Here is a 57671-nt window from a genome sequence, read left to right on the forward strand (position 1 = left end):
GGGCTGTTCGCCCATTAAAGCGGTACGCGAGCTGGGTTCAGAACGTCGTGAGACAGTTCGGTCCCTATCCGTCGCGGGCGCAGGAAATTTGAGAGGAGCTGTCCTTAGTACGAGAGGACCGGGATGGACGCACCGCTGGTGTACCAGTTGTCTTGCCAAAGGCATAGCTGGGTAGCTACGTGCGGACGGGATAAGTGCTGAAAGCATCTAAGCATGAAGCCCCCCTCAAGATGAGATTTCCCATGGCGCAAGCTAGTAAGATCCCTGAAAGATGATCAGGTTGATAGGTCAGAGGTGGAAGCATGGTGACATGTGGAGCTGACTGATACTAATAGATCGAGGACTTAACCAACGCTTTTTAAAAAATGAAATACCTTCTTATTATCTAGTTTTGAAGGAACAACGTTCCTTTTATGTTTGGTGGCGATAGCGAAGAGGTCACACCCGTTCCCATTCCGAACACGGCAGTTAAGCTCTTCAGCGCCGATGGTAGTTGGGGGTTTCCCCCTGTGAGAGTAGGACGCCGCCAAGCTGTTCATTTAAATCTTTAATGGGTTTTAGGAAACATTATATTATTCCGCAGTAGCTCAGTGGTAGAGCATTCGGCTGTTAACCGAACGGTCGTAGGTTCGAGTCCTACCTGCGGAGCCATATGCTTCCATAGCTCAGTAGGTAGAGCACTTCCATGGTAAGGAAGAGGTCAGCGGTTCGAATCCGCTTGGGAGCTTCCCAATCTATCTATGAACAAAAAAACAGTTCGGCCCGTTGGTCAAGCGGTTAAGACACCGCCCTTTCACGGCGGTAACACGGGTTCGAATCCCGTACGGGTCACCATTTTAAATCATTAATCCGGAGGATTAGCTCAGCTGGGAGAGCATCTGCCTTACAAGCAGAGGGTCGGCGGTTCGATCCCGTCATCCTCCACCATTTTATTCTTTACTTGCCGGTGTAGCTCAACTGGTAGAGCAACTGACTTGTAATCAGTAGGTTGGGGGTTCAAGTCCTCTTGCCGGCACCATTTACAACCATATATTGCGGAGGGGTAGCGAAGTGGCTAAACGCGGCGGACTGTAAATCCGCTCCTTCGGGTTCGGCAGTTCGAATCTGCCCCCCTCCACCATTTTAATAAAATCCTGTGGATCAGTTATATATTCTCTGTATTGGGGAAATATATGATTACCACCTTTTTATTTTGTTGTACATTAATCATTCATATCATATATTGGGCTATAGCCAAGCGGTAAGGCAACGGATTTTGATTCCGTCATGCGAAGGTTCGATCCCTTCTAGCCCAGCCATTTGCGGAAGTAGTTCAGTGGTAGAATACAACCTTGCCAAGGTTGGGGTCGCGGGTTCGAATCCCGTCTTCCGCTTAATATATTTTAAATTCCTTAGGGGCCTTAGCTCAGCTGGGAGAGCGCCTGCCTTGCACGCAGGAGGTCAGCGGTTCGATCCCGCTAGGCTCCACCATCAACTACATACACCAAAACTTACGTCTTAAGCCAAAAATGGTTTAAGACTTTTTTTTGTTTAAGGCATAGTTGGGTAAACTAATCCCCAGAAAGATATTTTTTCACAAAAAACATATGTTATCGGAAAACGTGCATCTTTATACATGGAAATGTCGAGTTGAACCAATTGGCATATACGATATAAAATGGTGGAAAGGGGGAATTGTATGTCTATTCAGAAAATTTCCGTCATCGGATTGCCCATGGACCTTGGTCAAGCAAGGCGAGGGGTGGATATGGGACCTAGTGCCATCCGCTGCGCAGAGATTGTCGAGCGTCTTGAAAAGTTGAATATAGAAGTAGAGGATTTAGGGGATATAATTGTAGGGCGTCCTGAAAATGCAGATGAGCCCGGGACAAATTTAAAAAACTTACAGCTTGTAGCAAAAGGTAATACCCAGTTAGCTACAAGAGTTGATGAAATAATAGAAGAAGGTTCCTTTCCGCTTGTATTGGGAGGAGACCATTCAATAGCGATAGGCACACTGGCAGGAGTCGCAAAGCACTATGAGAATCTAGGTGTGATTTGGTACGATGCACATGGCGATTTAAATACGGAAGATACTTCACCATCAGGAAATATACACGGGATGCCCTTGGCTGTCAGTATTGGGATTGGCCATCCGGACCTGATTAATATACATGGTTTTGCTCCAAAAGTGAAACCGGAAAACATCGTAATCATTGGAGCGAGGTCATTGGATGAAGGGGAAAAGGAACTTATCCGTGAGAAAGGGATTAAAGTATTCACGATGCATGAGATCGACCGGTTGGGAATGACACGGGTCATGGAAGAATGCATTGATTATTTAAGGGAAAGAACGGATGGCGTCCACCTTTCACTGGATTTGGATGGAGTGGACCCAGCAGATGCACCCGGAGTCGGGACCCCGGTGATTGGTGGTATAAGTTATCGGGAAAGTCATTTGGCCATGGAAATGCTTGCGGAATCCAACTTGATTACATCCGCTGAATTCGTTGAAGTGAATCCCATTTTAGATGAGCGAAATAAAACGGCAATCGTTGCCGTGGCCTTAATGGGTTCGCTATTTGGAGAAAAATTATTATAACTAATAATTAAAAGAAACAGTAACCGGCTTGTAATGGGTTACTGTTTTTTATATGCTAGAAGACGTAGGTTTATTTACCAGGGTGTATGTAACAGAAACATATCTATAGATAAATGGTTGCAATTTTCTATCCATGCTCACTTGAGAGCACGTCTGTCCATGAGATCTTCATTTTTAGTCAAATGGATGTATTGAATGATTAAAGAATCCAGTTTGCTGCTAACTTCAATAACTTCATTATCCACCATGGAAGAACGGGAAGCCAAAAACATCATTTTCTGTCTGCATTGTTCAATATGGTCTAAAATTTGTTCAGTACTCATATAGAGAATCACTCCTTTGGATTTTACAATTTCTTACTATATAGCCCTGTTTTTTTTTTCTTAAACATAAAATGTAAAACTTTGTTAAAATTAATGTATTAAATTTTTGAAACCTTTCAGCTTACGATTCGTAGTAATCGTATAGCCGCATGAGCGGGGGTAATACCGGAAAATGGATGCACTCATTAAAGAGAGAATTAATCAAGTATTAAAAGGAGACCATAATGCCTTTGGTGAAATTGTCGAAATTTACAAGGACAAAGTTTTCCAAATATGTTTCAGGATGCTCGGAAACAGGCAAGAAGCAGAAGATTTGGCTCAAGAGGCCTTTGTAAGGGCCTACGTGAACATTCGAAGTTTCAATATAACAATGAAATTTTCTACATGGTTATATCGGATTGCGACCAATCTTTGTATTGACCGGCTTCGCAAGAAAAAACCGGACTACTATCTGGATGCAGAGGTGGCAGGAACAGAGGGATTGAATATGTATTCCCAAATTGCATCGGATATGGCGAAACCCGAGGAAGAGGTTGAATCATTAGAACTGCAGGAAACCATTCAAGTGGAAATAATGAAATTGCCCGAGAAATACCGATCGGTAATCGTATTGAAGTATATTGAAGAGTTATCTCTAAAGGAAATCAGTGAGATACTCGATTTGCCGGTCGGTACGGTTAAGACGAGGATACATCGCGGTCGCGAAGCCTTGCGTAAACAACTACGCCATTTATAAAAAGAAGGTGAGAAAAATGAACTGCCATGAGGAAATCATTGAATATATGCATGATTATTTAGATGAGGACATCAAACCGGAGCATAAAGAAGTTTTACGGGAGCACTTGCATGACTGTGCTGAATGCCGGGATTACTTTCATGAAATGAAAAAGGCGGTCGCTCTTGTACAAAGCACTTCCCATATAAAGGCCCCGGATGATTTTACAGCGAAGGTTATGGCTCAATTGCCAAAGGAAACGAAAACAACAGGTGCCAAACGTTGGTTCAAAAGCCATCCTTTCATGACAGCGGCAGCGATGTTCATCATATTGATGACAGGATCTGTTTTTTCCACTTATAATCAGGACGAACATTTTTCAGTTTCAAAGCAGCCTAACTTAGTGGTCGAAGGTGAAACGGTTATTGTGCCTGAGGGTGAGACAATCAAGGGAAATGTGGTAGTTCAAAATGGTAATATTCAAATAGATGGTGAAGTAGAGGGAGATGTGACAGTCATAAATGGGCATAAGTATATGTCTAAAGCAGGTAATGTGACCGGAAGCATCTATGTTATTGACCAAGCTTTTGAGTGGATGTGGTATAAAGTGAAGGACACTGCAACCTCGTTGGTTCCTGCCAAAGAGGAGAAAAAGGAATAAGGAATAGAAGCTGGGCAGGGGCATCGTTTTTGATTTGCGATGACTTCGCCCAGCTTTATTTTTTAAAGGAAGGGGAACCATTTTTAATGGTTCTTTTTTCCTGTGTAAATTTCTCACACTAGTTTTTAGATGAATCATTTAAAAAATGGTATACTATTAAGGTTATTGTAAATAAAGATTGTTATTGGTATTTGGAGTAATACTGACTGGAGGAAACAACATGTCTTTAACCAATTTGACTGTTTGGGACTATGTAGTAAATTTCATTGATATTCTCCTTGTATGGTTTGTGATATATAAATTGTTAACTATTATTCGAGGCACGAAGGCTATTCAGCTGCTAAAAGGAATTTTTGTAATTGTCATTGTAAAAAGCTTAAGCAACCTGTTTGGTTTCAATACACTCGGATGGTTAATGGCACAAGTCATGAATTGGGGAGTATTGGCAATTCTCGTCATTTTTCAACCTGAACTGAGAAGGGCACTTGAACAATTAGGACGCGGGAAGCTCTTTGCAAGGGGCACCGTTCCAGAAGAGAATCAGCAAGAGCGTTTAGTCGAGGAAATCCTAAAGGCGTCCACCTATATGGCAAAAAGGCGGATTGGTGCCTTGATTACGATAGAAAAAGGTACGGAGCTGGGAGATTATGTTGAAACGGGGATACCCCTGAAATCCTATATTTCTTCAGAACTGCTCATTAATATCTTCATCCCTAATACGCCGCTCCATGATGGTGCAGTTATTTTACAAAATAACCAGGTGGCAGCTGCCGCTTGCTATTTGCCATTATCAGAGAGTCCATTCATATCAAAGGAACTTGGCACACGGCATAGGGCAGCCATAGGCATGAGTGAAGTTACGGATAGTCTGACGATTGTCGTATCAGAAGAAACGGGAGGAATATCCGTCACTAAAAACGGGGAACTTTACCGGGATTTGAATCAAGAATCATTTAGGGCCATGCTTACAAGTGAACTGGTAGTGGAAAATATCAAATCAACTTCCTCAAGCATCTTTAACTGGAGGGGGAAAAAGAATGGATAAATTCACCAATAGCGCTTGGTTTATGAGAATCGTAGCTTTTGCCTTGGCAGCACTTTTGTTCATTTCCATTAACTTTGAGATGGAGTCGGATAAAAAATCCCTTGGTTTATCGACTGCCCCTGAAATCAGTACGGAGACCATCGAAAATGTACCGGTTGAAGTGTACTATGACCGTGAGAATCTAGTGGTGAGCGGGGTGCCTGAAACAGTTGATGTTACTCTAAAGGGAGCAAAAAGCCTATTGATTAATGCGAAAAACCAAAGGGATTTTAAAGTGTATGTTGACCTTTCTGATCCTGCAATCTCAATGGGGGACAGAACTGTCACATTTAAAATAAGTGATTTGAATGAAAAGTTAGTGGCGACGATCGATCCGGAATATGCGGAAGTCAACGTTCAGGAACGGGTGACGAAGGAATTCTCCGTTGAGGCCGAGTATAACAGCTCTTTACTTGAAGAGGGGTATACAGCCGGTCAGCCAACAGTCAGCCCGAAAACTGTTAAAATAACGGGTGCTAAAGATGCAATTGAACAAATTTCCTATGTAAAGGCAAACCTTGAAATAAGTAAGGGACTTAACGAAACGGTGAACAGCAAGGCGACCGTTAAAGCCTTGGACAGGGATTTGAATAAGCTGGATGTGACGATCGAGCCATCTTCTGTTGCCGTTTCCTTAAAAGTGAGCATTCCTTCCAAGACGGTGTCGATAGCACCGAAGCAAACCGGCAAGGCAAAGGATGGAATCAGGATCACGAGTATAAGTGTCGATCCAAAAGAGGTCACCTTATTTGGTTCGGAAACGAGCCTGGAGAAAATAGATGAAATAAATCTTCCTGTAAATATCTCGAAAATTGATGGTGATACAGAACTGGAACTCGATCTTAATAAACCGGATAGTGTACAAAAAATGTCCTTGGGTAAGGCGCAGGTCAAGATTCGTACAGAAAAAGTTGATGTAGATGAAGAGAATGCAGAGCCAGTCGTGGAAGAGGAAGAACCAGAAACCGAACAAAAACAAGAAGAACAAGTAGTTGAAGAAAAACCAGAACCAGAAGAAGAAGATGAACCGGCTGCCATTGAGTCCAAAACTTTCAATAATATACAAATAGTTCCTGTGGGCATACGGGATGACCAAGATGCCGAATTGGAATCCGATGTAACCAGCATCACTTTGCTTGGTGAGGCGGATGATTTGAAGAAAATAACTAAAGACGACATTAATCTTACAGTAGATGTGAGTAATTTAGATGAAGGTACGCATGATGTGGATCTGGCGGTAACAGTGCCTGAGGGAGTGGAATGGGAGCTGGATTCTAAAACGGTTTCGGTCACCATCACACAAAAAGACGAAGAGACATGACCTTCCTTTAACATCATCATTAAATTCAGTAACGATTCGAAGAAGGAGCGATAAAGATGGGTAAATATTTTGGAACAGACGGAGTAAGGGGTATAGCGAATAGCGAGTTAACACCGGAGTTGGCATTTAAACTAGGCCGTTTTGGTGGCTACGTTCTTACTAGAAATACAGAAAAACCCAAAGTGCTTATAGGGCGCGATACTCGTATTTCAGGTGAAATGCTGGAAGGTGCGCTTGTTGCAGGTCTTTTATCCATTGGGGCTGAAGTGATGCGCCTGGGTGTCATTTCGACACCGGGAGTAGCCTATTTAACAAAGGCCTTAAGTGCTGAAGCAGGTGTCATGATCTCCGCTTCGCATAATCCGGTAGCGGATAATGGCATTAAATTCTTTGGACCGGATGGATTTAAGTTATCCGATGATCAAGAAGCGGAAATTGAAGCACTATTAGATAAGGAAAAGGATGAGCTTCCACGTCCGGTTGGCGGAGATTTAGGCCATTTGAATGATTATTTCGAAGGAGGGCAAAAGTATCTCCAGTATTTGAAACAATCAGTGGATGAAGATTTTACAGGCATTCATGTTGCTCTTGATTGTGCACATGGGGCTACATCTGCCTTGGCCATGCATTTGTTTGCAGATCTTGATGCAGACATCTCTACAATGGGGGCATCGCCCAATGGCTTGAACATTAATGATAAGGTAGGTTCCACCCACCCTGAGGCACTTGCTGAATTCTTAAAAGAAAAAGGTGCGGATGTTGGGCTTGCATTTGATGGCGACGGAGACCGCGTCATTGCAATAGATGAAAAAGGAAATATAGTGGACGGCGACCAAATCATGTATATCTGTGCGAAATACTTGAAAGATAATAACCGTTTGAAACAGGGAACAGTGGTTTCTACGATCATGAGCAACCTTGGTTTTTATAAAGGTCTTGAAGAGCATGGTATACAAAGCGCCCAGACGGCAGTGGGGGATCGCTATGTGGTCGAGGAGATGCGTAAAGGCGGCTATAACCTTGGCGGAGAGCAATCCGGACATATCATCTTCCTGGACTATAACACGACAGGAGATGGCTTATTGACGGGCTTGCAGCTTGTGAACATCATGAGCGACACCCAAAAAACCTTATCCGAGCTCGCTGGCGAGATGAAGAAATATCCACAAACGCTGGTCAATGTCAGAGTAACCGATAAGCACGCAGTAACAGATAATGAAAAGGTACAGGAAGTCATCAAGGCAGTCGAAGGGGAAATGAACGGAAACGGCCGCATTTTGGTGAGACCATCCGGTACTGAACCTCTAGTCCGTGTTATGGCTGAAGCACCGACAGCTGAGGAATGCACTAATTATGTAGAGCGCATCGTCGCAGTTGTAAGAGCGGAAATGGGAATGAACGAATAACTAATCCTATGCATAAAAGGAACGAAATTTCCTTTTATGCATATTTTTATAAAGAAGTCTTTTTTGTTGGTAAAGGTAATTAAGAATTGACCTATGTCCCTTGTTTAAGGTATGATTATCCTGATTTACAACTCACTTTCTAAAAATGGTTGTTTTAAAAAGGAGGGTAGGCAAGGAGAGAATGGATTCACAAAAGCGCCTGAACTAAGTCTGGACGAGAAATGACTTAGTTGACGAGGAGGAGGTTTATCGAATGATCGGCGGATACCTCCCGGCTGAAGTGCACAGCCGCAATAATTCCAATCTTAAAACAGTAGGGCAACTTACTGCACAAAGGGTCGGAAATGCACAATGGGAAAAAGTGCTTTAGGGCATTTCCTTTATAAAAATATATATCAGAGATGAGGGGGCAGGGATGCCCCCGTGCATTCCTGTTCCCTCGAATCGGTTGGAGGAACAGAAATTATGTGTGGAATTGTTGGATATATTGGACTTAACGATGCAAAGGAAATTTTATTAAAAGGTCTTGAAAAACTTGAATACCGCGGTTATGACTCTTCAGGGATTGCTGTGAGAAATGAAGCAGGAGTGACAATCTTTAAGGAAAAGGGAAGAATAGCGGACTTACGAGCAGCCGTGGATGAAAATACTATGGCGCATACCGGAATTGGACATACGCGCTGGGCTACACATGGTGTGCCAAGCCGTGAAAATGCCCATCCTCACCAAAGTAATTCAGGTCGATTGACTTTAGTTCATAATGGTGTCATTGAAAACTATGCGATTCTAAAACGTGAATATTTGAAGGATGTTGCCTTTAAAAGTGAAACGGATACGGAAGTCATCGTTCAACTCATAGAGAAGTTCGTGAACGAGGGTATGGAAGTGGAAGAGGCGTTCCGTCAAACACTCACTCTATTAGAGGGTTCATATGCCATTGCCCTATTGGATGCTGAAAATGATGAAACCATCTTAGTCGCCAAAAATAAAAGCCCGCTGCTGATCGGTGTCGGAAAAGACTTTAACGTTGTCGCTTCGGATGCAATGGCGATGCTGCAAGTCACAGATCAATTCCTTGAACTGATGGATAAGGAAATGGTTATCGTGACAAATGAAAAGGTAACGATCAAGAACCTTTCCAACGAAGAAGTCATGCGTGCTCCTTACACGGCTGAACTGGATGCAAGTGATATTGAAAAAGGTACGTATCCTCACTATATGCTCAAGGAAGTCGACGAGCAGCCAGCCGTAATACGTAAAATCATTCAAGCATACCAAAATGAAGAAGGTAAACTTGCAATCGACTATAACATTACTGAAGCCGTAAGTGAGGCTGACCGTATTTATATCATCGCTTGCGGAACCAGCTATCATGCAGGGTTGATTGGTAAGCAATTCATCGAAAAAATGACTGAAATTCCGGTTGAGGTCCATGTGGCATCGGAATTCACTTACAATATGCCGTTATTATCGAAAAAACCGCTATTCATCTTCATTTCACAAAGTGGTGAAACTGCAGATAGCCGTGCCGTGTTAGTGTCCATCAAAGCGCTTGGTCATAAAGCCCTGACCATCACGAACGTACCTGGCTCTACATTGTCACGTGAAGCGGATTATACGCTCTTGCTGCATGCTGGTCCTGAAATTGCCGTAGCCTCCACAAAGGCCTACACAGCCCAAGTGGCAGTCTTATCCATCTTGGCGAATGTAACTGGCCAATTCCGTAACATGGAGTACGGTTTCGACCTTGTAAAAGAGCTTGGAATCGTTGCGACGGCTATGGAAGCACTATGTGATTCGAAAGAAGAGATGGAAGACATCGCCCGTGAATATTTGTCCGTTACGAGAAACTGCTTCTTCATCGGCCGTTCTCTTGACTACTATGTTGTACTTGAAGGGGCCCTTAAGCTGAAGGAGATTTCTTACATCCAGGCGGAAGGCTTTGCTGGCGGAGAGCTTAAACATGGAACGATTGCCTTGATTGAAGAAGGTACACCTGTCATAGCCCTTGCTACTCAAGCAGGCGTCAACCTAAGCATCCGTGGTAATGTGAAGGAAGTGGTTGCCCGTGGCGCCAACCCTTGCATCATTTCCATGAAGGGTCTGGAAGAAGAGGATGACCGTTTCGTCATCCCTGAAGTGAATGAACTATTAACACCCCTTATCTCTGTTATCCCGCTGCAGCTCATTGCCTACTATGCAGCCTTGCACCGCGAATGTGACGTGGATAAACCGCGTAATCTCGCGAAAAGTGTAACGGTTGAGTAAGTTGGAATGAATGCAATGTAGATTATAAAAAGTTGCGAAGCTTTACCCCTTTGGCTATGATTAGCCAAAGGGTATTTTTTATGTTTAAAACAACGAGAACCTCTCAAGTTGACAAGTGGATTAGAAGACCGAGGTAATATGAATCGGTGTGCAGTGTAATATAATCTATCAGATTCATCAGTAGGTAGTCATGGCATCCATTAGAGCAATGTTAATGATCTTCCTATGATGCATTGTTGAAAGAAACCCATATTGGCATTAAATTTAGGTGATGTTGAAAATGAAGTCTTCATAAAAATTTTTTTATTTAGGAGAGAATAGCATGGAAGTCTTTGCAGAATTTTTAGCGAATATTGATAACCCGCAACATAGGGAACGAACGGAAGAGGTCCTGGCTTGGGTAACTAAGATATTTCCAAATCTAATGCCGAAGATTGCGTGGAATCAGCCTATGTTTACCGATCATGACACATATATTATTGGCTTTAGCGTAGCCAAACATCATTTGGCTGTTGCCCCTGAAAAGGCAGGGATCGATCACTTCTCTGATGAAATCGTGCAGGCTGGCTATGATCACACCAAGCAGTTGGTACGTATCAAGTGGGACAGTCCGGTTGATTACTCATTACTTGAGAAAATGATTGAGTATAATATTTTTGATAAAGCAGACTGTTCAACTTTTTGGCGGAAATAAAAAAAGATTATTAAGGGTGAAAACCAACAAATAGATTAAAAAACAGCTGCCATTGTAGCTGTTTTTTATTCCTATGATTTTAAATAAACTTCAAAATGACAAAATCTTTTACGAAATAGGAAGCAGAATGGTGAAGGTCGTTCCCTTTTCGAGTTCGCTTTTCACGGATATGTTCCCTTCATGCATCTCTATAATCTTTTTCACGATGGATAGTCCTAAACCGCTGCCGCTTTTTGAGCGTTCCCTTGCAAGGTCGGCTTTATAGAATCGCTCGAATATATGGAACTGGTCGGTTTCGGAAATGCCGATTCCATTGTCGGATATCGTTATGGATGCCTGGCTATCAATCTGTTGTAATCGAATCGTGATCTTTCCGCGATGGCGGGTGAATTTGATGCTATTGTGTATTAAATTTGTCCATACTTGGCTCATCAAATCCTGGTCTGCCACTATTGGAATCTTTTCCAAGGCTATGTCCAATTCGAGTTCTTTTTCCAACCAAGCGGGTTCACAAGCCAAAATAATGGTCCGTATTTGCTGATCCAGCCGGAAATCTGTCCTTTCAAAAGGATGATGCTCGGATTCAAGGGATGTAAGCTTTAGAAGGTTATCACTTAATTTGGATAATCTCCTGCTCTCTGTCTCTATTATATGAAGATAATGATTTCGTTCTTCGATTGTCAGCTTATTAAATTGAAGTGCTTGGGCAAATCCTACAATGGAGGTAAGGGGCGACTGTATTTCATGTGAGACGTTAGAGATGAACTCCTGCCGCATTTCTTCCATTTGCTTCAATTGTTTGGCCATGTGATTGAAATGGTTAATGATATCGGTCATTTCGTTTCTCTTGTCCATATTAAAATCCAGTTGTACATTATAATCGCCATTTGCTATTTTCCTTAAGGCATCTATGATTTCGAGGTATATATTTACCCGTTTATTATGATGGATAGCATGGATAAGGCGACCAATTAATATCATGATTGCGATGCTTGTCACGATTGTAGCCAGATACCGAACATAATTGGTTAACCTTAAGGGCAAAAGCTCAATGATATAGTACCCGGCGGAAAAGGAAATTGAAATAAACGTTACAAAAAACAGCATGCCAAGCATTTGTTTGAAAAATCGATTGCCTCTCATCTCGTTATCTCCAAACGGTAGCCCAATCCCCAAATCGTTTTAATCCGGAAGGGGAATTCCGATTCAGGAAACCGTTCCCTCACTCTTTTTATATGAACATCGACAGTTCGTTCATCCCCTTCATAATCATAGCCCCAAATGTCTTCGATAAGATCTTCCCTGGAAAAAGTTTTTCCGGGATAGCTTGCTAATTTAAATAGCAATTCGAATTCTTTTAATGGAATCGTATATTCCTGTTCTTTGAATGACATTTCATGCGTGTTACGATTCATCTTTAATTCGCCGATATTTAATGTTTGTGAAATAGTGATTTTATACCGTTTTAATAATGCCTTTATTCTAAGAACCAATTCGATCGGTTCAAATGGCTTTACAAGATAATCATCTGCCCCAAGCCCGAATCCTTTTACTTTTTGTGTTGTTTCCCCTTTTGCAGTCAGCATTAAAATGGGGATATCACTAAATTCCCGTAACTCTTTGCATAATTGCCATCCATCCATGTTAGGCATCATAATATCGATGACTGCCAAATCGATTTTCACTTTTTCCATTACTTTCAATGCTTGCATTCCATCTGACGCTTCATATAGATCAAAGCCTTCTTTTCTTAACAACAGGTTTATAAGTTCGCGAATATGTGCATCATCATCGACTATCAATATTTTTGTCATCCTTCTTCTTTCCTTTCGGCGAATTAGGCCAGTTCAAGCTTGTGCAACTGCTGTTCAGCAAATTCGCGATATAATGAGTGCGTATTATATAGCTCTTTATGTGTTCCGCTGCCTGTTATTTTCCCTTTTTCAAGGAAGATGATTTGATCCGAACCGATAACGGTCGATAGGCGGTGGGCGATGACTATTGTTGTTCTTCCTTTCATTAAGTGATTTAATGCCTGTTGAACCACTTTTTCTGATTTGCTGTCCAGGCTGGAGGTAGCCTCATCCAGCATTAATATTTTCGGGTTTCTTAAAAATGCTCGGGCGATTGCAATTCTTTGTCTTTGACCGCCTGATAATTTCATGCCCCTTTCACCGACCTCTGTATCATATCCGTTCGGAAGCTCAGAAATGAATTGATCTGCATACGCCATTTTAGCCACTTGATTTAATTCATCATCTGTTATATCCCGATTGATGCCATAACAAATATTATCCCGAATTGTACCGGATACAATCGGGCTTTCTTGTGAAACATATCCAATCTGGCTTCTCCATGAAAGCAGTGTGAAATCATTTATGGATGTCCCGCCTATGGATATGGATCCTTCCTGTGGTTTGTAGAAACGCTCGAATAATGAAAAAAGGGTCGTTTTTCCGCTGCCGCTTGGGCCGACTATTGCAGTGACCTTACCGGCCTCAACGTTAAAGCTTATATCTTTAAGTACCTGTTCTCCATTATTGTAACTATAGTTCAGGTGATCCACGCTGATGGATTGACTCATATTTTGAACGTGCTGCTTCGCATCTTCTTCCTCCACAGAATCCAGAATGGAAATGATGCGCTCTGTTGCACCCGTTGCTTTTTGGAATTGTGTAAAGAAACTGGCCAATTGAGCCATTGGCATGATTATTTGGAAAAGATACATGATGAAAGCAACTAAAGCCCCAGCAGTCAGTGCTCCTGAAGAAACACGCATTCCTCCATAACCTAAAATCAGGACGAGTAATGCCATCATGACAAAACTCATTAGCGGCGCAATCAACGCTTGGATTTTTGCCTCTTTCAATCCGAATTGAAATAATTTCTGGATTCCTTTTTGGCCATTTTGATATTCCAAAGCTTCTGCATTTGATGCTTTAACAAGACGTATTTCCGTTAGAACCTGCTGAAGGACTGCGGTGAAGCTTGCTGTCTCGTCCTGCATCCCTTTTGATATTTTGTGCATTTTTTTCCCTAACGGCATTAATATCAAAACAGAGAGCGGAATTGCAGTGAACATCAATAATGTCATTTTCCAATCCAGTACGAATAACACGATCATGGAACCTACGATGGAAATGATTCCTGTAACGAAATTAGAGAGATGTTCAGAGATTAATCCCTTCACTACAGTTGTATCATTTGTCATTCGGCTGACTGTTTCCCCCGATGGATGATCATCAAAATAACTCACGGGTAATACAAGTAATTTTTTCCATAGTTGATCGCGGATACCTGCCACTACGGATTGACCGATCCGATTTAATAAATAGATGGAAAATCCACTGGCCAATGCTTGAACAATGATGGCAACAACGAGAAGTGTGATTCTTTCAGCGTTTAGTGAACTGACTGAAAAATCATTGATTAGATTTTTTGTGAATAATGGGACTAATAAAGCTACACCTGTTGTGCCTAGGCTTAATGCTAATGCAATCCCTATCATTAGTTTGGAAGGCTTCGTTTGTTGAACCAATCGAATGAACTGGCGCCATCCTTTTTGTTTTTTTGCTTCTGACATATGTAAATACATCCTTTCTCGATTTTCATTACAGAGAAGTATATAAAGAAGTTATGAATTGAATATGAACGAGTTTTAGTTATTCCACGAAAATTTTGGTGAACCTTTTCTGAATGATAAATTTGCAAAAATATGGCAGACACTTAAAATAGTGTTTGCTTTTTTTCATGAAGATACAAGGAAATTAAATATTCGATGGTTAACGGTAAGGAATATGTGTAAGGATCTCAAGTTTATGACTGATAGGTAAAAAGATATAGTGATATCTTGATTTTAAATAATAAATACCTATATAAGCTAAAAACTTGCCGGTTTTAACCGATTAAATATGGAGATACAAAAAACAGTACAAGTTAGGTGGAAAAAATGATTATTTTGAATGAGTCGATTGTGTCGCCAATTCTTCTAAAGGTGTTAGAGGAACAGCAAATCCCAGTATTGGAACAAGGTCAGTGGGGAGACACATTAACATCAGAAAAGCTAAACATTCAAAAGGATACAGAATTTTTCAAGTCCATGGAAAAGGACAAAAGAATTCTTACAAACTCTGAAAATGGAATAACACTACTAGGGCATTTTCAACCGGATAGCAATGAATACTTTTGGTCAAAGTTATTGAAGGATAAGAGCCAGGTGCGAAATTTGACGAAATCTTTATATCCTGATTTCTATTTCCAAGATATCGATTTATCCATGATAAGTGAGCTGGATATAAATCAAATACCGTTTCCGGTAGTTATCAAACCCAATATTGGCTATTCCAGTGTAGGTGTGCACAAAGTCAAGAATGAACAGGATTGGTATATAGCCGTGAACCAGCTTAAAGCCGATTTACTTCATTCGGGTGGATTATATGATTCAGAAGTGGTCGGGTCCCAGACCGTTTTGATAGAAGAGTGGATTCAGGGTGAAGAGTATGCCATTGATGGTTATTACAATCAAGATGGTGAACCGGTCATTTTGAATGTGTTCAAACGATCATTCAAGGATGATTACGATACTTCCGATCGAATTTATTATACTTCGAAGTTGGCCATTGATGAAATCTATCATGATGCATTGAAGTTCATGAAGAATATCCAAACGGTCCTTCCGCTTAGGAATTATCCTGTACACTTTGAAATCCGCAAAAAGGGAAGCCGGGTGATACCCATCGAAATCAATCCCCTGCGTTTTGCTGGGGCGGGTACAACGGATCTAGGTTACCATGCCTATGGAATGAATATGTATGAACATTATTTTTCAGGAACGAAACCCGATTGGAATCGGATATTGGAAGAGATGGACGATCGAATATATAGCTTTTTCTTTGCAGAGGTTCCGCTTGAAATAAATCTGGAAGATGTTGCACGTATTGATCATGATGGACTTCTTCATGAATTCGAACATGTTTTGGAATATAGGCAGCTTCCTTTTCAAAATGACCGGAGCATGGCCATCATCTTTTATAGAAGTGAGGATTTGAATGAAAATCTCCAATTGCTTCATTTGGATTTAATACCATATTTGACTATAAAACACCTGGTTTTCAACTAAGGGGGGCATGGAAATGAGATTTTCAAAGCTGAATCCTAAAAAATCTCTATTGGCAAAACTATTCTTGTTTTACATTATTCATTTCGTGATTTTCGCAGGGGCCATGGGCCTTTGCTTTTCCTATATTACTAATAAAATGATCAATGAGAATGTCCTTCCGCAATTCGATGATCGCCTTTCTGAAAATGCCCACAGTTTAGCAGCGAGCCTCAATCCCACTTTGATAAACAAGGCTTCCGAACGGGGCGAAGAGATTAAGCGGAAACTGGATGCCTTTGTTGAAGATAAAAAGGGAATTGAATATGTTTATGTTTTGAAGCGGGAGAATGATGCCGACATGATTGTAGCCTTGAGCGGCAGCGATGACTATATGGTGGAATCCCCCTTCACACCGGAACAGGCAAAATCGATAAATGGAAGCGTAGACGTCTTGAGTGAAATATATAAAGATAAGTGGGGAACACATAAGTCGTACTTTACGCCAATCGAAGGAACGGACGCGATTGTCGGAATCGATATGGATGCAAGCTTCATTGATGAATTGAAAAGCACAATGATATTCTATAATATCTTATTTCTTGCAAGTGCCGTTATATTGGGTGTGCTATGCGCCGTTGTCATCGGGAAAAAGATTTCGGGACCCGTCAATGAACTTGTTGGTTACACGAATGAAATGGCAAAAGGGGACTTAAGTAAATCGATTCCCGTTGGCAGAGAGGATGAGATTGGCGATCTGTCAAATGGATTCGAAGATATGAGATTAAGTTTGTCCCATATTATCCAGAATGTCCGTGAACATGCCCAAACGATGAGTCAAACGACAGTTTCCATTCAGCAATCCTTTGAAGAGATGGTGGAATCCTATGGCCAGATAGTGACGGGGACAACGGAAGAAGCAAAGGCTTCGGAAGAACGTGCCCATCATATTGACCGGATTTCCAATATGATCAGTGACTTAACGGATACGATCCGTTTAATGAACGAGCAAACGAATGAAATGAATGAATTTACGATGCATGCAAATACACTTGCTGAGCAAGGGAGTAAACAAGTGCAAGATGTAACGAGCCAGATGGATAAAATCATGGAAAACGGCCAAGCGAATAAAGCCAATTTGGTGAGCCTGGAAGAGGATGTAGTGAAGATAAATGAAGTGATTGGCTTAATAAGGGTGATTGCTTCCCAAACGAACCTGCTGTCCCTGAATGCATCCATAGAAGCGGCACGGGCGGGTGACGCTGGCAGAGGTTTTGCCGTAGTCGCTCAAGAGGTGCAAAAATTGGCTGTGCAAACCGATGAATCCATCGATATCATTTCAGAATCGATCATGCGGATTAATGAACAAACAGCCAAAGTTATCCAAAATAATGATGAGAGTTTTCAGGATATACTAAATGGTGTTTCCTTAGTGGAAAACAATGGCGAGATTTTCAATAAGATATTCGAATCCGTAGAGAAATTGCTGAAAGGCACAGAACAATTGGCCGCCCATTCGAAAAAAATCAATGAGTCTTCGGATGAAAGCCTGGCATCCATACAGGAAATTGCGGCGATTTCCGAAGAAGGAGTCGCAACAACGGAGCAAATCTCGGCAGCTGCCATTCAACAAAGTACCATAATGGCTGGATTGAAGGAACAAAATGAAGATTTAGCAAAAGAATCGGCGATTTTAGAAGAAATGGTGGAAAAGTTCATTACGGAAAAATAAATATTTGATGTAAACATCTACAAAGACCTTTCTTAATTTTGTTTACGGGAGGTTTTTGGAGACAAAATGGGTTCTATCTGAGTTTTTAAACATAGTTGATTGGTACGGAAGGTACGAGACTTCTGCGGGAAAGCGCGCCGAGGGAGGACCGCCCGGAGAGGAAATCAACGTTCCGTTTTACACTCCCTCAAAAAAATGTAGAAAATATCGAGTTTATCTACACTATGAAACCTCTTTAAATTAGTAAACGAGAGGTTTTTGTTTGGATGAATGTATGTATGTAAGAGTTCATGTGTAATAGATAGAGTCACTTTCATTACTGCTTTTTTTTATAGAATTTAGAGAGTATTAAAAATTGCTGGAAAAAAGTTTCCCCAAACTATTTGCAATCGCTACCATTTAATGTTATGCTTAGTCTTAATTATTTTTGTTCGGTACTAAGGATACTAAAAGTACTACTTTTCGTTTTCGATGATGACTTAGAGCAAGGATAGTAATACATTGTGCTTAGATGCACTAGGAGGCAACAACAATGGAACAAGGTAAAGTAAAATGGTTTAACGCAGAAAAAGGTTTTGGATTCATCGAACGCGAAAACGGAGACGACGTATTCGTACATTTCTCAGCTATCCAAAGCGAAGGTTTCAAATCTTTAGACGAAGGCCAAGAAGTTACTTTTGAAGTAGAACAAGGTCAACGCGGACCTCAAGCTTCTAACGTTCAAAAAGCATAATTTCGATAACAAAAAAAGACGGATCCTTTTTAAAGGGTCCGTCTTTTTTTGTTTTGTGAAAATACATAACAAAAAACCCTGCTAAACGATAAGCAGGGTAAATGGTACAAGTAAAGTAAAACGCTTAAAAAGGTTTGACTAAGTATATCATAGTTTTTCTATAAAATACTAAATTAAATATATTATACGTATCAAGGTAACGATAGGTAATTACTGAAATCATTGATTGAAGGGGCGTAAAGGAATTTGTCCCTTCTTTTTTTTGCTTGAAGATCAGGGAAGAGGGCAGCATGACCTTTTTGTTAGCAAAAGGGGAAACAAAAAAACGATGGCCCACATATAAAAACATATGGGCACTTTCATTAATTTCTTTGGGAAGGGGAAAAGATTCTTATACATTCAAATATGGATTTGAATATTCAGGGAATTGTGTTATATTATAATCAAACGAAGATTTGAATGAGAGGTGTGAGAAGATGACGGAACTGAAAGATATATGTGATGTTCACCTGCATGATGAAGTGAAGGTCAATCGCATTCAAGGGGAAATGACCCAGGTGGATATATCCAGCATGTCGAAGCTGTTTAAGGTTATAGGCGATGAAAATAGGGCGAAGATAGCTTATGCGCTCTGTACGGACGAGGAATTGTGTGTGTGCGATCTGGCCAATATCATTGGTGCTTCGATGGCGACGACGTCACATCATCTTCGTACCCTTTATAAACATGCAATCGTAAAATATCGAAAAGAAGGTAAGTTGGCTTTTTATTCTTTGGATGATCACCATATTAAGCAATTGATTCTCATTGCATTAGAACATCAGCAGGAGGTAAGGGTCGATGGCTGAATCCCCAATGAAAACATATCGTATCCAGGGTCTATCCTGCACGAATTGTGCGGCTAAATTCGAGAACAATGTCCGTGAACTAGAGGGTGTGAAGGATGCCAAAATCAACTTTGGCGCCTCGAAGATATCGGTACAGGGCAGCACGACCATTGAACAGATTGAAAAGGCGGGAGCTTTCGATAACCTGAAGATCCGCGGTGAACAGGAACAGGCAACTCAAAAGGAACCATTTTGGAAGCAAAAAGAAAATATTAAAGTGGTGTTTTCGGTTATCTTATTGCTGGTCAGCTGGATATTTGATAAGCGATATGCTGATGGAAGCATCATGCCGGTAATCGGTTATGCGGCTGCAATCATAGTTGGAGGATATTCATTATTTGTCAATGGTTTGAAAAACCTTGTAAGGCTTCGCTTTGATATGCACACCCTTATGACGGTTGCCATCATCGGGGCGGCCGTGCTTGGTGAATGGGGCGAGGGCGCGACCGTCGTCATTCTATTTGCGATAAGTGAAGCATTGGAAAAATATTCGATGGATAAGGCGCGTAATTCCATCGAATCATTAATGAACATCGCACCTAAAGAAGCTTTGATCCTTAGAGGGCATCATGAAATGATGGTTGCTGTTGATGAGGTTGAAGTGGGCGACATCATGATCGTTAAACCTGGTCAAAAGCTTGCAATGGATGGCCGGATCATGAAGGGCGCCTCGACACTTAATCAAGCAGCTATTACTGGTGAATCCGAGCCGGTTTTTAAAACGGTTGAGGGTGAAGTATTTGCCGGAACCCTAAATGGTGAAGGGCTGCTCGAAGTGGAGGTCACGAAGCGGGTCGAGGATACGACGATTGCAAAAATCATCCACCTTGTTGAAGAAGCACAGGCCGAAAAGGCTCCTTCCCAAGCCTTCGTGGATAAATTCGCAAAATTTTATACGCCGGCCATCATGCTCATTGCCCTGGGCATTGCGGTATTACCCCCGATCGTGATGAACGGGGATTGGAGTGAATGGATTTATCGGGGATTGGCTGTACTGGTTGTCGGCTGTCCTTGTGCTTTGGTCATTTCTACGCCCATCGCCATCGTGACAGCAATCGGAAATGCTGCGAAACATGGTGTGCTGATTAAAGGCGGGGTCCATTTGGAGGAAGCGGGAGCCTTAAAGGCAATCGCGTTTGATAAAACGGGTACTTTAACAAAGGGCGTACCTGAGGTGACCGATTTCAAAATGTTATCTGATGTGTTGAATGAACAGGACGTGCTGGCTATCGCCGCTGCTTTAGAAAGCAGATCACAGCATCCCCTTGCCACGGCCATTCTTCAAAAGGCGGAAACCTACGATGTGGACTATCATTCTTTATTGGTAGAGGATTTTACTGCAATCACCGGTAAAGGGATAAAAGGGAAAATCAATCAAGAAATCTATTACATTGGTAAACCCCACCTTTTTGTGGAAGAGGCAGGTTTCGTTTTCTCTGATGATGTGCTTAAATTAATCAGCGGCTATCAAAATACAGGGAAAACGGTGATGGTGCTTGGCGATCAAGTGAAGCTCCATGCACTCATCGCGGTGTCTGATGAAATAAGGGAAAGCAGTAAGGAAGCCATTCGGAAACTGCATGCTTTGGGCATTGAAAAAACGATCATGCTGACTGGCGATAATATCGGAACGGCAAAAGCGATTGGAGCGGCAGCTGGCGTTCATGAGATTGAGGCGGAGCTATTGCCGCAGGATAAATTGACCATTATCAAACGATGGAAACAAAAATACGATCGAGTGGCCATGGTAGGCGATGGTGTCAATGATGCTCCGGCCTTGGCAGCTTCCACGGTAGGAATCGCAATGGGAGGGGCGGGCACTGATACAGCCCTTGAAACAGCCGATATTGCCTTGATGGGTGATGACTTATCGAAGCTGCCTTATACAATCCGCCTAAGCCGCAAAACATTAAAAATCATTAAGCAGAACATCACGTTTTCATTGGTGATTAAAGTCCTGGCCTTATTATTGATAGCGCCGGGCTGGTTAACACTTTGGATGGCGATTTTTGCCGACATGGGTGCGACGCTATTAGTTACATTGAACAGTCTTAGGTTATTGAGAATAAAAGAATAGAATAATATGGGCTCCCTGGTGCATCTTAAGGTGCACCAGGGAGCTTTTATTTTGAGCTTTCCAATTGTTTCATGTGAAACTTTGAAAAAATAGTCGGTTGTCATATTTTTTGTTGAAAGTAAAAGGAAGTCCAATAAAAACACTTTGCTAAGGGCAGCAACCTTTATGCAAGCGATGCCTGGTATACTACAATGTGGCTCGCTTTTAGGCAGCATGACAGTTTGTTTAAGTATAATATAGGGAGTAAGGTATGTACGGAAGGGATTTGAAATGATGGAATTACAGCAGAGGGCAATTTTGGTTGGAGTCAATCTCAACGGTTCAAAGGATTTTGAGTATTCGATGGAGGAATTGGCCAATTTAACGGAAGCATGTGAGGTAGAGGTTGCAGGGACCATCACACAAAATTTGCATCGGGTGAACTCATCACATTTTATCGGTACCGGGAAGATCGAGGAAGTGAAAAATCTCGTTGAGCATAAAGAAGCTAATGTCGTCATTTTTAATGACCAGCTCTCCCCTTCGCAACTTCGTAATCTGGAGAGAGACATGGATTGCAAGGTGATTGACCGGACAATCTTGATTCTGGATATTTTTGCGCATCGGGCGAAAACGAAGGAAGCCCAGCTTCAGGTAGAAGTGGCAAAGCTGCAGTATATGCTCCCGCGTCTCGTTGGTTTAAGGGAGTCACTAGGGCGTCAGAGCGGCGGGGTCGGTACAAACAAAGGAGCAGGTGAAAAGCAGTTAGAGCTTGACCGCAGGAGGATCGAGGAAAATATAAGTGTTTTGAATAAAGAACTGGAAGACCTTGTTGCACACAGGCAAACGCAGAGGAAACAGCGGAAAAAGAATGCCATCCCTGTCGTATCCTTAGTCGGTTATACCAATGCAGGTAAATCTTCGATCATGAATGCACTGATTGAGATGTTCCATCCAACTGCCGAAAAGCAGGTGTTGGAGAAGGATATGCTGTTCGCTACGCTTGAGACGTCCGTTCGAAACATTCCGCTGCCGGATAAAAAGGAATTCTTATTGACGGATACGGTGGGATTTGTGTCTAAATTGCCGCATCATCTAGTGAAGGCATTCCGATCCACATTGGAAGAAGTGGTAGAAGCGGATCTGTTGATCCATGTTGTCGATTTTTCCAATCCTAATCATGAGCAGCAAATAGAGATAACGGAAAAGACTTTAAACGATATAGGCATTAAAGGGATTCCGACGATCTTTGCGTATAATAAAGCGGACCTTACCGATTTGGATATCCCTCAGGTGAATCGTGGCTCTGTATATATGTCAGCAAAAAACAAAGTTGGCATCGAGGAATTGATAAATCAAATTCGCAAGCATATTTTTGTCGACTATACTCACTGTGAAATGCTGATTCCATTTGATCAAGGGCAGCTGGTTTCTTATTTCAATGAAAATGGTCACATAACGGAAACGGAATATGAGGCAATCGGATATCGAATAAAGCTTGAGTGCAAGAAAACGGATTATGAGAAATATAAACGATACGTTATACGTCCGGAATGAACCTGCTTGTTGATAAATTGTTAATGGCTTGTTGATAAGTGGAAAAGTCGATTCATTAATGTGGATAACTTTTGGTGAGAAGCTTCTGTTCCGCAAAAACAAAGAGAATAACGCCATATAATATGTGAATAAGTTGTGGATAAAAGTGAAAAGACCCAGGAAACCAAGGTTTTTGTTTCTGGGCTTTTTTTTTATGTGGACAAAGTGTTGATAAGCAGGTAATCGGAACAAATCAGCCAAAAATATCAGTAAGTATGATGAAAAGTAAGTTTGGATGTAGAAAAATGACGAGGCTTATCACTTATTGTTAGGAAAAATAACATGAATATTACATATTGCAAATTTAGTGCCTGGAAATACTTTACACTTTGTATAATGTAACTTGCTTTTCAACATTATAGAATTAAGAATACTCAATTCTCTGATTTATCATCAGGATTTGAGTTTTTAAGATTAGTAGGGGGGGCTTTTTAAAGGAAACAGGGACCGGGGCGTGGCCAGTGAGAGAATCAGAGAGAAAATAATAAACAAAATGAGAGATTCTTGGCTGGGAAATCGCCATGACTTGTTAGGTGATTAAATGGATGGAAACCATGTTGGCAATGCTTTCAATCGTTTAAATATGAGGACAGTAGAGAGAATGTACGCAATTCCTCCCTTTTTATTTTTCAAAAATAAATGTTTGGAAGGAGAAATAGTGGATGAGTATGACGAGCCCGTTAAAAGGTGGTCTAGAGATTAACTTTCAGGAAGCGGAGAGGGGATTATCCCCAAGGGAAGCTTTGGAAGAATCGAATCGATGTTTATACTGCTATGATGCCCCATGTATCCAAGCCTGTCCGACCGGAATAGATATTCCCGGTTTTATCAAGAAGATAGCATCAGGTAATTTTAAAGGGTCGGCCAAGACAATCATGACGGCCAATCCTGTCGGTGCCAGCTGTGCGCGGGTATGTCCGACTGAAGAGTTATGTGAGGGGGCATGTGTCCTGAACCATTCTACAAAGCCGATCATGATCGGCAATCTCCAGCGTTATTCCACAGATTGGGCCATCCAAAATAAACAAGCCCTATTCAAGGCCGGGAAGAAGAATGGCAAAAAAGTTGCCATTGTAGGAAGCGGTCCGGCGGGTTTGTCTGCAGCAAGGGAGTTAGCCTTGCTTGGCTACAGTGTAACCATTTTCGAAGCTGAAAAGAATCCAGGCGGATTAAATACTTACGGAATTGTATCGTTCCGTTTACCTCAGAGCATTTCTTATTGGGAAGTCGAACAAGTAAAGAGTTTGGATGTTGATATTAAAACGAATACACGGGTCGGGGTGGATGTTTCCGCAAATCAGCTGACTGCCGACCATGATGCGGTCATTTTAGCGATAGGCATGTCCGATGTTCCTAAGCTTGGGATTGAAGGGGAGGATTTAGCTGAAGTTTATGATGCAATCGATTTCGTAAAGGCAACGAAAACAGGGACAATCACTGATAAATTCATTGGGAAGAAGATGGCGGTGATTGGGGCTGGAAACACGGCGATCGATGCCGCGACCTGTTCTATTCGCCTGGGCGCTGAACAGGTGAGCATTATTTATCGTCGTACCCAAAAGGAAATGACTGCCTATGATTTTGAGTATGAGTTTGCCAAACAAGAAGGTGTCGGTTTTCACTGGCTGACTGCCCCCTCCAGGATCCTATCGGATGAAAGCGGTCAGGTAACGGGTATCGAGTGCGTAAAAATGGTGCTTAGCGAGGCAGGTGAAGATGGCCGGCGCCGTCCAGTCCAAATTTCCGGATCAGAGTTCGTCATTCCGGTCGATGGCGTCATTCGTGCCATAGGCCAATCAAGGTATGTAGGATTGATTGAACAGTTCGGCATTCAACATGATGATGGCGTCGTGACATTGGAGGGTGATTCCTACAGGACATCGAATGAAAAGATCTTTGCGTGCGGTGACGTGATCTTCGGAAAAGGCCAAGGTGAGGCAATGGTTGTTTCAGCTGCCCAGCAAGGGAAAAAGACAGCCAATGAAATTGATTCGATTTTGATGGGCGGAGCGGTGGATATTGCTTAAATAACTATGAAAAATAGGAGGCTTATCATGGCTGATTTATCAATTGATCTTGCAGGTATTAAATCTCCCAATCCTTTTTGGCTTGCTTCAGCACCACCTACTAATTCGGGTTATCAAGTTCAGCGTGCATTTGAAGCTGGCTGGGGAGGAGCTGTTTGGAAGACATTGGGTGACCCCATCCTGAATGTCTCATCACGTTTTGCAGCGGTCAGTTTTAATGGACAAAGAGTTGCCGGGTTCAACAATATAGAATTGATAACGGACCGTCCGCTGGAAGTGAATCTGAAGGAAATATATGAAACGAAGAAGAGGTTCCCTGATCATGCGATCATTGCATCGGTGATGGTGGAGCCACAACAGGAAAAGTGGCATGAGATCATCAAGCGCATAGAAGATGTAGGGGTCGATGGTTACGAGTTGAACTTTGGCTGCCCGCACGGTATGGCTGAGCGTGGGATGGGAGCTGCTTCGGGACAGGTTCCAGAACTGGTTGAAAAGCAAACATACTGGGCGAAGGAAGCTGCATCCAAGCCCGTCATCGTCAAGCTTACACCCAATATAACCGACATTACGGTTACAGCTGAAGCGGCGGTGCGCGGAGGTGCGGATGCAATAAGCATGATCAATACGATCAACAGCTTGGCAGGAGTGGATATCCATTCATGGAATACGATTCCCCATGTAGGCGGCAAGGGTGCTCACGGAGGGTATTGCGGTCCAGCTGTGAAGCCGATTGCTTTGAATATGGTGGCAGAGTGTGCAAGGAATAAAATGATCAATGTTCCCATTTCGGGAATTGGCGGCATTTCAAATTGGCAGGATACGGTGGAATTTTTGCTGATGGGTTCGACTGGAGTGCAAATTTGCACAGCTGCCATGCATCACGGTTTTAGAATAGTTGAAGACTTGATCGATGGACTGTCCAATTATCTTGATGAAAAAGGGATATCCTCCGTGATGGATATTGTCGGTAAGTCCGTACCGCGCTATTCCGACTGGGGGAACTTAGATCTTAATTATAAGGTCGTTGCGCGCATTAATAATGATGTGTGCATTAACTGCAATAAATGCCATATTGCGTGTGAAGATACATCGCATCAATGTATAGATATGTTAAAGGACACGTCAGGCAGCTCATTCTTGAGAGTGCGCGAAGAGGATTGCGTAGGCTGTAATCTTTGCTCGATCGTCTGTCCGGCCGATGGGGCGATCGATATGATCGAATTGACAAATGAATTGCCGCCAATGACGTGGAATGAACGCCAATCGTTCCTTGGGGGCATAAGCAGTGAAAGTGTTGATTTCGTAAAATGATGGAGGGGTCGAATATGAAGAAAATCATTAAAAATGGAACGATTGCAACGGCTGCAGATACGTATCAAGCGGATATATTGATTGAAAATGAGAAGATTGCAATGATTGGCAAGGACCTGTCGGCTGAGGGGGCTGAAATCATTGATGCAAAAGGCGCATATATTTTTCCGGGGGGCATAGATCCGCATACCCATCTCGATATGCCGTTTGGCGGAACAACGACAAAGGATGATTATGAAACAGGTACAATCGCTGCTGCATATGGAGGCACGACAACGATCATCGATTTTTGCCTGACTGAAAAAGGGGTGCCTTTAAAGAAAGCAATTGAAACATGGCATGAAAAGGCCAATGAAAAGGCGGCCATAGATTATGGTTTTCATTTAATGATCAGTGAGATTAATGATGAAGTATTGGCTGAGTTGCCAAGTATCATCGATAATGAAGGGATTTCGTCCTTTAAAGTATTCATGGCTTACAAGAATGTTTTTCAAGCTGATGATGCCACGCTATACCGCACTTTGTTGCAAGCAAAGGAACTTGGCGCACTTGTCATGGTTCATGCTGAAAATGGTGATGTCATCGATTATCTTACAAAGCAGGCCCTTGCCGAAGGGAACACCGATCCAATTTACCATGCATTAACAAGGCCTCCGGAGCTTGAAGGGGAAGCAACTGGACGTGCAGCTAAACTGACGGAAATGGCAAATGGCCAGCTCTATGTCGTTCATGTCACCTGTGAAGATGCGGTTGAAAAGATCACTGAGGCAAGGAATAAAGGGGTGGATATTTGGGGTGAGACTTGTCCGCAATATTTGGTTCTTGACCAGTCTTATCTTGAAAAGCCCCATTTTGAAGGATCTAAGTATGTATGGTCCCCGCCGTTAAGGGAGAAGAAAAACCAGGAAGTGCTATGGAATGCTTTGAAAACGGGGCAGCTGCAAACGATCGGCTCCGATCAATGCTCTTTTGACTTTAAGGGACAGAAGGAACTTGGACGTGAAGATTTCACGAAAATACCGAACGGCGGCCCAACGATAGAGGACCGCATGAGTATCCTCTTTTCTGAAGGGGTCATGAAAGAGCGCATTACCTTGAATCAATTCGTCGACATGACCTCTACACGTGCTGCCAAACTATTTGGATTATTCCCTAAGAAAGGGACGATTGCCGTAGGCTCGGATGCTGATATTGTCATTTTTGACCCGAAGGTTGAAAGGGCCATTTCTGCAGATACTCATCACATGGCGGTGGATTATAATGCGTTTGAGGGTATGGAAATTACGGGTGAGCCGGTTTCCGTTTTATCGAGAGGTCAATTCGTCATTAAAGACAAACAATTTGTGGGCGAAGCTGGAAAAGGACAATTCTTGAAACGGGCAAAATATAATTCGGCGTTGAAGCCGGATACCGGGAAAAAGCTTACAGTCTGACTTCGGTAAGGAATCTTGCAAATTAAATTAGGGGGATTTTTATGAGTGAGAAGAAAGATTATTTAAAGTCTCCCGATTTGCTGCCTATACCTCATAGTGAGAAAAACATAAGTGCAGCCGGATTTGGTTTCATTTGGGTGGGCATGGCTGTAGTATTGGCTGCCTTCGCGATTGGTGGGAACGGTGTTCAAAGTTTATCCTTAGGCTGGGTCGTTCTTGCAACGGTCATTGCCTGTGTGGTTCTCGGCTTTTTGATGACAATGACAGGGGATATCGGTGTTGAACATGGAATATCATTTCCAGTCTATATGAGGGCGCCGTTCGGTACGATTGGCACCCACATCCCTTCGGTTGTGCGCGGTTTTGTAGCGTCATGCTGGTTCGGCCTCAATACTTACTTTGGAGCCACTGCAATGAACGCTATCTTTACAACTCTTTTTGACTTTGATAATTGGTTTATCTGCTTCCTCATTTTTGCCGTTTTACAATTAGTCAACACGGCAATGGGAATAAAGTCGATTGAACGATTCGCCGACTTGGCGGCGCCCGTCATCATTCTAATTTCTGGATGGATGTATTTCACCCTATCCGATCAGGCTGTGGCCCAAGGAAGGGAGGTATGGTCCTGGATTGAAAGTCCGGTCACTGGCGGGGCCGCCGCAACGGCTTTCATGGTCGTCATTATGGCAAATATGGGATTTTGGGGCACATTGACTGCAGATATGCCGACGCTTTCCCGCTATATAAAGGCACCAAAAAATGAAAAAAATTGGTTCAAACGCAATAAGGGGCAAATAATTGGGAATATTATCACCTATCCCATCACCCAGACGTTCATGGTGATTATCGGAGCGGTTTCGTATATGGCTGTTTCCAATTATGACCCTGTAGTTGCCATACAGGGATCAGCAAGTGGAATTGCCCTCGGCGTCCTTTTGATCATGATCGTATTTGCTCAATGGTCGACGAATACTACGGCCAATGTCATTCCCGCAGCTACCATTTTCTCCAATGTCATGGGTCCTAAAATGCCGTTTTGGGCGGGAGTCGTTGTAGCTGGGGTTATTGGGATAGTAGTTCAGCCATGGAGCCTGTTCGGCATCATCATAGAAGTTTTATTAATAATAGGTGGAATCCTGGCATCCATTGTCGGCATCCTGGTAGCGGATTACTATTTCCTTCGTAAACGGAGAGTGAATGTACAAGAACTCTATGAAAGTGAAGGCCAGTATAAGTACTTGAATGGAGTGAATTGGGCAGGAATCATTTCTTGGGTGATTGGAGGAATCGGTGCCACGATTTTTTCAAATTATTCGTTTATTATCGGTTTCCTTCTCGGCGGTGCTAGTTATTTTATATTAGCTAAGTATTGGTGGTTCAAGCGATATGAACAAGCTGAAATCATCGATCCGAGCGATGAGAAATATTTAGGCATTTCAGTTGGAAGGGATTGGATAATTGGAGAAGGTCCAGAACTTGAGGTAGAGATGGTTTTTACGGCTTCGACCGGCAAGAAGAACGTTTGAAAAAGGGGGAATGGAAATGTCCGAATATCAAGAGTATCGCTTAGAAAGGGAACAAATCGATTTTTTGCTTGAAAGAGGATATCGAATCACCCGGGTTTCCGAAAGTTTAAGTGGAGCTTTTCTCGATTTTGAACTGATTGAAGGAACGAAGCAGGAATGGAAGCAATTGAACATCAAAACCCCGGAAGGTAGGAAATACTTCTCTACATTGCTTTTCAAAAAAAAATTGAATTGAGTAAGTTACGGACCGGGCCTATTCCTCACGAATGGGTCCTTTTTGTTCGAGTTTTTTGTAGAATTTTGACGTTAGATTTTCTGACAAGTGTCTGGAGATTTAAGGGGTGTCCGTTTATAATAGATTTTAAAGCAGTTTTATAAAAGGATGTGGCTGGATGAATACATCGATTACAATCGAGGAAATTCTAACACGCAAGCATTTTAATCTGACGGATATAATTGCAGGCAGCAGTGGGATAAAGCGTCAAGTGAAGTGGGTCCACTGCATGGAAGTCACGCAAATCAGCCATTTGTTAAATGGAAACGAACTGATACTGACTACCGGTTTAGGGTGGAAAGACTGCGATGACACATTTCTATCCTACTTAAGACAGTTAATAGAATGCGATGCAGCTGGACTCTGTATAGAGATGGGCGCCAACACCATGGCAGTGCCGCAATGTGCCATCGATCTCGCAAATGAACGGCAATTCCCTATCATCCTATTTCATGAAGAAGTCCCTTTCGTGGAAATCACGCAGGATATACATTCCCTTATCATCAATAAACAATATCAGATGATCTCCAACTTAGAAAACTACTCACAGCAGTTAAATAAAAATCTCCTCGAAATTGACCATTATGAACCAATTCTAAAATTTCTCCACAGCTATTTACATGTACAGGTTATTCTTATCTTTAATGAAAATGAAATAGCCAGTATTCCAAAAATAAAGAAAAAATCAACCTATCAAATGGTAGCGGACATATATGAAGAGAAGCGGAAGTTGGATAAAACCGTTCTTGGACAGCCGATTCAAGTGCTTGGCGAAAATTATGCTGAACTGCTCATTTGCAGCAACGGCAGGGAGTTGACTGATTTTGATTCATTGATCTTGGATCGAACGGCTACCGCATTGGCACAGCATCTATTAAGGGAGTTGTATATAGAAGAAAAGAAAATGTCGGAAGAAAGTATATGGCTTACAAATTGGATTGAAGGTGAATATAGTGACGAAGCGATCCGGGAGAGGCTTTCCTATATTGATCCAAAAATGCAGTTGGATGGCGGAATTGTTTGCATTTGCAAACAACACCCAAAGTATAATAAAAATTCCGCAAAATTAGATGGAACCTATTTTAAGATAATGTTTAGAACTGTTTTTGAACAGTACGGCTTTCAGATATTTTCCATGGAAATACATCAGCATCTTGTTTTTATTTTAGGTGATAATCGTTCATCCGAAGATTGGAAATCAAGGGTTACAAGCGCGGTGGATCGAATCATGAAAATGGATGTAAGCGGGCGTAATCGTATGGGGCTGCTTTCGATTGGTTTTGGTAAGCATGTTCAAAGGTTAAGTGAGATTTATAAAAGTTATGAAACGGCCCGTGAGACGTTGCTGCTTCAGGATACATTGCCAGAGGATGACAGGAGCTTCTTTTATCAGGACTTACATATGCATCGCATGATTTCACTCATAAATAAACATGGCAATCTGGAGGAAACGGTATATGAATATTTAGGTCCTGTAATTGAATACGACAAGCAAAACAATGGAGAGCTAATGCCTACCCTGAAGACATACCTTGCCTGTAACGGTTCTAAACAGGAAACATCAAAACAATTATTCATTGTCCGGCAAACGTTATATCATAGGCTTGAAAAATTGGAGAAACTGCTAGGTTCTGATTTTATGCGCTCCGATAAGCGTCTGGGCCTTGAATTCATGATTTTTGCATTGGACTTCTTACAATACAGCAGCAGGAAGATCAGCGGGAAGTATGTAGATAAATATATTGGGAGATGAAAAGATAGTAAGACTGAAGGGTGTCCAGGGGACATCCTTTTTTGAATGCAAGGAAAGGGAGGCAGATAACAAGGTTAATGCTGACAGCAAAATGGCCTATATAGCACCTTGATGTCAGCATCTTTTATTAATATTCATCTTTTTTGGAAAGGCAGCGGTCACATTCCAAGAGGTAGGATTCAGCTTGTTCAATGATATGGGTCCCGCATTCCGAACATTGTTTAGGCGGCAGTGTCCTGAAGAATTCCAATGGGTTTTTGGTTTGCATGGTGATTCCTCCTTATGATTTGGTTTAATCAGTCTTCGTGTTTGGAAAGGCAGCGGTCACATTCCAAGAGATAGGATTCAGCTTGTTCAATGATATGGGTCCCGCATTCCGAACATTGTTTAGGCGGCAGTGTCCTGAAGAATTCCAGTGGGCTTTTGGTTTGCATGATGATTCCTCCTTATGATTTGGTTTCAGTCTTCGCGTTTGGAAAGGCAGTGGTCACATTCCATCAAGTAAGATTCAGCTTGTTCAGTGATATGGGTTCCGCACTCCGTACATTGTTTAGGCGGCAGTGTCCTGAAGAATTCCAGTGGATTTATAGTTTGCATGATGGTTCCTCCTTTTTGATTCGGTTTAATCAGTCTTCGCGTCTGGAAAGGCAGCGGTCACATTCCATTAAGTAGGATTCAGCATGCTCGATAATATGGTCACCGCACTCAGGGCAATGTTTAGCAGGGATATTGTTAAAAAACTCAATGGATTTTTTCATTTGCATGATGATTTCCTCCTTTTAATGTTAGATATATTTTCCGGCCGCTTTATTCTTCACGTTTGGAAAGGCAGCGATCGCATTCCATCAGATAGGAATTTGACTGGTCCACATGTGTTTCACCACATTCCGGGCAATGTTTAAATGAATCGATTATGAGTAAATCTGATTGATTTGCTTGCATGTCTCGCTCCCCCTCTTTATAGTACAGTTTTTGTTGTCTGCTTGTTGTTATAATACAGTATATACCCGAATCTGGAAAATGTATAGGTATTTTACAGAAAATTTGAAATTTTTTTCACCCGTAGTGTGAAAACCCTATTGGAGAGGGATTTATCATCTGTACATTTTTTTATTTTTCTCCACGGCAAGTAGGAAATGAAAGAAATAATGCTTTTTATAAAACGAAAAAACAATCAGGGAGTGAAACGGACAAACAATTTTCAATGTGTTGAGTGGGGCATTAATATAACAGATGGGAAACAGGAAGTTGAGTGATCATTGAATGCCTGTTTCACAGTCGATGTAACATAAAAGAGCTTGTTCTAAAATGTCAGCAATATTCAAACGGCAGCGATTTATATGTAAGTTCCTGTCTGGATGGTTTTAATACTTCAGTAAAGAGGTAACTTGCTAGTAGAAGTACAATAATGGGAGGTAGCATATGTCGAAAGCGATGATTATCGTCAATCCATCTTCAGGCAAGGAAAAGGCAGGGAAGACTTTGCCGAAAGCGGAAAAGGCACTTGGTGAAATTTTTGATGAGGTATGCGTTCGTAAAACGGAAGGAGAGGGGGATGCGACGGGTTTTGCAAAGGAGGCCTGTGCAGAAAGATTCGATGCTGTCATTTCCATGGGTGGTGATGGAACGGTGAACGAGATAGTGAATGGCTTGGGCGAGCAGCAGCATCGGCCTATCTTCGGGATCATTCCACTAGGAACCATCAATGATTTCGCCAGGTCTTTGGGAATACCACTGAATCCCAATGCAGCCATCGAGATATTGAAGGATATGCATATTAAGGAATCGGACATAGGGAAGATCAATGACCGTTACTTCATGAATGTGTTGGCGGTAGGGGCAATCGCGGAGGCCACCTATAATGTTTCCGTTGAACAAAAAACCCGTCTTGGGTCTTTTGCCTATTTCATTGAAGGAGCAAAAGCGATCATTAAAAAGACTCCGTTTCCTTTAACTGTTGAACATGATCACGGGAAGTGGATGGGGGAGGCTCATTTACTAATTGCAACCATGACTAACTCTGTCGGCGGTTTTGAACAACTTGCACCAGAGGCGGAAGTGAATGATGGAAAGCTGCACACATTCATCATTAAGGATTTATCTCTTCCTCTCATCGTCAAGATCATTCCCAGTTTGATCAGGGGGGAGATCATGGGGAATGACGAAGTCGAATATATTAAAACATCCAAGCTCCATTTAACCACGTCAGAGGAACTTGCAGTCAATATCGATGGCGATGAAGGCATTCTTCTTCCTTTCCAGGCAAATGTACTGCATAAACATCTTCGTCTATTCGTCCCGGGAACTAAATGAGTCGTTTAGTTCCCATTTCTTTCAACATGTGGAAAAAGCTGATCATGGTTTAGCCAATCAGCTTTTTTCTTTGCGGGTGTTCATCGTACACAACGTAAACTCCTTCGCTTTTGATAAAAGGTATCATTATTCAGAAGGATTCCAGGTTAGAATAGTTAATGCATGATTGACTGGGTATAAATATGTTACGCTTATATTTATGATTATAGATGAGAGAGGAAGTTTGATGTTCGTATGGAGTTTTTTCTTGTTATATTAGCCCTTCTTATATTGATAGGAGTGTCTAATGTAATTAACCATTTTATACCCTTTATACCTGTACCATTAATACAAATAGCACTTGGTGTCATATTGGCACTTTTACCCCTGGGCATGCATGTTGAGATGGAGACGGAATTATTTTTGCTATTATTCATCGCCCCCCTATTGTTCAATGATGGCAAAAATGTACCCCGAACAGCACTATGGAAGTTGAGAGCACCCATTCTGATGCTTGCACTGGGCCTCGTATTCATAACTGTTTGGGCAGGCGGGTATTTAATTAATTGGATGATCCCTTCGATACCATTGCCGGCAGCATTCGCTTTGGCAGCCATTTTGTCACCTACGGATGTAGTGGCAGTAAGCGCTTTGGCGAGTCGGGTCAAATTGCCGAAGAGCATCATGCATCTTCTCGAAGGCGAAGGGCTGATGAATGATGCCTCAGGTTTAGTCGCCTTTAAGTTTGCCGTTGCAGCTACAGTCACTGGTGTTTTCTCCTTACTCGATGCAACCTTCAGTTTCATATGGATTGCAATTGGTGGGTTTGTTGGTGGAGCCATACTAGCTTTCATCATTATCAGGCTTCGTGTATTTCTTCGCCGTTTAGGGATGGAAGATGTCACGATGCATATGCTTATCCAAATCCTGACTCCTTTTATTATTTTCCTCGCAGTGGAACATTTCCACCTTTCTGGGATTTTGGCAGTCGTGGCTGGGGGAATTGTCCATGCCATTGAACGAGATCGGGAAATTTCACCAACAGTGGAACTTCAAGTCGTTTCAAAGAGTACATGGTCCGTCATTTTATATGTATTGAATGGTCTTGTATTCGTTTTGCTTGGCTTGCAAATCCCAAGCGTTGCGAAAACGATCTTTCAAGATCCAGCCTTCAATAATGGACAAGTGATCCTTTATATCGTGATCATTACACTTTTCCTTTTCGCTTTACGATTCATTTGGCTTACGGCTGCCTGGTCGATTGGCTGGATGACGAAAAAAGCGGGAGCCCAAAAACCGGACTTCAAAGCGGCCGGGATCATTACCATTTCCGGAGTTCGCGGAGCTGTAACGTTAGCGGGTTCGTTCTCGATTCCATATGTGTTGGCAGATGGAAGTCCTTTTCCTGAGCGTTCGTTAATCATTTTCATTGCAGCAGGTGTCATATTGCTGACACTGATTGTTGCGAGTGTATTTCTGCCAATCGTGGCACGGTCGGAAGAAGAGGAAGTGGTGGATAAGCAGGCTGACAAAACGAAAGCTGCTGCCATCCACTCACATCAAGCCGCTATTCGGGTGATTGAGTCCCAAATGACAGATGAAAACCGGGAAGCGGCTTTGTCGATCATTTCCAGGTATTGTACCAAGATCAATGAACTGTCCTATGTAGAACAGGAGAAAGAACCGGCCGCATTAAGGGAAGAAGAGAAGGATCTTCGCTTCAAGGCCCTTGAAGCAGAGCAAAGATTCCTGGATAAACTCATTAAGGATGAAAAAGTGGACCGGGAGACGGCGTATATATGCAAGGAATATATCCAGCGTATGGAAGGTGCCGTAACAAATCGACTGAAGTTCCGTTTTTTTAGGTCAGTAACGCTGTTCAGGAGAAGTATGCTGAGGGTTTTAAAATTATTTTTCCCTAATAAAAGTGAAATAAGAAAAATCAATCTTAAGAGATTGGAAAAGGTCAGGGATCTTAAAATCAGGATGTATAAAGCCGCCATCCAAGAGATACAGGCCGGAATTACAGCCGATAATCATAAGACATCCTCGATGATCATAGACGAGTATAAAGTGTTGATTTTAAAATGCAAACGTGAGAACAGAGGCAGTACCCCGAGTAAAATGGTTGAGTATGAAAGGGAGCTGTTCTATAAAGCGATCCAGGCAGAACGGGACGAAGTGCAGGATATGTTTGAAAAACGACAAATCTCCCGTGATGTTGCCAACATACTCCGCCAGCAAATCAATTTACGGGAAGCACTCACTATCAATGAAAATACACATTGATTATACAGAAGGAGCACTGTCGATATATTCGACAGTGCTCCTTCCGGTTTGTGAAGGGAATATCGGACAGGGCATCGAATCATTATTGTATTCAATAATTGATGAAAGAGAGTGTGCTTAATGGAAAAGGAAATCGAGACCATAACTTTAACGCCTTATATACCGGAACACCTTCACCAGCTTTCCCAGTTTTATTTACCGAATACACAAACTCCTTTTTCAGCTCTGCCGGAAGAGTCACTGAAATATTGCCGGGAAGATTGCGACAGGCACCCTTTCGTAATATTGGCCGATGGTATCCCAGTTGGCTTTTTCGTTTTACACATTGGCGAAAACACCGACCCTTTCACCAGCGATAAAAAAGCGATTTTACTCCGGGGATTCCTTGTTGATCAAAAACATCAGGGAAAAGGGATTGGAAAGAAAGCCTTGCAAATCCTTCCGGAATTCGCAAAAGGGATTTTTCCAAACAAGGATTCGATCATTCTGGCAGTGGACGTGATGAACGTGAACGCAAAAACGCTTTATGCGAAATCGGGGTTTCAGGATACAGGCATTCAGAAGGAAGGCAGAAGCGGGTTGATGGAGATAATGGAATATAGATTGGATATGGGGAACAAGGATATCGAATAAGGGAGGAATAACAAATGAAATTGGCTATTGGACTTTTCCAAAAGGGGAAGTCTTTTTTGTCCAATTTGTTACAGGTTTCGTTATGTAACCGAAGATTTTAGAAGGGCTGCTTTTAATAATGCCGCTGCCTTATGGTACACTTTACTTATTGCAAAATCTTAATCGAGGTGTAGTCCTAATGAAAACAGTCGTAGTCGTAGGTGGAGGCATTACCGGTTTATCAACCATGTATTATTTACAAAAGACAGTTAAAGCGAGGAGTCTCTCCGTACGATTAATATTAATAGAAGGAAATGAGGAACTAGGCGGTAAAATAAGGACTGTGCACGATGGTCCTTTTAAAATTGAAGCGGGTGCCGATTCGATCGTCGCCAGGAAACAGAATATACAGCCATTTCTTAAAGAATTGAACCTGGAGGACCAAGTCGTCTATAATGCGACGGGAAAATCATTCATTCATACAGATGGGATGCTGAAGGGAATTCCCGAAGATGCCCTATTCGGAATACCAATGAGCCTGGAGTCACTGGCCAAAAGTGATCTGGTTTCCGCCCAAGGTAAGGTCGACGCCTTAAAGGATTTCTACACAAAAAATGAGACATTTACGAAGAATGACTCCATCGGTTTATTTCTTGAAAGTTTCTTAGGCAAGGAATTGGTGCAAAAGCAGATATCGCCTGTCCTATCAGGTGTTTACTCAGGAAAATTAAATGAATTGACCATTGCCAAAACACTGCCAGAGATGCTGGATTATAAAAATGAATATGGCAGTATAATACGAGGTCTATCGGAAAATAAGCAGAAATACAAAAGCAAGGGAAATAAGAAGTTCCTTTCGTTTAAAAATGGCTTATCTACATTGGTAGAAAGAATAGAGGAAAGCCTCGATATGGTCGAGATATTAAAAGGGGTCAGTGTAGATAAAATCGGAAGAAATGATGAGGCGTACATCATTACATTGGCAAACGGTGAAACGCTGGAAACGGACTTTATCGTATTGAGTACACCGCATACAATTGCCCAGAAATTATTGGGGGATCGGGAGTTGGATGAGGATTTCAACGGCTTGATCAATAGTTCGATGATTAGCGTTTATCTTGGATTCGATATCCCGGACACCATGCTTCCTAAAGACGGGACAGGTTTCATTGCAGGCGATAATAGTGATTTGATCTGTAATGCATGCACCTGGACAAGCCGGAAATGGGAGCATACTTCTGAAAACAGTCAGCTTTTGGTAAGGCTTTTTTATAAAAGCTCTAGTCCGGACTATGAACGATTACAGTCCCTTACAAAACAGGAATTGATCTCTGTGGCTTTACACGACATTATGAACAGTCTAAGCATTTCTGGGAATTCAATTACGAGTGAAGTGACGAAATGGCATGAAAATATGCCGAACTACCATATTAAACATCCTCAAATCGTTCAATCACTGGAGGCGAAAATCTCCGAGAATTATCCGAATGTTTTACTTGCGGGCTGTTCATACAATGGAGTCGGAATCCCGGATTGTATTGCTGATGGGGAAAAGAAAGCGGAAGAGATATGTCTGAAGTTGTAAAAGGGGGACTGCCAGGCGGCAGTCCTTTTTTTAATGAATGCCGGAAATTCCGTTTGAAGTTTCCGGCATTTCCTGTATAATGATATTCGTAAAATTAAACTGAAAGTTTACTTATATAAAACTTTATCTACTGTGTGTTTACTATAAGTAAACCGATTGAGGGTTATGGAATGCAAATTGGAAAAAAAATAAAGAACCTTCGCTTGAAAAAAGGATTGACCCAGGAAGAATTGGGCGAAAGAACGGATTTAAGCAAAGGATATATTTCACAGTTGGAAAGGGATCTTAGTTCCCCTTCGATTGAAACTCTTTTCAATATTTTAGAAGTACTCGGCTGCAAGCCGAAACAGTTCTTCGATGATGAGGATCAAGTCCAAAAAGTAGTGTATGAAGAAGAAGCACAAACATTTTTCATCGATGAAGAACGGGGATACCAAATTCAGTGGCTCGTGCCTGAATCGAATGAAAAAGAAATGGAACCTATTCGCCTGACTCTCCAGGAAAAAGGGGAGTTCAAACAATTTGAACCATCCTTGTCGGAAACATTCGGTTATGTATTAAGCGGAAGAGTCATTGTAAAGCTGGGTACACATACGTATTTCGTCAAGGCAAGGGAATCGATTTATTTTCATGCTTCAGATGAACATCAAATCATCAATGATTTTGAAGGTCCGTCCGAGTTATTACTCGTGGTGACGGAATCATACTTATAGAATTCAAAAAAATGCAATCGTTGAAGATTGATGAGTAAGGGAATGGAGAGAGGGAAGAAGCTATGGCAAATGGGAATATAATACGCTTCGATCAGGTCACGAAGCAATTTGATGATGAAACGGTGGTTCTCGATAATGTTAGTTTTGAAATCGAGAGAGGGAAGTTCTATACGCTATTGGGTCCTTCCGGGTGTGGGAAGACCACGATCCTTCGTTTGATTGCCGGATTTACGGAAGCTTCCAAAGGTGATATTTACTTTGAAGGGAAAAAGATCAATGATGTGCCAGCCAATAAAAGGCAAGTGAATACGGTATTTCAAGATTATGCACTGTTTCCGCATTTAAATGTGTTTGAAAATGTAGCATTTGGTCTTCGGATCAAAAAAATGAAGAATTCGGAAGTGGAAATCAAGGTGAAGGAAGCCCTCAGCTTTGTTAATTTGGAGGGGTATGAAAAACGGGAGATCAGGGAAATGTCCGGCGGTCAGCGGCAACGGGTTGCGATTGCGAGGGCTATTGTTAATGAACCTGAAGTCATTCTCCTGGATGAACCGCTATCTGCCCTCGATTTGAAATTGCGTACAGAAATGCAATATGAATTGCGGGAGCTGCAACAGAGGCTGGGAATCACGTTTATCTTCGTCACTCATGACCAAGAGGAAGCATTAGCGATGTCAGATGAGATTTTTGTCCTTAACAAAGGGAAAATCCAGCAAAGCGGGACCCCTACGGATATTTATGATGAACCGCTGAATCGATTCGTTGCCGATTTCATCGGTGAGTCCAATATTGTAAAAGGAAAAATGATTGAAGATTACCTCGTGGAATTCGTCGGCAGACAGTTCGAGTGTGTTGACCAAGGATTGAACAGTAATGAAGCTGTCGATATTGTCATCCGCCCGGAAGATTTAGAGATTACTTCCGTCGATCGCGGAAAACTGCGAGTTCGGGTGGACTCCCAGCTATTTCGCGGTGTTCATTATGAAATCAGCTGTTATGACCATGATGGAAATGAATGGCTTGTCCAATCAACGAAAAAAGTGGCAGTCGGAGATGAAATAGGTCTCTATTTCGAACCGGAATCGATCCATGTCATGCGATTGGGTGAAACTGAAGAAGAATTCGATAAGCGTCTGGAAGCGTATCATGATGGGGAAAGTCATGAAGAATAAAATATCCCGTAATATTTACTTCATACCCTATGTCTTATGGATTGCTTTATTCGTGATCGCACCCATTTTGTTAATCCTTTACTATTCCTTCTTTGACATTGAAGGCAATTTATCATTGATTAACTATCAAAAGTTCTTTACGCCAGTATATTTAAAAATGACAATAAGCTCATTTTGGTATGCATTCCTGATTACGGGAATATCCCTTTTAATCGCTTACCCGACAGCCTATTTGTTAACGAAAACCAAGCATAAGCAGTTGTGGCTTTTGCTGATTATCGTGCCTTCCTGGATCAATTTACTTTTGAAAGCTTATGCCTTCATTGGAATTTTTGGCACGTATGGTGTGGCGAATGGATTTCTGGAGGCGGTAGGAATCGGAAAGCAGCAGATTCTCTTTACGGATTTCAGCTTCATATTCGTTTCGGTTTATATTTTCATCCCGTTTATGATTTTACCGATATTCAATGCGCTTGATGAAATGAATCCAACCCTTTTGGATGCGGCCAATGACTTGGGAGCGTCCCGATGGATGACATTCCGCCGTGTCATTTTTCCATTGACGTTAGATGGGGTAAAGACGGGATGCCAAGTAGTCTTCATTCCGGCACTTTCATTGTTCATGCTTACAAGATTGATTGCCGGTAACCGAGTCATTACGCTTGGTACGGCTATCGAGCAGCATTTCCTTGTAACACAGGATTGGGGAATGGGTTCCACGATCGCGGTGTTTTTGATTATTATAATGTTCCTGATTATGTTTGTAACGGGTAACCGAAAGCAGGGTGTGTAAATTGGGCAATAAATTATCACCAATATCAAAAGCGTTTCTCGTTTTGATTTTTCTCATTCTCTATGCACCGATTTTCTTTTTAGTCTTTTACTCTTTTAACAGCGGTGGAACGATGTATGACTTTAAAGGGTTCACGATGGAGTGGTACAAGGAGCTGTTCCAAGATACGAGGCTGTTGATCATTGTATTGAATACACTTGTGATAGCTTTATTATCTGCACTGATCGCAACGATCATCGGGGTGATAGGGGCAATTGGAATTCGCTCCTTTACGAGCAGTAAAGCTAAGAATACGGTATTGTCATTGAATAATGTATTGATTGTCAGTCCCGATGTGATCATCGGTGCTTCCTTCCTGATTTTATTCACAATGGCCGGGATCAAGCTTGGATTCTACTCGGTACTGTTGTCACATATCGCCTTCAGTATCCCAATCGTTGTGCTGCTGGTCCTTCCGAAACTTCAGGAAATGAGCCCTACCTTAATTGATGCCGCCCGGGATTTAGGGGCAACCCGGTGGGATGTATTGACGAAAGTCACCCTTCCATACATCTTGCCAGGTATCTTTGCTGGTTTTTTTATGGCATTGACTTATTCACTTGATGATTTTGCGGTAACGTTCTTTGTGACCGGTAATGGTTTCTCCACTCTTTCCGTGGAAATCTATTCATTGGCCCGCCGTGGAATTTCATTGAATATCAATGCACTATCGACACTGCTGTTCGTCGTGACACTGCTGTTGGTTGTCGTCTATTACTTTATAACTCAACGTGTTAGGCAAACGGGAATGGGGGGGAAACGATGAAAAGGCTTCTGCAAATGTTTTTGCTCATTTCCCTCGTATCCGCTTTGCTGCTATATGCGATTTCAAGATTGAATTCAGCGCAGGGATTTACGAGCAGCAATACGCTTACCATCTATAATTGGGGCGATTACATCGATACGGATCTAATCGAACGTTTTGAAGAAGAAACAGGTATAAAGGTCATTTATGAGACGTTCGATTCGAATGAGGCCATGATGACTAAAATTGAACAGGGCGGTACCACTTATGATATTGCCATTCCGTCTGAGTATATGATCGATAAGATGAGGCAAGAAGACTTGCTGGTTCCCTTGGATCATTCCAAGCTTCCGAATTTGAAAAATATTGATGAGCGATTCATCGATCTGCCATTCGATCCGGAGAATAAATATTCCGTTCCGTACTTCTGGGGAACGGTTGGAATTGTTTACAATTCCAAGATGCTCGGTGGCAAAGAAATAACGGCCTGGGCGGATTTATGGGATAAAGATTTAAAAAATGAAATCCTTTTGACGGATGGCGCTAGAGAAGTGATGGGCATGGGTCTGAACTCTTTGAATTATTCATTGAATGATACAGATGAAGAACACCTTCAAGAGGCAAAAACCAAACTTGATGCCCTCACCCCGAATATTAAAGCGATAGTAGGAGATGAAAGCCGCATGCTATTGGAAGCCCAGGAGGCGGCGATTGGCCTTGTTTGGTCGGGAGTTGCTTCTGAAATCATGGCTGAAAATGAAGATCTCGAATACGTTGTTCCAAAAGAGGGGTCCAATTTATGGTTTGATAATATGGTCATCCCGAAAACAACGAAAAATGTCGATGCGGCCCACCAGTTCATCAACTTCATGCTGGACCCGAAAGTTGCAGCTCAAAATGCTGAATATGTAAGTTACTCGACGCCTAATAAAGAAGCACTTAAATATATGCCTGAAGAAGTGGTTAAGGATGAACGTTTCTATCCATCACCTGAACTGACGAAGAAACTGGAAGTGTACGAAAACCTTGGGAAGAAAAACTTGGCCCGTTACAATGAACTCTTCCTTGAATTCAAGATGCATCGTAAATAACAAAATAAATAAAGCATGGTGTAGGAATTCCCTCCGTACACCATGCTTTTTCGTTTGCTCGAAATTTACGAGTATTGCTCGAAACTTACGAGTAAAAGCCGAATTACACTCTGTTACCTATATATCAAGAGTTGATATATAGGTATAATACCGTTTTTTGTTATAATCATCCAAAATTTAATGTAAATCCATAACAGAATGAAATGCTCTAAAATATCTGCAGAGATATAAGTATGTTAGTATAATGATAGAGTTCATACATATTGAAGGTTAAGTTAAATCTTAAGGATTAATTAATATTTCCAAGCTATCATAATAGAAAACTTAAGGGAGATTATTCATGAAACTATTAAAAAGCACGAAGGCATATATTTGGGCAGGGAGCATTTTAATCATTGCCGGGATCATGGCATTTGCGATGATTTCGTCCATGGATAAGACAATTGCGAGTATCGATGGCGAGAAAATCAATGAGGATGAGCTGTATGACGCGCTTGTTGCGGGATACGGAGCAGATACTTTAGACCTGCTAATTACGAATAAATTGGTGGAATTGGAAGCGGAAAAAGCAGGAATCAAAATTAAGGATGAAGAAATCCAGAAAGAAATCGATGTTATGGTGGAGTCCTATGGTGATGAAAAGTCGTTAAAAGAGCAATTGGAAGCAAGCGGTTCTTCAATGGATGCTTTAAAAAAGGACATCGTGGTTTACCTGCAAACGAAAAAACTGGTCGAACCGAGAATTACCGTAACGGACGATGAAATCAGTACGTATTTTGAAGATAATAAAGATACATTTGCTCAAGCGGAACAAGTGGAAGCTAGTCATATTTTAGTCGAAGACGAAAAAACGGCTAAAAAGGTTGCGAAAGAACTTGCAGCAGGCGGTGATTTCGCTAAGTTGGCAGCTGAATATTCCACTGATACTGAAACGGCGGATAACGGTGGGAGCCTGGGGTATTTTGGAAAAGGCGATATGGTGGAAGAGTTTGAAGATGTTGCCTTTGATCTTGATATAAATAAAGTCAGTGATCCAGTCAAAACCGAATATGGGTACCATATCATAAAAGTAACCGGTAAGAAGGAAGCAAAAAAAGCTAATTTAGAAGACAGTAAAGAAGTAATTAAAGAAACGCTTCTTTCTGAAAGATTACAAGAGGAATATCCAGTTTGGTTAGCCGAAGTGAAAAAAGACCATGATATAACGAATAAATTGGAGGAATCTAACTAAGGTATCAAGTGAAGGATATACCGAAACAAAGAAGCTGAGGCAAAATGCCTCAGCTTTTATTATGGCTTGTACGATTTGGATGTTGATTTCCGCTTCAGGCACTCGCTTCCGCGGGCGGTCGTGGAGCCTCCTCGGCTTGCGCCTGCGGGGTCTCCCCTAGACGCGCTTTTCCCGCAGGAGTCTCGTACCTTTCACTCCAATCAACTCTGTTTTTAAATTTAGATAAAACCATCCCTATTAAGTTGAAGGTGTTGTTTGGGTTGTTCGGGAACTTCATTTGATGAAACGCACATTTTCCGGGCCCATTTTCTCTACAAAAAAAGCTGAGGCATAATGCCTCAGCTTTTTTATATTTTAGAAGTTGGATGAGATGGATTTTTGATTGGATAATCCTGATTTTTTAACAATTTCATCACTCTCTTTTTCACCTTTATCATTATTGGATTTCAATGATTGTGCTGGCGTTTCTTTCAGCTGTTTACCGGCAACGACCACTTTTGAACTGATGTCTTTTAATTCACTTGTTGCGTCCTTCGCTGTACCAAGGGCATCAGTGGAGATATCCTTTACTTCGGATACTTTACCCACCACGTCTTCATTGACGGTTTCATATAGTGTTTCAACGTCATTGATTGCCTCTTTAATCGTCTCCGTTGCCCCTTTGACTCCTGATACCATCTGTTCCTTCATTTCGCCGGGATTTTCCTTGACCTGTTCAATCATATTCATGGAGTTGTCTTTTAAAAGGACGGCAGATCGCTTTACTTTATTTCTCGTGTTGGAGTCGAGCAAGGTCAATGCACCGCCGACAAGCCCCCCGATTAGAATCCCTTTTAAAAGTTTGCTATTCGTTTGAGTTTCGATAGTTGTTTGAGTCATTTATATTTCCTCCTTTAGAATAGTAGATTGTTTGCTTATTTTGGGTTTTCCCTTATTTACCATAAGTTAAACTGGAAATAATAAACTATCATGGGATTGACATGATAAATAAAACAATAGTACTCTACATATAGTTAAATGACTGAACTACTTTTTGAGAGGTGCAACGATGACGAATGAAAAAGTTTCTGGATTGATTGATCGATATATGAAGGTTTCTTTCTATGTCAATAAGATGGGGGAGCTTTTAATAAAAGATCAGATTTGTGATGTGCTGACGAACGAACAATACTATACTTTACGGTTCATTCAACAACAGCGGTTGTGTACATCGACGGAAATCAGTGATGCCTTTTATATTAATAAGAGTGCGGTCACGTCCAACATCAACAGGCTGGAAGGCAAAGGATTGATAGAACGGGAACAGGACCAGGTTGACCGAAGGGTCTTCCATTTGAAGCTTTCCAAAGAGGGGCAAGCGTTGTTACAGGAAACGGAAAATAAGATTCATAAATTGGTAGAGAGCATCATGACGAAATTCGATTATGAAGAGATTGTTAAATTCCTTGATACATATGAGAAGCTTTCACAAATTTTCATTCAAATGAAGAATGAGGAATGGGAGGAATATAAATGAGGGGGATCATAAAGGGAAGATGGCTGGTCATTATCGTATGGGTTGCCATTACGGCAGGTTTATTGTTTGCGGCACCGAATATGGCGGAGCTTGTCCGGAATAAGGGCCAGCTGGATGTACCGGCAGAGTATTCCTCTGGGATGGCCAATGAGCTAATGAAAGAGATCCAGGATAAGGATGAGTCACAAGTTGCTCTCGTATTTCATGGTGATAAGAAGCTGTCTTCCCCGGAATTGAAAGAGATCGAGGTAGCGATCCAAAAGCTTGAAAAGAATAAAGCGGAGCTTGGCATCAAAGAGGTCATGACCCATTTTAAAGAGCCCTCGCTAAAAGGTCAGTTGGTCTCGGAGAACGAAACAACGGTTTTGACATCCATCACGATGGTCAAGGGGGACCGAGAAGCTAAGGAAGTGATCGATGCCCTTTATAAAGAGCTGGAGCAAGTGGATGTCGAGCATTATTACACAAGCAGCTGGATGATCGATGAAGATCTTAATGCCAATTCCCAAGAAGGGCTGAAGAAAACTGAAGGCATCACGGTTGTTTTCATTCTGGCTGTATTGCTGATAGTCTTCCGTTCAGTGGTGGCACCGGTCATTCCGTTGGTAACGGTAGGTTTCACTTATTTATGCTCCCAATCCATCGTCTCATTCCTGGTGGATAAATGGGACTTTCCGATTTCGTCTTACACCCAAATATTCCTGGTAGGTATTTTATTTGGAATAGGGACTGATTATTGCATCCTGCTGCTTAGTCGTTTCAAGGAAGAGCTATCGTCACAGGAGTCCTTGCCTGAAGCGATCGTTGAGACGTATCGAACTGCCGGTAAGACTATCTTCTTCAGCGGGCTGACCGTAATGATTGGCTTTGCGGCAATTGGTTTTTCTACTTTTAAGCTCTATCAATCTGCGGCGGCCGTTGCCATAGGGGTCTTCATTTTAATGATCGCCCTTTATACGATCGTTCCATTTTTCATGGCGGTTCTTGGCAAAAAGCTATTCTGGCCGGCAAAAGGGAAACTTGAGCATAGTGAAAGTAAACTATGGGGGATTCTCGGTAACTTCTCCTTGAACCGCCCATTATTGGCGCTTATGATCGTCGCAATCGTCTGTGTTCCCTTTTTGTTTATGTATGATGGGAAGATTTCATATAACTCCCTTGAAGAAGCGGGTGATGATGTTCCTTCCATCATGGCATTTAATATCATTTCCGATGAATTCGGACCAGGACAATCGATGCCAACACAGATTGTCATAAAGAATGACGAACGCATGGATTCGGAAGAGTACGTCGCACTTGCTGAAAAAATCAGCCAGGAAGTAGTCAAGGTGGATGAAGTCGATGTAGTTCGATCCATGACCCGCCCGACAGGAGAACCGATTAAGGATTTATTTGTAGCGAACCAGGCCGAAACCTTGGAAAAGGGAATCGGGGAAGGAAATGAAGGGATTAAACAAATCAGCGATGGATTGAAAACGGCAGGCAGTGAGCTTTCCGATTCAGGACCGCGATTGAAGCAAGCGACGGACGGAATAGGGGGGCTCATATCCGGGACCAATGAATTAAAGAGCGGCGTAGGTCAGGTGGAGAAGGCTTTAACAAGCATTGAAGCAGGCATTCGTGATGGGTCTTCAGGAACCGGGGACATAAAAAACGGATTGAATGAGGTCAAGGCAAACTTGGATAAGCTCGCCACCGGAAGCGGACAGCTTCTCGAAGGCTATAAACAATCAGCTAATGGGTTAAGTGAGCTCACAGGTCAATATAAAGAAATTCAAACTAACCTTACGGGTGTATCACAAAGCCTTGCCGGTTTAAATCCTTCTTTTGAGCAAATGGAAGCCACTCATCCAGAATTACAGGCTGATCAGTCCTATCAAACGATCAAGCAAACAGTGCAAGGGGCACAGGGTGGATTGGAGCCCATGGCAGCAGGCCTTTCAGAGCTCAATAGGAATCTTGGTTCAGTGTCCGGCGGTTTGAATACGGCGAATGAAAATATGGAAGAAATCGTAAAGGGTCAGAATTCTCTTGGGGAGGGCCTGAACCAATTGATTTCAGGCGTTGACAATTTACAAAAGGGTCTAAGCACCATGGCTAATGGTCAGGGGGAAGTCATAAATAATCTGTCAGGATTTAAAGGAGGCCTTACTAGCTTAAGTAATGGGCAGCAAGAACTCCTAAATGGTTTTTCAAGCCTGGGCGGGCAGCTTACTGATTTGACTGAGGGCTTAAATGAAAGTGCAGATGGTTTGAATGAAGTCCATGATGGACTATCGTCCGCACAGGGTTATTTATCAGGGCTGGCAAAAACGGATAAAACGGTAACAGGCATGTACATTCCCAAAGAAGTAGTGGAAAGCGAAGAATTCGGGGAAGCATTGAATGCGTATTTATCTGAAGATGGTAAAACCATGACCATGGATGTGGTATTCAAGGCGAATCCTTATTCCAATGATGCAATCGAGCGAATTGATTCGATTGAGGCAACCGTTGAAAGAGTAACGAAAGATACAAAGCTTGAAAACGCGCAGGTGGCGATAGGGGGAATCACAAGTACACATCATGACTTGGGCATGATGTCTGGGAAGGATTTCTCAAGGACGGTCGTTTTGATGCTGTCAGGTATTGCAATCATTCTCTTTTTCATGCTGCGATCCTTGATCATGCCTGTCTATTTGATTGTGTCGCTCGTATTGACTTATTATACAGCGGCAGCCATTACAGAGTTGATTTTTGTTAATATTCTCGGGTATGCCGGCATTGGCTGGGCAGTTCCTTTCTTTGCCTTCGTCATCTTGATTGCTCTTGGCATTGACTATAGCATTTTCTTGATGGATCGCTTTAACGAGTGGAAAGATAAGCCGGTCAAGGAAGCGATGTTACTGTCCATGAGAAAAATGGGAACGGTGATCATCTCGGCGGCTGTCATTCTGGGCGGAACCTTTGCTGCCATGATGCCAGCAGGAGTTTTATCGCTCTTGGAGATAGCCACTTTAATATTGGTGGGGCTTGCTTTATATGCGTTTGTCATCTTGCCATTGTTTATACCGGTTATGGTTGCAACGTTTGGAAACGCGAATTGGTGGCCGTTTTTAAAAAATAAGGAATAAAAGGGACTATAAAATAAAGAAGGCCTCCATTCGGATGCCTCCAGACTGTAGACAAAAGGGTTTCGGAATGCTTCTATTCCGAAACCCTTTTTGAATGATTATAAAATGGGAAATGGATTTAAAAGCTCGCCCGGTGGAGGAAGAATTACAATCATAAGTTCCATCATACACATAATCAGGCGTACCGGTTTTGTAAGCTGCATCTTCAACAGCTTCAGGTTTTCCAACTTTCTCAATCGGTGTTACTCTCGTCTACAACACAAATCTGTTACGTCTGCTGTTGCATGAAACGAATGTGTGGGATCAACAAATACATGCCCTGCACTCATTCGTTAAATGAAACATTTAGTTAAGAGGGGATGGAAAAGTGTTTGAATAAAAATTGCAGAAAGACTGTTGGCCCATGGAGTTCTGTCTAATTACTAAAACTCTGTTGACTGGAACGGAAGGTGCGAGACTCCTGCGGGAATACGAGTGCAGGGGAGACACCGCAGGCAGGCGCAAACGCCGAGGAGGCTCTCCGCGGACCCCGGGACCGCCTGCGGAAAGCGAGTGCCTGCAGTGGAATTCAACGCTCAACTTCCAAACTCTCAAAAAAACTGTAGACCAACTCGATGGAGTTTGCCTACAGTAAGAAATAAACAACTGAAACAAAAAAATATGTATTCCATTTCATAATTGGGGGATTCTTGTTTTATATTTCGCGATGATCTTTTGATTGTGTTCATCTGCCCCTTCGATATTACTGCTAAGGAATACGGGAGGGGTTTCCCCTGATTCAATAATCGTTTGGATGACTTGCGTGAAAACCATATTGAGGAGAACGGCCCCGACCACGGTCGATCCGGAACCAAAAGGTATATTATTTGATTTCAGTAATGTGTCACCTTTGGCAATATGATTGTCTATGACCAAATCAACGACATCGTGGAGATAATGCTTCTGTTTATGCCGTGAAGAACAACTTTTTGCATACTCCGGTGATGTTAGTCCAATAACGAATGCCCCTTTTTCTTTTGCGATAGTGGCTACATCTATCGGAACGGGATTTACGCCGGATGACGAAATGACAATACAAACATCACCAGGACGGATATCTTCATCAAGCATGAATTTCTCTGATAGGTCATTTTGGCGTTCAAGTTGGGATGACCTTGAAGCTCCTTTAAAAAGCATTAGATCTTCAACGAAAATTGGACGAATTGCGGCTAACCCACCTGCCCGGTAGAATACCTCTTCGGTCAAAATGTGGGAGTGTCCGCTTCCGAATAAATGGATGATCCCATCCGACATGACTGCTTTTGAGATATGTTCCACAGATTCCTTAATTGATTGCTTTTCCTGTTCTCCCACAATTGTGAGTAAAGCCTGCACTTCTTCAAAGTATGAGTTCATATATGTGACACCCTCCGATTACCTGTGGCAATTAAAAGACTATAGTGATGAAAATATTCCATTTTATCTGCTTATGTTGATAGTGAACTTATACCTGTCCGCACGATAAGCCGATTTAACATATTCAAGGGGAGTTCCGTCTATTAAGAACGTATTCCTTTGAATGAATAATATGGGTGAGTGCTTTGGAATTGCTAAATGGGTCACTTCCAATTCAGAAGCAATCGATGATTCCAACGTTTGTGAAGCATAGTCTATCTTTAGTTTGACGTAGTTCTCCACATATTGGTAAAGGGAAAGGTTAATGATTTCTTCCGTTAATCCTTTAATTAAATTGGCAGACATGTACACGGTCTCGAGCGCCATTGGAACATCATCAGCCAACCGAATGCGTTTTATTTCATAAACGGGAGCATAAAGGGAAATGTGCAATTCACTGGCAATCTTCTTATCAGCCGGAATGATTTCAAAGCTCAGCAGCTTGCTGCTTGGGTTTAATCCCCTGGCCTTCATGTCCTCGGTAAAACTGGTCAGCCCATTGAGCTGCTGCTCCAATTTCTTATCGGCGACAAAGGTTCCCCTTCCTTTCTGACGGTATAAGTATCCGTCATTCACCAAATTATTTATGGCTTGGCGGACGGTCATCCGGCTAATTTCGAATTGCTCGGCATATTCACGTTCAGATGGAAGGGCATCGTGCGCTTGGAACTCACCGTTTTCTATTTTTCTTTTTATTTGTTCTTCGATTTGAAAATAAATCGGAAGAGGTGAGTTTTTATCAATCATCGACTTTCGCTCCTTTAGGGTATTATCACTCCGGATAACGCTTTTTGGTCTGCGATAATTGTAACACTATTATGTTTTTTTAGGATAGATGCAGGAAATTCCTCTGAAATGTCACCGTGTATCAATTTCTTCAGTGTTTCGGCTTTTTCTTCACCAGAAATCAGCAGCAGAATTTCTTTGCTTTTCATGATTGTTGAAATGCCCATCGTAACGGCATGTGTCGGAACTTCGTCTATGGAGTCGAAATAACGTGCATTCGCTTGGCGCGTCGAATCTTCAAGTGTCACGACATGTGTACCGGATGTGAAGGAAGTTCCAGGTTCATTAAAACCAATATGGCCATTTTGGCCAATGCCAAGTATCTGAAGATCGATCCCGCCCACGAAATCAATCATTTCGTCATACCGTTGACATTCTCCATTCGTGTCATCGGCTGTGCCATTAGGCAGGTGGGTACGCTTTTTATTTATATTGATGTGAGTGAATAAGGAATGATCCATATAAAAATGGTAACTGTTTGGATCATTTGGTTTTAAGCCGATATACTCGTCAAGGTTAAAAGACGTTACATGTTCATATGAAGTATGATTACGTACGTGATCTTCAATCAAATTATCGTACATTCCTTTAGGGGTGCCGCCTGTTGCAAGGCCCAATTTGATATTCGGATTTCCTTTGACTTTTCCGATCACTATTTCTGCGGCTGTCCGGCTCATTTCCGTGTAGTCCTGCACTTGTATGATATTCATTATACATTCTCCTTTTTAAAAGCTAAATTTCCTCTGCAGAAAGTCATTTCAACGTCCAAGCGGTCATTCAATATTACAAGATCTGCGTCTTTGCCGACTTGGATGCTTCCTTTTCTGTCAAAAATCCGAAGTTGTTTGGCAGGGTTTTCCGCCGTCATTTTTATAATGTCAGTCATGGAACAACCGGTATATTCCATTGTGTTCTTGATGGCATCGTTCATTTTCAATATACTGCCGGCTAGTGTGCCGTCTGAAAGCGTTGCTTTCGTTTCGTCAACATTAACAGGCTGACCACCTAAATCATAGGTTCCCTTTTCAAGCCATTTGGCACGAAGTGAGTCCGTTATCAGTATCATTCGTTCGCTGGTAATTTGGTCATATGCGAGCTTGATCATTTCCGGCCTGCAGTGAATGCCGTCAGCAATAAGTTCAACATATAGCTCATCTCGAAGATAAGCAGCTCCCAAAACGCCAGGTTCGCGGTGATGGAGTCCACGCATCCCATTATAAAGATGTGTAACGTGGGTAGTCCCTGCCTGGATTGCTTCATCTATTTGGTCATATGTTGCATCTGAATGGCCGATGGAGGCGACGACGCCAGTTCCCCTTAAGTGGGCGGCAAGATCTAATCCGTTCGGTTGTTCAGGAGCAAGCGTTACAAGCTTGATTTGATTTTCGGCCATTTCCTGCCATCTTTTAAATAGAGTGACATCAGGATCAACGATATAATCCTCAGGCTGTGCTCCTTTACGGGCCGGTGAAATGAAAGGACCTTCTAAATGAACTCCAACTATTTCTGCATTTTCCTGAGTTTGATTTTCGATATATTTACCAGCATTAAGAAGTGCTGATTCAATGGCTTGGGTGGATTGGGTCATTGTAGTGGCCAGAAAGCTGGTGGTTCCTTCTTTAGGAAGGGTCTTTGCCATTGTGGATAATGCGTCATGTGTGGCATCCATTGCATCGGAATTGGATGCTCCGTGAATATGAATGTCGATGGCACCGGGAATTGCCTGATAATCCGGTGAAAGAGTAATCACCTTGGCATCATCGTCCTGTTTGTATTGGCTGGCTGGACCAACTTCGGCAATTTTTCCATCCACGACTTTAATGTACCCATTTTTGTATGTTTCCTTTTCGCTGTGAACCATCAGATTATTAATAATGAATGTTTTCATACATAATCTCCTTTATGAAAGTAAAACTTAATGAATGAGTCATGAAATAGTCTCATATATTTTGCCCTCATTTTATCGTTTTTATTAAAAGTTGTCTAGACCAGTTAGGGAGTATCAATAACAAAAATGATATTTTTACTATGTTTTCGAAGAATATAGTATATTTACAAGTAAATTGGTATAGACATCTATATATTTTCTGTGCTAGTATAATCCCAAAGAAAAGTTATTATATTGATAAAATGAAAACGCTTAATACATCTTGTTGTTGATCAAAGAAGTTAGGTACAAGGGAGATGAGTTCGATGTTAAATTTTTTACAAAAGATTGGGAAAGCTTTAATGTTACCGATTGCCGTTTTACCAGCAGCCGCGTTATTGCTTCGCTTAGGGCAACCGGATTTACTTGATATTGCCTTTATTGCCGCAGCTGGAAAGGCGATATTCGATAACCTTGCGATATTGTTCGCCTTGGGAATAGCGATTGGATTATCCAAAGATGGAAGTGGCGCTGCGGCATTATCAGGCCTTGTTGGATACTTTGTATTAACGAATGGTACACAAGCGATTGATAAAGAAATCAACATGGCTGTTTTAGGCGGTATTATATCGGGGATAGTTGCCGCTCTTCTATATAATAGATACTCCGACATAAGACTCCCTGAATGGCTTGGATTCTTTTCAGGAAAACGATTCGTCCCGATCATCACTTCGCTTGCGATGATCATACTTGCGGGAATATTCGGTTTTGTGTGGCCGCCGATTCAAGATGTAATAAATAGTGTCGGTGACTGGATTACAGGTGCAGGGGCATTGGGTGCCGGCGTATTCGGCGTATTGAATCGCTTATTGCTTCCAGTAGGATTGCATCATGTCTTGAATAGTATGGTTTGGTTCGTCTTTGGTGAGTACAATGGAGCGACGGGTGATATAAATCGTTTCTTCGCAGGGGACCCGTCTGCTGGGCCCTTCATGACCGGCTTTTTCCCGATCATGATGTTCGGTCTTCCAGCTGCAGCATTAGCGATGATTGCAGCTGCTAAGAAAGAGAAACGTAAATTGGTGACAGGGATGCTTGTTGGATTGGCTTTCACTTCTTTCCTTACAGGAATCACTGAACCGATTGAATTTCTATTTATGTTCATCGCACCGGTGTTATATGTAATACATGCCCTTTTAACCGGGGTCTCTCTGGCACTTGCTGTTATATTGGATATCCATCATGGGTTTGGATTCTCCGCAGGAGCCATTGATTATTTCTTGAACTTTGGTATTGCGCAAAAACCGCTATGGTTAATCCCGATTGGATTGGTATACGCGGCAGTTTACTTCGTGATTTTCTATTTTGTCATCAAGATCATGGATTTAAAAACACCTGGCCGTGAAGACGATGAGGAAGAAGTGGAAGAAGAAACTATTGTGAAAACAGGGGATAAATATACCGATATGGGATCGCTTTTCATTCAAGATCTTGGCGGTAAAGAGAATATAAAGCTAATTGATAACTGTGCAACACGCTTGCGTTTACAAGTGGCCGATTCAGGAAATGTGAATGAAGCAGCCTTAAAACGGCATGGTGCCCGCGGTGTCATGAAGTTGAATAAATCGAGTGTACAGGTCATTGTTGGAACGAATGTTGAATTCGTTGCAAATGCAATGAAACAGCTTGTCAAGGATGGAGTCGACCCAAGCCAAGTGAAAACAAGTCCATCTGCACAAGTGGCAGAGGATATAGTAGAGGAAAACCAAGCTTTGGGTGCAAATGACTTTGTCCTTCCAATTGAAGGAACCATTTTACCGATAGAACAAGTTCCCGATCAAGTGTTTGCCATGAAAATGATGGGGGATGGCTTTGCTATCGAGCCAGTCAACGGAAAACTAGTATCCCCAATCGATGGGGAAGTTCTAAGTATCTTCCCGACAAATCATGCACTGGGCTTGAAAATGGAGAATGGTCTGGAAATTCTGATCCATGTTGGTTTGGATACAGTTAAATTAAATGGAGAAGGGTTCACAGCTCTTGTTCAAGAAGGCCAAAGAATAACAAAGGGAACACCTCTTTTGGAAATTGATTTAGATTTCATTAAACGGAATGCACCATCAACGGTCACTCCTATTATATTCACTAACTTACCTGAAGGAACGGCAGTGAAGTTGCAAAAGTCAGGGATCCAGAAACAAAATACACCAGATATCATCCAGTTGGAAAAACTATAAATTTGTAAAAAGGGATGTCGACTTGTCGACATCCCTTTAGATTGTAGACAAACTCAAAGAAAAGTGAGTTTGTCTACAGTTTTTTTATGACTTGTACAATTTGGATGTTGATTTCCAAATCCAGGCACTCGCTTTCCGCGGGCGGTCGGGGAGCCTCCTCGGCTTGCTCCTGCGGGGTCTCCCCAAGACGCGCTTTTCTAAGCAGGAGTCTCGAACACCCGCTCCAATCAACTATGTTATAAAATTCAGATGGAAACCATGCCCGAGGAGTTGGAGGTGTTGGTTTGAATCAGTTGATTCGGGAATATAATTTGATGAATTATACGTTTTACGAACCACATCTTTCTTGATAAATTGTCATAATCAAAACAAACGGGTGCCCCATTGGCCGGATCTATCATAACCCTTGCATGAATACGAAAGACTTCCTCTAAAACGGCAGGTGTAATTATTTCCCCTTCCTTCATCGTTATGATTTCATGTGAAAACCGGGACGCATGGTTAATATCATGCAATACCATGACAGTCGTTATTTTTTGTTCTTTATTAAGCTTTTCAACTATTTGCAAAACCTCTAGTTGATGAGCCATATCATCAAGGTAGGTGGTTGGCTCATCCAATAATAAAATCTCCGTTTTCTGTGCTAAAGCCATTGCCAGCCAAACCTTTTGTCTTTGACCACCGGATAGATTGGCGATTTGCCGGTTTCGAAATGGCTGGAAGCCCATCTCTCCATTGGAACAAAAAGTGGTTCCGTGAGGAGGAGGAGAAGTTTCTTTCCCGATTGAATCAAGGAAAGGATGGTGATATTTCCTTTTTGCTTGGCGTGGGGAAGCTGGAAGGCACCCATAAAAGCGGCACGAATGAAAATGCTTTGGAATTATCAAAACGATTATCCTTGAAGGATAGCAGAGTGAATGTTCAATTCAACGAGTCTGAAGGGGAAGGGCATCTTTCAGTTTTGCCGCCTTTGATTAACAGGGCTTTGCGTTTTGCTTTGAAGAGAAATGTGACTGGTAAGAAATAGGACTTTCTCAGTAAATCCACGGAAGGCACTTGACCAGTAAGTTATAAATATATATCATTACCTGTAGATTATGATTGATAATGATTATCATTATTGGTTGGCTAGGAGATAGCTAACAAACATTCACTATCGAAAATTTGAAAAAATTATGAAGGAGGACAATGACTGATGACCAACCGTTTTGTGAATGAAAATGGGATCTACAATGAATTAATAATTGAAGAAGGTCGAAATTCCCTTTGGCCCGCCTTTTTGGTTATTCCAGAAGGCTGGTCATTGATATATCGAGAGGACTGCTGGAAATACATAAAACTAGTTGCTAGCATTGATGGAACAAAATGAAAGTAAGGATGCAAATGGACCCTAAAATAGTAGTTAGCATCGTTTATGTCATAGCGATGTTCATGGTTTCGATGGACGGGACGATTGTCAATGTGATCCTGCCAACGATCAGTAGTGAATTTAACCTTGATCCCTCTTCAGCCAGTGGCATTAATGTTGGATATTTAGTAAGCCTGGCTGTATTCCTTCCGGTAGCTGGGTGGCTTGGGGATCGTTTTGGAACCAAGAAAATCTTCTTGATGGCATTGGGTGTCTTTACGGCAGCCTCCTTTTTATGCGGATTCGCTAATAATCTTCAAACCTTGAATTTGTTCAGGGTTTTGCAGGGGGCAGGAGGCGGGATCCTTACACCAATTGGAATGGCCATATTATTTAGAACGTTCTCTGTTGAAGAACGCCCAAAGGTGTCCCGTTCCCTTGTGCTTCCCATAGCATTCGCACCAGCTGTTGGTCCGATTGTTGGCGGATTCCTTGCGGAGCAGCTGTCTTGGCGTTGGGCATTTTATATAAATGTCCCTTTCGGAATTATGGTCCTGATATTCGGTGTATGGTTTTTAAAAGAAAATAAAGAATCAACTGCTGGCAGATTGGACCTTCCAGGATTCTTATTGTCAGCTGCAGGCTTTTCCATGCTGATGTATGCAATGAGCTTAGGGCCATCTAAAGGATGGGGTTCCCCCGTTATCATGTATACAGGAATTATCGGTGCAGTTCTTGTTCTCTCATTTATTCTATTGGAGCTGCGTGTGAACGAACCAATGCTTGATTTGCGTTTATTATCCGATCGATTGTTTCGTACATTGGGCATCATTTCATTATTTTCAATGGCGGGCTTATTGGGGATGCTCTTCGTGTTCCCGTTAATGTATCAAAGTTCGCTTCATGCTTCAGCTTTAGAAAGCGGGCTGACCACTTTCCCGGAAGCTATAGGTTTGATGGTGGCCTCCCGGATGATGCCTTGGACTACGAAGAAACTGGGCATACATCAGGTGATCCGGATAGGGCTGCTTGGTACAATCATCATTTATACATTGATCAGCATTGTCGGGCCGACAGCCAACCCCTGGTTCCTTCGTGCCTTATTATTTAGCGTCGGTATCTGTTTGGGACATACTGTTGTGGCCGTACAGTTTTCCACTTTCACCAATATCAACTCTGCTTCGATGGGAATGGCGGCCACATTGTTCAATGTCCAAAACCGGATTGGCTCGGCCATTGGTGTAGCCATCCTAGCCAGCATTCTGGGGGAAGTGGGCACTAGCTCGATAGGAACGAATGGGGAGCACCATGTTAATTTAATATCCTATC

50 protein-coding genes, 9 tRNA genes, 2 rRNA genes and 1 pseudogene (2 of these 62 running past the window's edge) are annotated in these 57671 nt (G+C 42.1%); 47 read left to right on the forward strand and 15 right to left on the reverse strand.

Annotated features, from left to right (window positions below):
• The 12 genes from ACJ9PY_RS00935 to rocF form a co-directional block, all read left to right on the forward strand.
• A 23S ribosomal RNA gene (locus tag ACJ9PY_RS00935) occupies positions 1-352 on the forward strand; it begins 2581 nt to the left of the window's first position.
• Positions 353-416: 64 nt separating this feature from the next.
• A 5S ribosomal RNA gene (gene rrf / locus ACJ9PY_RS00940) occupies positions 417-532 on the forward strand.
• Positions 533-576: 44 nt separating this feature from the next.
• Positions 577-651, forward strand: a tRNA-Asn gene (locus tag ACJ9PY_RS00945).
• A gap of 3 nt (positions 652-654) precedes the next feature.
• A tRNA-Thr gene (locus ACJ9PY_RS00950) sits at positions 655-727 on the forward strand.
• A 32-nt stretch (positions 728-759) separates the two neighbouring features.
• Positions 760-834 (forward strand) — tRNA-Glu (locus tag ACJ9PY_RS00955).
• Between the two features lie 17 nt (positions 835-851).
• Positions 852-927 (forward strand) — tRNA-Val (locus ACJ9PY_RS00960).
• Positions 928-942: 15 nt separating this feature from the next.
• Positions 943-1018: transfer RNA gene (locus ACJ9PY_RS00965), tRNA-Thr, on the forward strand.
• 18 nt (positions 1019-1036) lie between these two features.
• Positions 1037-1120 (forward strand) — tRNA-Tyr (locus ACJ9PY_RS00970).
• Between the two features lie 103 nt (positions 1121-1223).
• Positions 1224-1298, forward strand: a tRNA-Gln gene (locus tag ACJ9PY_RS00975).
• A gap of 3 nt (positions 1299-1301) precedes the next feature.
• Positions 1302-1373: transfer RNA gene (locus ACJ9PY_RS00980), tRNA-Gly, on the forward strand.
• A gap of 21 nt (positions 1374-1394) precedes the next feature.
• Positions 1395-1470, forward strand: a tRNA-Ala gene (locus tag ACJ9PY_RS00985).
• Between the two features lie 208 nt (positions 1471-1678).
• Complete coding sequence (gene rocF / locus ACJ9PY_RS00990) at positions 1679-2581, forward strand: arginase (RefSeq protein WP_057276360.1); 903 nt, start codon at positions 1679-1681, stop codon at positions 2579-2581.
• A gap of 137 nt (positions 2582-2718) precedes the next feature.
• Here the strand turns inward: rocF and ACJ9PY_RS00995 are convergent, their stop codons facing one another.
• A complete protein-coding gene (locus ACJ9PY_RS00995; protein WP_048685725.1) occupies positions 2719-2904 on the reverse strand; it encodes an aspartyl-phosphate phosphatase Spo0E family protein in 186 nt (61 codons plus the stop codon).
• Between the two features lie 172 nt (positions 2905-3076).
• Here ACJ9PY_RS00995 and sigW point away from each other — a divergent pair, with 172 nt between their 5' ends.
• The 7 genes from sigW (at position 3077) to ACJ9PY_RS01030 (ending at position 11053) form a co-directional block, all read left to right on the forward strand.
• Positions 3077-3640, forward strand: a complete 564-nt coding sequence (gene sigW, locus ACJ9PY_RS01000) for an RNA polymerase sigma factor SigW (RefSeq protein WP_048685727.1) — start codon at positions 3077-3079, stop codon at positions 3638-3640.
• 16 nt (positions 3641-3656) lie between these two features.
• Complete coding sequence (locus ACJ9PY_RS01005) at positions 3657-4280, forward strand: anti-sigma factor family protein (RefSeq protein ID WP_098866070.1); 624 nt, start codon at positions 3657-3659, stop codon at positions 4278-4280.
• A gap of 220 nt (positions 4281-4500) precedes the next feature.
• The gene (gene cdaA / locus ACJ9PY_RS01010) at positions 4501-5325 is read left to right on the forward strand and encodes a diadenylate cyclase CdaA (RefSeq protein WP_034304935.1); all 825 of its coding nucleotides are present in this window, start codon (positions 4501-4503) and stop codon (positions 5323-5325) included.
• Positions 5318-6685, forward strand: a complete 1368-nt coding sequence (locus ACJ9PY_RS01015; protein WP_063574535.1) for a YbbR-like domain-containing protein — start codon at positions 5318-5320, stop codon at positions 6683-6685. The genes cdaA and ACJ9PY_RS01015 overlap by 8 nt, the downstream gene beginning before the upstream one ends.
• 56 nt (positions 6686-6741) lie before the next feature.
• A complete protein-coding gene (glmM, locus tag ACJ9PY_RS01020) occupies positions 6742-8091 on the forward strand; it encodes a phosphoglucosamine mutase (protein WP_063574534.1) in 1350 nt (449 codons plus the stop codon).
• Positions 8092-8556: 465 nt separating this feature from the next.
• Complete coding sequence (glmS, locus tag ACJ9PY_RS01025) at positions 8557-10359, forward strand: glutamine--fructose-6-phosphate transaminase (isomerizing) (protein ID WP_034304927.1); 1803 nt, start codon at positions 8557-8559, stop codon at positions 10357-10359.
• Between the two features lie 322 nt (positions 10360-10681).
• Complete coding sequence (locus ACJ9PY_RS01030; protein ID WP_411739341.1) at positions 10682-11053, forward strand: iron chaperone; 372 nt, start codon at positions 10682-10684, stop codon at positions 11051-11053.
• Between the two features lie 108 nt (positions 11054-11161).
• Here ACJ9PY_RS01030 and ACJ9PY_RS01035 read toward each other — a convergent pair whose 3' ends face one another.
• From ACJ9PY_RS01035 to ACJ9PY_RS01045, 3 genes are read right to left on the reverse strand one after another with little or no spacing between them, the layout of a single operon-like run.
• Positions 11162-12196, reverse strand: a complete 1035-nt coding sequence (locus ACJ9PY_RS01035) for a sensor histidine kinase (protein ID WP_268938276.1) — start codon at positions 12194-12196, stop codon at positions 11162-11164.
• Positions 12193-12867, reverse strand: coding sequence for a response regulator transcription factor (locus ACJ9PY_RS01040; RefSeq protein ID WP_034304920.1), 675 nt, complete (start codon positions 12865-12867; stop codon positions 12193-12195). The genes ACJ9PY_RS01035 and ACJ9PY_RS01040 overlap by 4 nt, the downstream gene beginning before the upstream one ends.
• A 23-nt stretch (positions 12868-12890) precedes the next feature.
• Positions 12891-14648 (reverse strand): ABC transporter ATP-binding protein, encoded by a 1758-nt coding sequence (locus ACJ9PY_RS01045; protein ID WP_411739342.1) that lies wholly within the window; start codon positions 14646-14648, stop codon positions 12891-12893.
• A 354-nt stretch (positions 14649-15002) separates the two neighbouring features.
• On the opposite strand from ACJ9PY_RS01045, the gene ACJ9PY_RS01050 reads away from it, so the two are divergent.
• The 12 genes from ACJ9PY_RS01050 (at position 15003) to ACJ9PY_RS01105 (ending at position 31479) form a co-directional block, all read left to right on the forward strand.
• The gene (locus ACJ9PY_RS01050; RefSeq protein ID WP_411739343.1) at positions 15003-16172 is read left to right on the forward strand and encodes an ATP-grasp domain-containing protein; all 1170 of its coding nucleotides are present in this window, start codon (positions 15003-15005) and stop codon (positions 16170-16172) included.
• A 13-nt stretch (positions 16173-16185) separates the two neighbouring features.
• Positions 16186-17880, forward strand: a complete 1695-nt coding sequence (locus tag ACJ9PY_RS01055) for a methyl-accepting chemotaxis protein (protein WP_411739344.1) — start codon at positions 16186-16188, stop codon at positions 17878-17880.
• Positions 17881-18412: 532 nt separating this feature from the next.
• On the forward strand, positions 18413-18613 hold the full coding sequence (locus ACJ9PY_RS01060; RefSeq protein WP_034304915.1) for a cold-shock protein: 201 nt from the start codon (positions 18413-18415) through the stop codon (positions 18611-18613).
• A gap of 476 nt (positions 18614-19089) precedes the next feature.
• Positions 19090-19461 carry an ArsR/SmtB family transcription factor gene (locus ACJ9PY_RS01065; protein WP_057276349.1) on the forward strand — a complete coding sequence of 124 codons (372 nt, stop codon included), beginning with the start codon at positions 19090-19092 and terminating at the stop codon, positions 19459-19461.
• Positions 19454-21577 carry a heavy metal translocating P-type ATPase gene (locus ACJ9PY_RS01070; protein WP_063574527.1) on the forward strand — a complete coding sequence of 708 codons (2124 nt, stop codon included), beginning with the start codon at positions 19454-19456 and terminating at the stop codon, positions 21575-21577. The genes ACJ9PY_RS01065 and ACJ9PY_RS01070 overlap by 8 nt, the downstream gene beginning before the upstream one ends.
• 270 nt (positions 21578-21847) lie before the next feature.
• A complete protein-coding gene (hflX, locus tag ACJ9PY_RS01075; protein ID WP_098866076.1) occupies positions 21848-23113 on the forward strand; it encodes a GTPase HflX in 1266 nt (421 codons plus the stop codon).
• A 707-nt stretch (positions 23114-23820) separates the two neighbouring features.
• Positions 23821-25179, forward strand: coding sequence for an NAD(P)-dependent oxidoreductase (locus ACJ9PY_RS01080; RefSeq protein WP_411740221.1), 1359 nt, complete (start codon positions 23821-23823; stop codon positions 25177-25179).
• Positions 25180-25206: 27 nt separating this feature from the next.
• Positions 25207-26493, forward strand: coding sequence for an NAD-dependent dihydropyrimidine dehydrogenase subunit PreA (gene preA / locus ACJ9PY_RS01085; protein WP_034304903.1), 1287 nt, complete (start codon positions 25207-25209; stop codon positions 26491-26493).
• A gap of 14 nt (positions 26494-26507) precedes the next feature.
• Positions 26508-27926 (forward strand): dihydropyrimidinase, encoded by a 1419-nt coding sequence (gene hydA, locus ACJ9PY_RS01090; protein ID WP_034304900.1) that lies wholly within the window; start codon positions 26508-26510, stop codon positions 27924-27926.
• Between the two features lie 41 nt (positions 27927-27967).
• The gene (locus ACJ9PY_RS01095; protein WP_411739345.1) at positions 27968-29452 is read left to right on the forward strand and encodes an NCS1 family transporter; all 1485 of its coding nucleotides are present in this window, start codon (positions 27968-27970) and stop codon (positions 29450-29452) included.
• Positions 29453-29468: 16 nt separating this feature from the next.
• Positions 29469-29687 carry a hypothetical protein gene (locus ACJ9PY_RS01100; protein WP_034304894.1) on the forward strand — a complete coding sequence of 73 codons (219 nt, stop codon included), beginning with the start codon at positions 29469-29471 and terminating at the stop codon, positions 29685-29687.
• 157 nt (positions 29688-29844) lie between these two features.
• On the forward strand, positions 29845-31479 hold the full coding sequence (locus ACJ9PY_RS01105) for a PucR family transcriptional regulator (protein ID WP_411739346.1): 1635 nt from the start codon (positions 29845-29847) through the stop codon (positions 31477-31479).
• 127 nt (positions 31480-31606) lie between these two features.
• Here the strand turns inward: ACJ9PY_RS01105 and yhfH (ACJ9PY_RS01110) are convergent, their stop codons facing one another.
• The 5 genes from yhfH (ACJ9PY_RS01110) to yhfH (ACJ9PY_RS01130) are packed head-to-tail and all read right to left on the reverse strand — an operon-like array spanning position 31607 to position 32421.
• Entirely contained in the window at positions 31607-31747 is a 141-nt protein-coding gene (gene yhfH / locus ACJ9PY_RS01110; RefSeq protein ID WP_082201098.1) for a protein YhfH, read from the reverse strand.
• 28 nt (positions 31748-31775) lie between these two features.
• A complete protein-coding gene (gene yhfH, locus ACJ9PY_RS01115; protein ID WP_411739347.1) occupies positions 31776-31913 on the reverse strand; it encodes a protein YhfH in 138 nt (45 codons plus the stop codon).
• A gap of 25 nt (positions 31914-31938) precedes the next feature.
• Entirely contained in the window at positions 31939-32076 is a 138-nt protein-coding gene (gene yhfH, locus ACJ9PY_RS01120) for a protein YhfH (RefSeq protein WP_082196596.1), read from the reverse strand.
• A 29-nt stretch (positions 32077-32105) separates the two neighbouring features.
• Positions 32106-32243, reverse strand: a complete 138-nt coding sequence (gene yhfH, locus ACJ9PY_RS01125; protein ID WP_082162914.1) for a protein YhfH — start codon at positions 32241-32243, stop codon at positions 32106-32108.
• A gap of 43 nt (positions 32244-32286) precedes the next feature.
• Positions 32287-32421: a protein YhfH gene (yhfH, locus tag ACJ9PY_RS01130; protein ID WP_142303871.1), complete on the reverse strand. Its 135-nt coding sequence runs from the start codon at positions 32419-32421 to the stop codon at positions 32287-32289.
• 480 nt (positions 32422-32901) lie between these two features.
• Between yhfH (ACJ9PY_RS01130) and ACJ9PY_RS01135 the strand changes: the two genes are divergently transcribed.
• The 10 genes from ACJ9PY_RS01135 (at position 32902) to ACJ9PY_RS01180 (ending at position 44041) form a co-directional block, all read left to right on the forward strand.
• The gene (locus ACJ9PY_RS01135) at positions 32902-33792 is read left to right on the forward strand and encodes a diacylglycerol/lipid kinase family protein (RefSeq protein WP_411739348.1); all 891 of its coding nucleotides are present in this window, start codon (positions 32902-32904) and stop codon (positions 33790-33792) included.
• Between the two features lie 234 nt (positions 33793-34026).
• Positions 34027-36060, forward strand: coding sequence for a Na+/H+ antiporter (locus ACJ9PY_RS01140; RefSeq protein WP_268592373.1), 2034 nt, complete (start codon positions 34027-34029; stop codon positions 36058-36060).
• Between the two features lie 120 nt (positions 36061-36180).
• Positions 36181-36693, forward strand: coding sequence for a GNAT family N-acetyltransferase (locus ACJ9PY_RS01145; RefSeq protein ID WP_034304887.1), 513 nt, complete (start codon positions 36181-36183; stop codon positions 36691-36693).
• A 178-nt stretch (positions 36694-36871) separates the two neighbouring features.
• Positions 36872-38257 carry a protoporphyrinogen oxidase gene (locus ACJ9PY_RS01150; RefSeq protein ID WP_411739349.1) on the forward strand — a complete coding sequence of 462 codons (1386 nt, stop codon included), beginning with the start codon at positions 36872-36874 and terminating at the stop codon, positions 38255-38257.
• 170 nt (positions 38258-38427) lie between these two features.
• Complete coding sequence (locus ACJ9PY_RS01155) at positions 38428-38970, forward strand: helix-turn-helix domain-containing protein (RefSeq protein WP_411739350.1); 543 nt, start codon at positions 38428-38430, stop codon at positions 38968-38970.
• A gap of 62 nt (positions 38971-39032) precedes the next feature.
• On the forward strand, positions 39033-40142 hold the full coding sequence (locus ACJ9PY_RS01160; protein ID WP_063574518.1) for an ABC transporter ATP-binding protein: 1110 nt from the start codon (positions 39033-39035) through the stop codon (positions 40140-40142).
• Complete coding sequence (locus ACJ9PY_RS01165) at positions 40132-40935, forward strand: ABC transporter permease (protein ID WP_411739351.1); 804 nt, start codon at positions 40132-40134, stop codon at positions 40933-40935. The genes ACJ9PY_RS01160 and ACJ9PY_RS01165 overlap by 11 nt, the downstream gene beginning before the upstream one ends.
• A gap of 1 nt (position 40936) precedes the next feature.
• Complete coding sequence (locus ACJ9PY_RS01170; RefSeq protein ID WP_411739352.1) at positions 40937-41740, forward strand: ABC transporter permease; 804 nt, start codon at positions 40937-40939, stop codon at positions 41738-41740.
• A complete protein-coding gene (locus ACJ9PY_RS01175) occupies positions 41737-42810 on the forward strand; it encodes a PotD/PotF family extracellular solute-binding protein (RefSeq protein ID WP_057276338.1) in 1074 nt (357 codons plus the stop codon). Before ACJ9PY_RS01170 ends, ACJ9PY_RS01175 begins: the two co-directional genes overlap by 4 nt.
• A 340-nt stretch (positions 42811-43150) precedes the next feature.
• The gene (locus ACJ9PY_RS01180) at positions 43151-44041 is read left to right on the forward strand and encodes a peptidylprolyl isomerase (RefSeq protein WP_411739353.1); all 891 of its coding nucleotides are present in this window, start codon (positions 43151-43153) and stop codon (positions 44039-44041) included.
• Between the two features lie 354 nt (positions 44042-44395).
• Here ACJ9PY_RS01180 and ACJ9PY_RS01185 read toward each other — a convergent pair whose 3' ends face one another.
• Positions 44396-44920, reverse strand: a complete 525-nt coding sequence (locus tag ACJ9PY_RS01185; protein ID WP_063574515.1) for a hypothetical protein — start codon at positions 44918-44920, stop codon at positions 44396-44398.
• A 169-nt stretch (positions 44921-45089) separates the two neighbouring features.
• Between ACJ9PY_RS01185 and ACJ9PY_RS01190 the strand changes: the two genes are divergently transcribed.
• Positions 45090-45557, forward strand: a complete 468-nt coding sequence (locus tag ACJ9PY_RS01190) for a MarR family winged helix-turn-helix transcriptional regulator (RefSeq protein ID WP_411739354.1) — start codon at positions 45090-45092, stop codon at positions 45555-45557.
• Complete coding sequence (locus tag ACJ9PY_RS01195) at positions 45554-48670, forward strand: MMPL family transporter (RefSeq protein WP_411739355.1); 3117 nt, start codon at positions 45554-45556, stop codon at positions 48668-48670. The genes ACJ9PY_RS01190 and ACJ9PY_RS01195 overlap by 4 nt, the downstream gene beginning before the upstream one ends.
• A 672-nt stretch (positions 48671-49342) precedes the next feature.
• Here the strand turns inward: ACJ9PY_RS01195 and ACJ9PY_RS01200 are convergent.
• The 4 genes from ACJ9PY_RS01200 to nagA all read right to left on the reverse strand — a co-directional run bounded on the left by ACJ9PY_RS01200 (position 49343) and on the right by nagA (position 52778).
• On the reverse strand, positions 49343-50065 hold the full coding sequence (locus ACJ9PY_RS01200) for an SIS domain-containing protein (RefSeq protein ID WP_411739356.1): 723 nt from the start codon (positions 50063-50065) through the stop codon (positions 49343-49345).
• A gap of 63 nt (positions 50066-50128) precedes the next feature.
• On the reverse strand, positions 50129-50851 hold the full coding sequence (locus ACJ9PY_RS01205) for a GntR family transcriptional regulator (protein ID WP_034304859.1): 723 nt from the start codon (positions 50849-50851) through the stop codon (positions 50129-50131).
• A 14-nt stretch (positions 50852-50865) separates the two neighbouring features.
• Positions 50866-51600: a glucosamine-6-phosphate deaminase gene (nagB, locus tag ACJ9PY_RS01210; RefSeq protein ID WP_411739357.1), complete on the reverse strand. Its 735-nt coding sequence runs from the start codon at positions 51598-51600 to the stop codon at positions 50866-50868.
• Positions 51600-52778: an N-acetylglucosamine-6-phosphate deacetylase gene (nagA, locus tag ACJ9PY_RS01215; RefSeq protein ID WP_411739358.1), complete on the reverse strand. Its 1179-nt coding sequence runs from the start codon at positions 52776-52778 to the stop codon at positions 51600-51602. The genes nagB and nagA overlap by 1 nt, the downstream gene beginning before the upstream one ends.
• A gap of 305 nt (positions 52779-53083) precedes the next feature.
• Between nagA and nagE the strand changes: the two genes are divergently transcribed.
• Positions 53084-54994, forward strand: a complete 1911-nt coding sequence (nagE, locus tag ACJ9PY_RS01220; protein ID WP_411739359.1) for an N-acetylglucosamine-specific PTS transporter subunit IIBC — start codon at positions 53084-53086, stop codon at positions 54992-54994.
• Between the two features lie 350 nt (positions 54995-55344).
• Here nagE and ACJ9PY_RS01225 read toward each other — a convergent pair.
• Positions 55345-55722 (reverse strand): annotated as a pseudogene (locus ACJ9PY_RS01225) (ABC transporter ATP-binding protein); the annotation flags it as partial.
• A 56-nt stretch (positions 55723-55778) separates the two neighbouring features.
• Between ACJ9PY_RS01225 and ACJ9PY_RS01230 the strand changes: the two are divergent.
• From ACJ9PY_RS01230 to ACJ9PY_RS01240, 3 genes are all read left to right on the forward strand, one after another.
• Positions 55779-56021: a hypothetical protein gene (locus ACJ9PY_RS01230; RefSeq protein WP_411739360.1), complete on the forward strand. Its 243-nt coding sequence runs from the start codon at positions 55779-55781 to the stop codon at positions 56019-56021.
• A 168-nt stretch (positions 56022-56189) separates the two neighbouring features.
• A complete protein-coding gene (locus tag ACJ9PY_RS01235; protein ID WP_268565335.1) occupies positions 56190-56363 on the forward strand; it encodes an MbtH family NRPS accessory protein in 174 nt (57 codons plus the stop codon).
• Positions 56360-57671 carry the 5' portion of a DHA2 family efflux MFS transporter permease subunit gene (locus ACJ9PY_RS01240; RefSeq protein ID WP_098866094.1) on the forward strand. It continues 143 nt past the right edge of the window, so 1312 of the gene's 1455 nt are visible here — the first part of the coding sequence; it begins with the start codon at positions 56360-56362; the stop codon falls past the right edge of the window. Before ACJ9PY_RS01235 ends, ACJ9PY_RS01240 begins: the two co-directional genes overlap by 4 nt.

The organism is Peribacillus sp. S4, from assembly GCF_046715815.1.
In the GTDB taxonomy this organism is placed as follows: domain Bacteria; phylum Bacillota; class Bacilli; order Bacillales; family DSM-1321; genus Peribacillus; species Peribacillus frigoritolerans.

Excerpts from the sequence above, each read along its gene's own strand:
- ACJ9PY_RS00995 (WP_048685725.1), bottom strand. The coding sequence starts at position 2,904 with ATGAGTACTGAACAAATTTTAGACCATATTGAACAATGCAGACAGAAA.
- ACJ9PY_RS01160 (WP_063574518.1), top strand. The coding sequence starts at position 39,033 with ATGGCAAATGGGAATATAATACGCTTCGATCAGGTCACGAAGCAATTT.
- ACJ9PY_RS01060 (WP_034304915.1), top strand. The coding sequence starts at position 18,413 with ATGGAACAAGGTAAAGTAAAATGGTTTAACGCAGAAAAAGGTTTTGGA.
- nagB (WP_411739357.1), bottom strand. The coding sequence starts at position 51,600 with ATGAATATCATACAAGTGCAGGACTACACGGAAATGAGCCGGACAGCC.
- ACJ9PY_RS01135 (WP_411739348.1), top strand. The coding sequence starts at position 32,902 with ATGTCGAAAGCGATGATTATCGTCAATCCATCTTCAGGCAAGGAAAAG.
- ACJ9PY_RS01155 (WP_411739350.1), top strand. The coding sequence starts at position 38,428 with ATGCAAATTGGAAAAAAAATAAAGAACCTTCGCTTGAAAAAAGGATTG.
- ACJ9PY_RS01045 (WP_411739342.1), bottom strand. The coding sequence starts at position 14,648 with ATGTATTTACATATGTCAGAAGCAAAAAAACAAAAAGGATGGCGCCAG.
- ACJ9PY_RS01055 (WP_411739344.1), top strand. The coding sequence starts at position 16,186 with ATGAGATTTTCAAAGCTGAATCCTAAAAAATCTCTATTGGCAAAACTA.
- ACJ9PY_RS01145 (WP_034304887.1), top strand. The coding sequence starts at position 36,181 with ATGGAAAAGGAAATCGAGACCATAACTTTAACGCCTTATATACCGGAA.
- ACJ9PY_RS01050 (WP_411739343.1), top strand. The coding sequence starts at position 15,003 with ATGATTATTTTGAATGAGTCGATTGTGTCGCCAATTCTTCTAAAGGTG.
- hydA (WP_034304900.1), top strand. The coding sequence starts at position 26,508 with ATGAAGAAAATCATTAAAAATGGAACGATTGCAACGGCTGCAGATACG.
- ACJ9PY_RS01070 (WP_063574527.1), top strand. The coding sequence starts at position 19,454 with ATGGCTGAATCCCCAATGAAAACATATCGTATCCAGGGTCTATCCTGC.
- hflX (WP_098866076.1), top strand. The coding sequence starts at position 21,848 with ATGATGGAATTACAGCAGAGGGCAATTTTGGTTGGAGTCAATCTCAAC.
- ACJ9PY_RS01180 (WP_411739353.1), top strand. The coding sequence starts at position 43,151 with ATGAAACTATTAAAAAGCACGAAGGCATATATTTGGGCAGGGAGCATT.
- ACJ9PY_RS01140 (WP_268592373.1), top strand. The coding sequence starts at position 34,027 with ATGGAGTTTTTTCTTGTTATATTAGCCCTTCTTATATTGATAGGAGTG.
- ACJ9PY_RS01200 (WP_411739356.1), bottom strand. The coding sequence starts at position 50,065 with ATGAACTCATACTTTGAAGAAGTGCAGGCTTTACTCACAATTGTGGGA.
- rocF (WP_057276360.1), top strand. The coding sequence starts at position 1,679 with ATGTCTATTCAGAAAATTTCCGTCATCGGATTGCCCATGGACCTTGGT.
- ACJ9PY_RS01035 (WP_268938276.1), bottom strand. The coding sequence starts at position 12,196 with ATGAGAGGCAATCGATTTTTCAAACAAATGCTTGGCATGCTGTTTTTT.
- ACJ9PY_RS01105 (WP_411739346.1), top strand. The coding sequence starts at position 29,845 with ATGAATACATCGATTACAATCGAGGAAATTCTAACACGCAAGCATTTT.
- ACJ9PY_RS01195 (WP_411739355.1), top strand. The coding sequence starts at position 45,554 with ATGAGGGGGATCATAAAGGGAAGATGGCTGGTCATTATCGTATGGGTT.
- ACJ9PY_RS01100 (WP_034304894.1), top strand. The coding sequence starts at position 29,469 with ATGTCCGAATATCAAGAGTATCGCTTAGAAAGGGAACAAATCGATTTT.
- ACJ9PY_RS01015 (WP_063574535.1), top strand. The coding sequence starts at position 5,318 with ATGGATAAATTCACCAATAGCGCTTGGTTTATGAGAATCGTAGCTTTT.
- ACJ9PY_RS01175 (WP_057276338.1), top strand. The coding sequence starts at position 41,737 with ATGAAAAGGCTTCTGCAAATGTTTTTGCTCATTTCCCTCGTATCCGCT.
- glmM (WP_063574534.1), top strand. The coding sequence starts at position 6,742 with ATGGGTAAATATTTTGGAACAGACGGAGTAAGGGGTATAGCGAATAGC.
- ACJ9PY_RS01030 (WP_411739341.1), top strand. The coding sequence starts at position 10,682 with ATGGAAGTCTTTGCAGAATTTTTAGCGAATATTGATAACCCGCAACAT.
- ACJ9PY_RS01235 (WP_268565335.1), top strand. The coding sequence starts at position 56,190 with ATGACCAACCGTTTTGTGAATGAAAATGGGATCTACAATGAATTAATA.
- yhfH (WP_142303871.1), bottom strand. The coding sequence starts at position 32,421 with ATGCAAGCAAATCAATCAGATTTACTCATAATCGATTCATTTAAACAT.
- cdaA (WP_034304935.1), top strand. The coding sequence starts at position 4,501 with ATGTCTTTAACCAATTTGACTGTTTGGGACTATGTAGTAAATTTCATT.
- yhfH (WP_082196596.1), bottom strand. The coding sequence starts at position 32,076 with ATGCAAACTATAAATCCACTGGAATTCTTCAGGACACTGCCGCCTAAA.
- ACJ9PY_RS01185 (WP_063574515.1), bottom strand. The coding sequence starts at position 44,920 with ATGACTCAAACAACTATCGAAACTCAAACGAATAGCAAACTTTTAAAA.
- glmS (WP_034304927.1), top strand. The coding sequence starts at position 8,557 with ATGTGTGGAATTGTTGGATATATTGGACTTAACGATGCAAAGGAAATT.
- yhfH (WP_082162914.1), bottom strand. The coding sequence starts at position 32,243 with ATGCAAATGAAAAAATCCATTGAGTTTTTTAACAATATCCCTGCTAAA.
- ACJ9PY_RS01095 (WP_411739345.1), top strand. The coding sequence starts at position 27,968 with ATGAGTGAGAAGAAAGATTATTTAAAGTCTCCCGATTTGCTGCCTATA.
- preA (WP_034304903.1), top strand. The coding sequence starts at position 25,207 with ATGGCTGATTTATCAATTGATCTTGCAGGTATTAAATCTCCCAATCCT.
- ACJ9PY_RS01040 (WP_034304920.1), bottom strand. The coding sequence starts at position 12,867 with ATGACAAAAATATTGATAGTCGATGATGATGCACATATTCGCGAACTT.
- nagE (WP_411739359.1), top strand. The coding sequence starts at position 53,084 with ATGTTAAATTTTTTACAAAAGATTGGGAAAGCTTTAATGTTACCGATT.
- ACJ9PY_RS01190 (WP_411739354.1), top strand. The coding sequence starts at position 45,090 with ATGACGAATGAAAAAGTTTCTGGATTGATTGATCGATATATGAAGGTT.
- sigW (WP_048685727.1), top strand. The coding sequence starts at position 3,077 with ATGGATGCACTCATTAAAGAGAGAATTAATCAAGTATTAAAAGGAGAC.
- ACJ9PY_RS01165 (WP_411739351.1), top strand. The coding sequence starts at position 40,132 with ATGAAGAATAAAATATCCCGTAATATTTACTTCATACCCTATGTCTTA.
- ACJ9PY_RS01005 (WP_098866070.1), top strand. The coding sequence starts at position 3,657 with ATGAACTGCCATGAGGAAATCATTGAATATATGCATGATTATTTAGAT.
- ACJ9PY_RS01080 (WP_411740221.1), top strand. The coding sequence starts at position 23,821 with ATGACGAGCCCGTTAAAAGGTGGTCTAGAGATTAACTTTCAGGAAGCG.
- yhfH (WP_082201098.1), bottom strand. The coding sequence starts at position 31,747 with ATGCAAACCAAAAACCCATTGGAATTCTTCAGGACACTGCCGCCTAAA.
- ACJ9PY_RS01150 (WP_411739349.1), top strand. The coding sequence starts at position 36,872 with ATGAAAACAGTCGTAGTCGTAGGTGGAGGCATTACCGGTTTATCAACC.
- ACJ9PY_RS01205 (WP_034304859.1), bottom strand. The coding sequence starts at position 50,851 with ATGATTGATAAAAACTCACCTCTTCCGATTTATTTTCAAATCGAAGAA.
- yhfH (WP_411739347.1), bottom strand. The coding sequence starts at position 31,913 with ATGCAAACCAAAAGCCCACTGGAATTCTTCAGGACACTGCCGCCTAAA.
- nagA (WP_411739358.1), bottom strand. The coding sequence starts at position 52,778 with ATGAAAACATTCATTATTAATAATCTGATGGTTCACAGCGAAAAGGAA.
- ACJ9PY_RS01065 (WP_057276349.1), top strand. The coding sequence starts at position 19,090 with ATGACGGAACTGAAAGATATATGTGATGTTCACCTGCATGATGAAGTG.